The organism is Rhodococcus sp. OK519 (genome assembly GCF_003051005.1).
In the GTDB taxonomy this organism is placed as follows: domain Bacteria; phylum Actinomycetota; class Actinomycetes; order Mycobacteriales; family Mycobacteriaceae; genus Prescottella.
Genome location: NZ_QAOW01000001.1, coordinates 736642 through 794312 on the forward strand (window position 1 = coordinate 736642; position 57671 = coordinate 794312).

Sequence of the window (57671 nt, forward strand, 5' to 3'; positions counted from 1 at the left end):
TGGGCGCAAGCAGTCGGGCGATGCGGCGGCAGTGCTCCCGGCGGAGACGCACGCGCCCGGGCGTCCCTGGCGCTCGCCGGTCGGCTGGGGGATGGCCGGGATGTTCGGCATGACGTCGCTCATCACGTACTCGATGTTCACGTGGATCCCGAAGATCCTCACCGAGGCCGGGGCGAGTGAATCGTTCGGCGGCAGCATGGTCGCGTTGTTCTCCTTCATGGGTCTGGTCGCCGCCTTCGCCGCACCGAGTGTCTGTGCGCGGATGCGCAATCCGTTCCCGATCGTCGTCGGCTGCGCCGTCTGCTACGCGGTCGGCTTCACCGGACTGTTCCTCGCGCCGATGTCGGTGCCGATCCTGTGGGTGATCGTGATCGGCCTCGGGCCCAGCACGTTCCCGATGTCGCTGACCCTGATCAACCTGCGCACCCGCACCCATGTGGGATCCGCGGCGCTGTCGGGGTTCACCCAGGGCATCGGCTACACCGTCGCGTGCATCGGCCCCCTGCTGTTCGGTGTGCTGCACGAGTCCACCGGCGGCTGGGGTGCTCCCTTCGCGCTGCTCGGTGTCGCCGTCGTCGTGGTGCTCATCTCCGCCTGGGCCGCGTGCAAGCCGCGCATGCTCGAGGACAGCTGGGGCGCGAAGACCGTCTGACCTGGCTGTTCGCCGATCTCACTTCGCTTCGGCTCCGCGGGTGAGCGAGTGTTGACGGACGGGTCACCGGACGCAGCACCGACGCAACACCAGCCTCCTACCTTGGGGTTTCCCACACAGGTAGGAGGCCCAGGTGACCACTCTCTCCGATCGGCCCACAGCAACACCCGCGGATGCACCGGTGGTGCGGGGCCACCGCATCGAGCACTGGGACGCCGAGGACGTAGGCGCCTGGGAGGCCGGCGGCAAGGCGATCGCCCGACGCAATCTGGTGTGGTCGGTGGTGGTCGAGCACGTCGGCTTCTCGATCTGGTCGATCTGGTCGGTGATGGTGCTGTTCATGCCGACCGACGTGTTCGGGATCGACGCGGCCGGCAAGTTCTTTCTCGTCGCGGTCCCGACCCTCGTCGGCTCGGTTCTCCGGATCCCCTACACGGTCGCGACGGCCCGATTCGGCGGCCGTAACTGGACGATCTTCAGCGCGCTGGTGCTGCTGGTCCCGACGCTGCTGACGCTGTGGTTCGTGATGCACCCCGGGACGTCCTACACGACGTTTCTGCTGGTGGCCGCGACGGCCGGCGTCGGCGGTGGCAACTTCGCGTCGTCGATGGCCAACATCAATGCCTTCTATCCGCAGCGGCTCAAGGGGTGGGCGCTGGGACTGAACGCGGGCGGCGGCAACATCGGTGTGCCGGTGATCCAATTGGTCGGCCTGCTCGTCATCGCGACGGTCGGTAACACCGCGCCGTACCTGGTGTGTGCGGTCTACCTCGTGCTCATCGCGGTCGCGGCGGTCGGTGCGGCGCTGTTCATGGACAACCTCACGGGCCAGAAGGCCGATCTGCGCTCCATGATCGAGGCACTGCGGGTGCGGGACTCGTGGATCGTGAGCTTCCTCTATATCGGCACATTCGGGTCGTTCATCGGGTTCAGCTTCGCGTTCGGCCAGGTCCTGCAGATCAACTTCCTCGCCGGCGGTGACACCCCGGCGCAGGCAGCCCTGCACGCCGCGCAGATCGCGTTCGTGGGACCACTGCTCGGCTCGATCGCGCGACCTTTCGGCGGCAAACTCGCCGACCGCGTCGGCGGCGGACGTATCACCCTCTGGACGTTCGCCGCGATGGTGTTGGCGGCGGCCGTCCTGGTCGCGGCAGGTGCCGCCGACGATGCCAGCCCCGGCGCTGCGACCGGCGCCACCCTGACGGCCCTGGTGATCGGCTTCGTAGCGCTGTTCGTGCTCTCCGGTGTCGGCAACGGATCGGTGTACAAGATGATCCCGTCGATCTTCGAGAGCCGGTCCCACTCGTTGACCGGGCTGGACGCGCCGGGTCGGGCCGCGTGGTCCCGCAACATGTCGGGCGCACTCATCGGGTTCGCGGGCGCGATCGGTGGTCTCGGCGGCGTCGGTATCAACCTGGTGCTGCGGGCGTCGTACAGCAGCCCCGCCAAGTCGGCGACCATGGCGTTCTGGGTGTTTCTCGGCTTCTACGTCGTGTGTGCCGTCGTCACGTGGCTGGTGTTCGTGCGCCGCACGGCGACCACGAACGATGCTGTCGGACAGACGATTGCGGTGCCGTCGTGACCGTTGCAGTGGCGACCCGGGCCGAGACGCACTGTCCGTACTGCGGCCTGCAGTGTGCGATGACGCTCACGCCCGGCGGCGTGTCCGGTGTGAGTGTGACGGGACGGCAGTTCCCGACCAACCGGGGCGGTCTGTGCCAGAAGGGCTGGACGAGCGCCGAATTGCTGCGTCATCCCGACCGGCTCACGACGCCGCTCGTCCGGGTCGACGGACGACTGCAGCCCGCGTCGTGGGACGACGCGCTGGATCGGGTGGCAGAAGGCTTCCGGGCCGCACACGCCGTCGGCGGCGCGGATGCGGTCGGCATCTTCGGCGGGGGCGGGCTGACCAACGAGAAGGCTTATCTGCTCGGGAAGTTCGCGCGCGTCGCACTGGGTACGTCGAACATCGACTACAACGGTCGGTTCTGCATGTCGGCGGCGGCGGCGGCCGGGGTCCGGGCGTTCGGGCTGGACCGCGGTCTGCCGTTCCCGGTGTCGGATCTGACCTCGGCGAAGGCAGTCCTGCTGGTCGGCGGCAACGTGGCGGAGACGATGCCACCCTTCCTCGGGCACCTCGCGGCGGCGGCCGATACCGGCGGGCTGATCGTCGCCGACCCCCGTCGCACCGCGACCGTGGAACGCGCGCTCGCCGGCGGCGGCCTGCACCTGCAACTCGCACCGGGCACGGATCTGCCGCTAGCCCTGGGCATGCTGCACCTCGCGGTCACCGAGGGGCACCTCGACCGCGAGTACGTCGAGGCGCGCACCACCGGCTTCGACGACGCCTGGCTCGCCGCGGCGCAGTGGTGGCCCGAGCGCACCGAACGGGTCACCGGGGTGCCCGTCGCGTCGTTGCGCCGGGCCGTGGAGATTCTGTCGCGCTCGCGCCGCTCGGACACAGGCGCCTACGTCCTCACCGCTCGCGGCACCGAGCAGCACGCGACCGGCACCGACACCGTCTCCGCGTGGATCGGGTTGGCTCTGGTGCTGGGCCTGCCCGGACGCCGGGGTAGCGGCTACGGCCCGATCACCGGACAGGGCAACGGTCAGGGCGGACGCGAGCACGGACAGAAGGCCGATCAGCTGCCCGGCTACCGCAAGATCACCGATCCTGCTGCGCGCGAGCATGTTGCGCGGGTGTGGGGGATCGACCCGGTGGAGCTTCCCGGTCCGGGGCGCAGTGCGTACGAACTACTCGACGCCCTCGGGCGCCCGGACGGACCGCGTGCGCTGATGGTGCACGGGGCCAACCTCGCGGTCTCGGCCCCGCGAGCCGGGCACGTCGTCGACCGCCTGCGCTCGCTGGATCTGCTGGTGGTGTGCGACTTCCTGCTGTCGGAGACCGCCGCAATGGCCGACGTCGTGCTGCCCGTGCTGCAGTGGGCCGAGGAGGAGGGCACCATGACGAGCCTCGAAGGGCGGGTGCTCCGACGTCGTCGTGGAGCGCTGCCTCCTGGCGGCGCCCGCAGTGAGCTCGAGGTGCTGTGCGAGTTGGCCGTTCGGCTCGGCCAGCCCGCATCGAGGTTTCCGGTGGAGCCGCGGGTCGTGTTCGACGAACTGCGCCGCGCATCGGCCGGCGGAATCGCCGACTACGCGGGTGTCACGTACGACCGGTTGGATGCGGGGGAGGTACTGCACTGGCCGTGCCCCGAGGTCGGGCATCCCGGCACACCGCGGCTGTTCCTGGACCGCTTCGCCACCGACGACGGCCGGGCGCGCTTCACGGCCGTCGAACACTCCGGGCCGGCGGAGGTGCCGGACGCCGACTTCCCGCTCATCGCGACCACGGGGCGCGTTCTGGCGCACTATCAGTCGGGCGCACAGACGCGGCGAGTCGATGAACTCGCCGCCGCGGCCGGTCCGATGTTCGTCGAGGTCCACCCCGACACCGCGGAACGTGCGGGTGTGTACGAAGGGGACCGTGCGATCGTCGTCGGGCGGCGGGGGCGGGTCGACGTCGAAGTGCGGTGCGACGATTCGATGCGTCTCGACACGGTGTTCCTGCCGTTCCACTTCGCGGGTGACGCCCGTGCGAACCTGCTCACCAACCCGGCCCTCGACCCGACGAGCCGGATGCCCGAGTTCAAGGTGTGCGCGGTGCGTCTCGAAGCGGCGGCCCTGGTGGTGACTCGATGACCCGGCGGGTGGTGATCGTCGGCAACGGCATGGCCGGCGCGCGGCTGGCCGAGGAGTTGCGGCGCCGCGAGCGCGATCCCGAGCGGCTCGAGGTGGTCGTTTTCGGTGCGGAACCGCGAGCGGCGTACAACCGGATACTGCTCTCGAACGTGTTGGCGGGCAGCATCACCGCCCGCGATACCCGGCTGCGGCCCGACGACTGGTGGGGGCGTAACCACGTCGACGTCCGCACTGGGGTACGGGTGACGGGGATCGACACCGCTGCCCGAATCGTGCGAAGCGACGACGGCGCGGTGCTCGGCTACGACGAGTTGGTGCTGGCGACCGGGAGCGTCCCGTTCGTGCCCCGCATCGAGGGCATGGCGCCCCACGACGGCCGGGTGGTCGCGTTCCGCACCGTCGAGGATTGCGAGCGGATCGCTGCTGCCGCCCGGCAGGGCTGCCGCGCGGTGGTTCTCGGCGGCGGACTCCTCGGCCTCGAAGCCGCCCGCGGGCTGCTGCAGCGCGGTGTCGACGTCACCGTCGTGCATCCCAGGTCGGTGCCGATGGAGCGTCAGTTGGATGTCGGCGGTGGCCGGGTTCTCGTGCGGATCCTGGACGGTCTGGGGGTGCGCATGCTGCTCGAACGTCGCGCGGTCGCGTTGCAGGACAGGCCGGCCGGACGGACGCTGCTTCTCGACGACGGCACGGCGCTGCCTGCCGATCTCGTGGTGCTCACCGCCGGAATCCGCCCGGCCACCGATCTGGCACTGGCGGCCGGGATCAGCGTGGAGCAGGGCGTGGTCGTCGACGATGCTCTGCGCGCCAGTGCTCCGCACGTGTGGGCGATCGGGGAGTGCGCGCAGCACCGCGGCGAGGTGTACGGGCTGGTGCAGCCGGGGTGGGAGCAGGCCGCGGTGGTGGCGGACCGGATCACCGCCGCCGATTCGGACGCCGAGTACCACGGCACCCCGGCCCTGACGCGACTGAAGGCTCACGACATCGACCTCGCGTCGATGGGTGACGTCACGGCGGACCTGCACGACGAGGACTGCGACGTCCTGGTGCTCGCCGATCCGTCCCGCGGGCGCTACGCCAAACTCGTCGTCGCGGACGATCGGATCGTCGGCGCGGTGCTGCTCGGCTGCCCCGACACCGTCGGGACCGTCACACAGCTGTTCGACTCGGAACTTCCTGTCCCGCAAGACCGCATGGCACTGCTGACGGGTCGAGGTGCGACTGCGGTGGCATCGGTCAGCCCCGCCGGAATGCCGGGTGGCGCGGTGATCTGCCGGTGCAACTCGGTGACCAAGTCGAGTCTCACGACGGCCTGGCGTGCCGGCGCGCGTTCGGTTGCGGCACTCGCCACGGCCACGCGCGCGACGACGGGCTGTGGTGGCTGCGGTTCGGCGGTGGAAGGCATCTGCGAGTGGCTGCGGACAACCGATCCGCAGCACGAGCACGAGGAAACGAACATTCAACCGGCCCGGAAGGAAGGTGCGGCATGAACGGACTGACCGCGATCGTCATCGGACACGGCATGGTGGGTCACCGGTTCGTCGAGGCGCTGCGCGCGCGCGACGGCGCCGACACCTGGAGCGTGACTGTGCTGTGCGAGGAGGGCGTGCCCGCCTACGACCGGGTTGCACTGTCGTCGTATGTCGGCTCGTGGGATGCGAAGGAACTCGCGCTGGCGGGCAACGACTTCGCCGGCGACGCCGCCGTCGACCTGCGGGTGGGGGTGCGCGCGGAAACGATCGACCGCACGGCCCGCACCGTCACCACCTCGGACGGGGAGGTCCTCGGCTACGACGCCCTCGTCCTCGCGACCGGGTCGTACCCGTTCGTCCCGCCGGTGCCCGGGCACGAGCACGAGCGGTGCTTCGTCTACCGCACGCCGTCCGACCTCGACGGCATCCGCGCCCGGGCCGAGGCAGTCGAACCTGGCGCTGTGGGCGTGGTGGTCGGGGGCGGACTGCTGGGGCTCGAGGCCGCGAACGCGCTACGGCAACTCGGGATGGCGCCGCACGTGGTCGAACACAACGCCCGTCTGATGCCGCTGCAGGTCGACGACGGTGGCGGCGCCGTGCTCGCACGCCTGGTCACGGACCTCGGGCTCACGCTCCACACCGATACCGGTCTCGCGTCGATCTCCGACGGCCCGACCGGCGTGCGGGTCGAGTTGTCCGACGGTTCGGTGATCGACGCGGCGCTGCTGGTGTTCTCGGCGGGCGTGCGCCCCCGCGATCAACTCGCCCGCGATACCGGCCTCGACATCGCCGAGCGCGGCGGCATTCTCACCGACAGTAGTTGCGTCACATCCGATCCCACCGTCTATGCGATCGGGGAGTGTGCCGCGGTCGAGGGGCGCTGCTACGGGCTCGTCGCACCCGGGTACACCACCGCCGAGGTTGTCGCGGACCGACTCCTCGGCGGCGACGCCGTCTTCCCGGGCGCCGACCTGTCCACCAAGCTCAAGTTGCTGGGAGTCGACGTCGCGAGCTTCGGCGACGTGCACGCCACCACACCCGGCGCCCTCGAAGTGGTATTCAGCGACGCCGCGAAGGGCACGTACGCCAAGCTCGTGGTCTCCGACGACGCGAAGACCCTCCTCGGCGGCATCCTGGTCGGTGACGCGACGGCCTACGGGTCGCTGCGGCCGCTCGTCGGGCGCGAGTTGCCCGGAGATCCGGCGGCACTGATCTCCCCGGTAGGCGAGAAGCCCGGTGCGGGTTCACTTCCCGACGATGCGCAGGTGTGCTCGTGCAACGCCGTCACCAAACGTGAGATCTGTGCGGCGATTGCGGACGGCGCGTGCGACGTCGCGGCAGTCAAGTCGTGTACCGACGCGGGAACCACGTGCGGCGGCTGCCTACCCACCGTGAAGGCGCTCCTCGCCTCGTCCGGGGTGGAGCTGTCGAAGGCGTTGTGCGAGCACTTCACCCAGTCCCGCGCCGAGCTGTTCGAGATCGTTCGCGCCACCGGCACCCGCACATTCTCGGGGCTCATCGCGCAGTACGGCACCGGAACCGGCTGCGACATCTGCAAGCCCGTCGTCGCATCGATTCTCGCGTCCACGTCGTCCGATCACGTCCTCGACGGCGAGCAGGCGTCGCTGCAGGACACCAACGACCACTTCCTCGCGAACATCCAGCGCAACGGGACGTACTCGGTGGTGCCGCGGATGCCCGGCGGCGAGTGCACGCCCGAGCAGCTCATCACGATCGGCGAGATCGCACGCGACTACGGACTGTACGTCAAGGTCACCGGCGGTCAGCGGATCGACCTGTTCGGCGCCCGGGTGGAACAGCTACCCGAGATCTGGCAGCGGCTGATCGACGTGGGTATGGAATCCGGTCAGGCATACGGGAAGTCGTTGCGCACTGTGAAGAGCTGTGTGGGCTCCACCTGGTGCCGGTACGGCGTGCAGGACTCCGTGGGCATGGCAGTCCGACTCGAGAACCGGTACCGGGGGCTGCGGTCGCCACACAAGATCAAGTTCGGAGTGTCGGGGTGCGCGCGGGAATGCGCGGAGGCCCGTGGCAAGGACGTCGGCGTCATCGCCACCGAGAACGGCTGGAACCTGTACGTCGGGGGTAACGGCGGCCAGTCGCCCAAGCATGCCCAGTTGCTCGTCGGGGGGCTCGACGACGAGACGCTCGTCCGGTACATCGACCGCTACCTCATGTTCTACGTGCGCACCGCCGACCGGCTGCAGCGCACCGCGCCGTGGGTGGAATCGCTCGAAGGTGGCCTCGATCACCTGAGGGCCGTGGTGTGTGACGACAGTCTCGGCATCGCCGCCGACCTCGAGGCGGCGATGGCCCGGCACGTCGCCGGCTACCGCGACGAATGGGCCGGTGTGCTCGACGATCCCGACAAATTGTCGAGGTTCGTGTCCTTCGTCAACGCGCCCGACGTGCCCGACCCGACGGTCGCGTTCGACGACTCGGGTCCCCGCAAGGTGCCCGTCCTGATGGGCATTCCGGACGTTCCGGCCCGTGGCCCGGAACTCTCCTCGAGCCGGTAATCGCGGAGTAACGCAGCGGAAACAACGCGACTTTTGAATGAGCACAGCACAGGGAGGTCTGCGATGACGGTGATGGAGAGCTGGGTGCCCGGCGAGGTCGGCACCCACGAGACGCCTTTCGTGGCGGAGGGACGGCACTGGACGTCCGCGTGTACCCGTGGCCATCTGATCCCGGGGCGCGGCGTGGCCGTGCTGCTGCGGGGCGGGACTCAGGTGGCGCTGTTCCGACTGGCCGACGGCAGCCTGCGGGCGGTCGGCAACATCGATCCCATCGGTCGTGCCGCGGTGATGTCCCGCGGCCTGGTCGGGGATCGGCACGGCGAGCCGACGGTGGCGTCGCCGCTGCTCAAGCAGGCGTTCTCGCTGATCGACGGACGCTGCCTGGACGACGACGCGGTGCGCCTGCCGGTGTATCCGGTCCGGGTGGTCGAGGGCCGCGGTCAGGACGTCGTGCAGGTGTGCGCGATACCGGTCGGGTCGACGTGACGGTTGGGGGGCCGCCGAGCGGCGACGAACTGCGGGGGTTCACCGTCGGGATCACGGCGTCGCGGCGGGCCGACGAACTGGCGACGCTGCTGACCAGGCGCGGCGCCGACGTCGTCCACGCGCCCGCGATCCGGATCATCCCGCTGGCCGACGACACGGAACTGGCCCGCGTGACCGACGCGATCATCGCCGATCCGCCGGACGCGATCGTGGCGACCACCGGCATAGGTTTTCGAGGCTGGATGGGCGCCGCCGAGGGGTGGGGCCGCGCCGAGCAACTGCTGACGGCGCTGGGAGCGAGCCGGATCCTGGCACGCGGCCCGAAGGCCAAGGGGGCGGTCCGCGCCGCCGATCTGCGCGAGGAGTGGTCGCCGGCGTCGGAGTCGTCGGCGGAGGTCCTCGAGCACCTGCTGGCCGAGGGCGTGGCCGGGCGCCGGATCGCGGTCCAACTGCACGGTGCGACGACGGAATGGGAACCGATTCCGGACTTCTGCGCCGCCCTGCGTGCAGCGGGTGCCGAGGTGATCGCGGTGCCCGTGTACCGCTGGACCCCGCCCGACGACTGCGCCGCGCTCGACCGTCTGATCGAGAGCGCGGCGGAAGGTGGTCTCGACGCACTGAGCTTCACGAGCGCGCCCGCAGTCGCGTCGATTCTGGGGCGCGCCAAAGACACCGGGACCCTCGATGTGTTCCTGCGTGCCCTCGACAGCCGCGTGCTGACGGCGTGCGTCGGTCCGGTCACCGCCGCGCCCCTCGCCGCGCTGGGAGTCCGGACCACGGCGCCGGAGCGGGCGCGCTTGGGCTCGCTGGCGCGGCACATCGCCGAGGAACTGCCGCGGCGCACGGATGTGCTCCGCGCGGGTGGCCACGACCTCAGCGTGCGAGGCAACTGCGTCCTCGTCGACGGCACGGTGCGGGCACTCTCGCCCGCCGGGATGGCCCTGGTGCGGCGGTTGGCCGAGCGGCCAGGCATTGTCGTCTCGCGTGCCGATCTGCTGTCGGCGCTTCCCGGCGGCAGCGGGGACCCGCATGCCGTGGAGACGGCGATCGCCCGGCTGCGCAGTCACCTCGGTGCTCCGAAGGCCGTGCAGACCGTGGTCAAACGCGGCTACCGACTGGCACTCGACCCGGCGGAGTACGACCGGCTGCTCGAGACGAGTCGGCCGTGAGCGACGCGGGCCTGGTGCTCGTCGCACACGGCACTCGCAGCCGGGCAGGCGTGGAAACCGTTGCGGCCCTAGCCGACGCGGTGGCCGCTCGGCTGGGAACGGTGCGGACGGCATTCGTGGACGTGCTCGGTCCGTCGCCCGCGGAGGTGCTCCGCAATCTGAAGAGCTCGGCGGGCCGCGCCATTGTGGTTCCGGCCTTCCTGGCGTCCGGGTACCACGTCCACACCGACGTCCCGCGTGCCGTTCTCGACAGCGGGCACCCTCGGGTGACGGTCACCCGAGCCCTCGGTCCGGACCCGGCGCTCGCGCGGATACTCGAATGCCGACTGCGCGAATCCGGTTGGAGTCCAGGTGATGCGGTGATCCTCGCCGCGGCGGGGTCGTCGGACCCGCGTGCTCGTCACGACGTCCGCCGCGCTGCGGCGATGCTCTCGGCGCTGGTGCGACGCGAGGTCCCGGTCGGCTACATCGCGACCGGGACGCCCACGGTGCCCGACATTGTCGCGACGCTGCGGGCGGCGGGGGAACGGCGCGTGTTCGTCGCGTCGTATCTACTCGCCCCCGGCCTGTTCCACGCGAGACTGGCGCAGGCCGGGGTCGACGGGGTGGCGGCGCCGTTGGGTGCGGACCCTGCGATCGTCGACCTGATCGTGCAACGGTTCCTGGCGGGCCGTGGTCGCTCGATCAGCGACGGAAGCCCAATTGCCGTTCGGCATTCGACAGCGCGCTGACGATGCAGGTGCCGATCGGACCGCGCCGGTCGAACATCGTTGTGCTGCCGACGGAGATACCGTCGACGCTGATGTGATTGTCGGCCTCGATGCCGATCTCGGGACCTTCCGGCAGACGGGACAGCGCGAGCGTCAGGTCGGCGTTGATGAATCCGATTCCGGCGGTGCCCCAGTTGGTCATGAGGCTGGTGGTCTCACCGACCATCGCGGCGCGCACGAACGGTGAGGGCTCCTCGCCGGCGACCACCGGGATTTGGTACTGCCACATGCGCTTCCGGCTCGATCCCTCGTGGTCGCGTAGTGACGGCGACCAGCCGGCGGGGTGGCCGTCGCTGCCGATCCACGGATGCGACGGGGCCTGCAGAGGTTCGAGGAGACTCAGTGGCGGTGGCTGCGGTGCGTCGGGGCGGGTCCAGAGCTCGCCCGGAGGCTGCTCCGAGCGGCGCAGGAACACGACCGAGGCGCGCGCGACCGCCTCGCCCTGCTGGATCACCTCGGCATCGGCCACCCGGATTCGGTTGCCGTCGCGCACGCTGCGGGTGACGACGTGGAGCTGCTCGGCCCGTGCCGGGCGGAACAGATCGACGGTCAGGCGGGCCGGAACGAATCCCTCTGCACCGTGCTCGTTCTCGAGCGCCCGAGCGAGGATGCCGGTGATCGCCGGTCCGTTGATCATGTCGGGTGACCACCTGCTGATCCCCATGGCGAGCGGCGAGAACCCGTCGCCCTCCCGGCGAAGGAATCCGATCTCGGTCATGTCCACAACTGCTCCTTTGTCGCGATTCGTCAACGGAACATACGACACCGGGGAACTCCATGCGCGGAGTTCCCCGGTGTGGCTATGTCGTTCGATCAGGGCGTGGAGGGGGACTCCACGGACATGACCGCGGACTTCACCAGGGCGCGGGCGAGGCCCATCGGCAACGTCGAGAGATTCAGTGATGTCGTCGAACCGGACGGTGCGGGTTCTGGTGGCTGCGAGACTTCGAGGGTCACCGGAAGATCTGCCTTACCGGCGCTGTTGGTGGCGGTGACGGTGAATGTGAATGTCCCGGCCTCGGTGGGGGATCCGATGAGGACGCCGGCCCGTGACAGCGTGAGCCCGCCGGGAAGGTCACCGGAGCTGACGGTGACGGTCGGCGCAGGGTAGCCGCTCAGGGCGAAGCGGTATTCGTACGGCTGGTTGACCTGGGCCGTGTCCGGGGTGCCGGTGACGGTGGGGGTCTGCTCGACGTCCTCACTCAACCAGTGCACCCGGGTGTCGACGCTGTTCGTGAGCCGCAACTCGAATCTGACGCGGCCGGCCGTCGTGGGCGTCCCCGCGAGGAGTCCGTCCGGGGTGAGAGTGAGTCCGTCGGGCAGTTCGGTGCCTGCGGCGAACACCGGCTTCGGGTAGCCGGACGTCTCGAACCGGTACTCGAACGGTTCCCCGACCCGCATCGTCGGCATGTCGTACAGGTTGATCAGCTCCGGATGCTGCAGCACCTCCATCGTCACCGGATGGTCGACGATCCCGGTCTCGTTCGCGGCGGAGACTGTGAACAGATACTTGCCGCCGCGGATCGGCATTCCGGAGAGTTCGCCGTCGTCCGACAGTTCGAGACCGGCGGGGAGTTCGCCGCGGGTGAGGGAGACAGTCGGGGTGGGGTAGCCGGTGGTGGCGAACCGGTACCGGTAGTACCGATACTGCTTCGTGATGTCGGGGGTGCCGGTGATGGTGAGCCTCTCGCCGACCGTCGGATCGAACCGGTACGTCTTGTCACCGGCGCTGTTCGAGAGTTGCACCGAGAAGTCGGCCGGACCGACTCGGGTGGGGGTCCCGGAGAGGAGCCCGTCCGGGGAGAGGGTGAGCCCGCGGGGAAGGACGGAGGTGTTGCGGAACGTCGGCTTCGGGTATCCGGTTGCCTCGAATCGGAACTGGTACGGCTCACCGGCGAGCATCGGCGGGAGTGCCCGCTCGTTGGTCAACGCCGGACGCTGCCACACCGTCATCGTCACCGGAACCGAGACTTCGCCGGCCGAGTTGTAGGCAATGACGGTGAAATCGTATGTGCCTCCGGCGGTGGGTTTTCCGGCGAGGATTCCGCTGTTGATCAGACGGATTCCCGGAGGCATGTCATTGTCGGGGTCGAGGCGGAACAACGGTGCCGGGGCTCCAGTGGCGGTGAACGGGAACCAGTAGTCCACCCCGACCGTGCCGATCGGCGGCGTCCCGGACACTGTGGGGAGTGTCGGCCTTCCAGTCACGGCAGGGTCGGCGCCCGCGGGCACGGCGGCCAGTGTCAGGGCGACCGCGAATACGGTGGCGAACAGTGTGAGCCTGCGTATCCAGGCCCACCGCGGTGTCGCGGTGGTGTGCATGTAAACCGTCCTTGATAGTGGAGACGGTTCCGACGTGCAGGGTGGTGGAGCGCACCCCGACGTGCGTAACCGAGCGAAACATAGCTTGGAAGCCAGGCAGTTTTGCGAATCTTCACCGGTTTGTCGGTTTGCAATTGTTTGCACACCGATGTGCACGAAGTGTGGTCCCCGTGCCGGGTCGCGCACTAGCGTGAAAAGTGAACGTCGGTGCCGACGAGGAAGCAGGTGTCCGAGATGACCGCGACATCGGTCGACAGGCAGGGATTCAGTTCCATTCGGCGGGGCGGACTCAACTGGGACGCCTTCCCCCTCCGGTTGTTCGTGAAGGGCAACGCCAAATTCTGGAACCCGGCGGACATCGACTTCAGTCAGGACGCCGAGGACTGGCAGTCGATGAGCAGCGAGGAGAGACGCGGCGCGACGTATCTGTGCACGCAGTTCATCGCGGGCGAGGAGGCCGTCACCGAGGACATCCAGCCGTTCATGAAGGCGATGGCCGCCGAGGGCCGGTTCGGTGACGAGATGTATCTGGCACAGTTCTGCTTCGAGGAGAGCAAGCACGTCGAAGTGTTTCGGCGGTGGATGGACGCGGTCGGTCTCGACGGCGACCTCCACGAGTACGTGGCCGAGAACCCGCACTACCGCACCCTTTTCTATGAGGAACTGCCGCGCTCGCTGGGGGTCCTCGAGACGGACCCGAGTCCCGCCAACCAGATTCGAGCCTCGGTCACCTATAACCACGTGATCGAGGGCAGCCTCGCGCTGACGGGCTATTACGCCTGGCAGAGGGTATGCACCGAACGCGGGATCCTGCCGGGAATGCAGGAACTCATCCGCAGGATCGGGGACGACGAGCGGCGGCACATGGCGTGGGGCACGTTCACGTGCCGCCGGCACGTCGCGGCCGACGACAGCAACTGGGATCTGGTGCAGCAGCGTATGGGTGAGCTTCTGCCGCACGCGCTCGACATGATCCAGTGGGTCAACGACCAGTTCGAGGAACCACCCTTCGGTATCGAACCGCATGTCTTCCTCGAGTACGCCGCGGACCGTGCGCAGCGCCGCCTCGGCGCGATCGAGTCGGCACGGGGCCGACCAATCGAGGAGATCGACCTCGACTACTCGCCGGAGACACTGGAGGACACCTTCGGAGCGGAGGATGCGGCGGAGTTCGCGGAGGTTGCCGCGGACCCCGCGGCCACGTGACCCACGCCTCTGTCTCAGAGATCGCTCACATTCCGCGGCTAGCGTTCGCGGATCTATGAGCGAACACGAAATCTCCCGTCGCAGAGTCGCCACCCGCACGGTCGTCGCACTGTTCGGCCTGCTCGTCGTTGCCGTGGTCGGCCTGCTCGTCGTTGCCGTGGTCGGCGTGGTGTCCTACCTCACCATGTTTGCCGACGACGCCCGGCCGGGAGCCGACCCTGCCACGTCCCTCGAGGCGGGGCCCGCGGTCGAACCCGGCGCGGACGCCCTCGCTCAGGCCCGCCGCAGTCTTCAGCAGACGAGCCTGCCGCTGTCGCTGCTGAACGGTGGCATGAACCAATTGGTGGATGGCGGCCGCCAACTCGACGACGGGGCCAATCAGCTCTCCGCCGGGCTCGGCCAGGCCAGGGACGGCGCGCACCAACTGTCCGCCGGACTCGACGAATTGTCCGGAGGCGTAGGACAACTCGGCGACGGCGCACAGCAGATCAGCGGTGGCGTCGACGAGGTGGTGGGCCGCCTCACCGGCCTCGGCGACGTGCAGGGCCAGGTCACCGGATCGCTGCGCCAGGTGGCGGCGGCACTGTCTGCGTCTGCCGACCCGGTGTCGCAGGCCGCGTCCGCACGCGTGAACGATCTGGTCGTGCAACTCGACGCGGATGGACTCGGGCCCGATACCCTCGGCCAGCTCGGAATGCTGAAGGACGGCGCTCGACAGCTGTCGTACGAGCTCAGTGACCCGTCGGCCCAGTTCGTCAGCGGTGTCGGCCAGATCTCGGACGGTGCCCGGCAGCTGAGCGACGGGCTGGTGCTGCTCGACGACGGTGGCAGGGCCCTCGCCGACGGCACCGGACAGCTGGTCGACGGCACCGGGCCGATCACCGGTGTGGTCCAGGGCCTTTCGGCGAACGTGTCGGACGCGTCGAAGGCGCTGCCATCAGCGCAGTCGACGGCGCCGGCGCCTGGGGCGGCTGCAGAACTGCAGGCCACCCCCGACACCGACGCCGACCGGACCCCGGCACGGGTCTACGTAGTCGGTGCGCTCGCGCTGCTACTGGTGGTTGCGGCGACCGCGTACGGGTTCTTCGTGCTGGGCCGCCGTCAGATGTCGCCGAAGGCCGCCGCGTAGCGGATGGCGCCGCTCGGAATCGGGCGTCCGTCGAGGGCAAGCACCATGAGCGCGTCGTCGGGGACCTCGACGTTCATCCGGACGCCGTGCTCGGACGCGCGGACGAACCCGAACCTCGGGTAGTAGTCCGGGTGGCCCAGAACGGTCACGAACTGCTCGCCCCGCTCCTTCGCGGACTCGAGGACCGCACGGATCGCGGCCGAACCGGCGCCGGTCCCCTGATACTCCGGGAGCACCGAACACGGTGCCAGACACAGCGCGGGGGTGTCGCCGATGTGGCAGCGGGTGAGTAGTGCATGCCCGACCGCCTTGCCGTCGTCGTTGATGGCGAGCATCGACAGCCCGTCGATCCATGCCGGATCCTCACGCAGTGCGTCGACGAGGTCGGCCTCCTCTGTGGTGTCGAACGCCGCCAGGGTGATCCGGCGGACCGACTCGATGTCGGCGGTGGTCTCGGGGCGGGTGGTCCAGTGTGGGTGAGCGTTCACGTGGTCTTCCGTTTCTGGGGTTCGGTCGGGTGTCAGCCGCGGCGGCCGCGGACACGATAGAGGGCCCTGATGTCGCGGGAGATGGCCTTGGCCGTCGCGGTTCGCTTGGCGGACTGCCGGGCATCCCCGCGCGACGCCTCCCATTCGCTCTCGCGCACCATTCTGCGGTAGCGGTCGAGTCGGTCGAGGCCGAGACGACCGTCGGTCACCGCGTCCTGGACCGCGCACCTCGGTTCGCTGCGATGCTCGCAGTCCCGGAAGCCACAGCCCCGGGCGAGTTGCTCGATGTCACCGAAGACGTGCTCGATACCGTCACCGACGTCGTGCAGGCCGATGCCCCGCACTCCCGGGGTGTCGATCAGTACGCCGCCACCGGGGAGTGGGAACAGCTCCCGGTGCACGGTGGTGTGGCGTCCCTTGCCGTCGGTGACACGGACGTCGTTCGTGTCCATCCGCTCGGTGCCGAGGAGAGCGTTCGTCAGTGACGACTTCCCGGCACCGGAGGGCCCGAGCAGAACGGTGGTTCCGGGTAGACGGCGCCTCAACTCGTCGATTCCGGTGCCGGTGCGGGAACTGACGGTGACGACGTCGACCCCGATTGCCAGCGCAGAGACCTCGCCAATCGTCGTTTCCGAATCACATTCGGCGATATCGGCTTTCGTCAGGACGATCACAGGTCGGGTGCCCGCGTCCCAGGCCAGCGCCAGCAGGCGCTCGATGCGGCCGGGCTTGATCGGTGCGGCGAGTGACGCGACGACGCAGACGGTGTCGACGTTGGCGGCCAGGATCTGGCGGCGTGACGTGCGATCCGCCGACGCGCGCGCGACGACGCCGCGTCGCGGCAGCAGCGCCACGAGCCGCGGCCCCGCGCCGGGTTCGAGTGCGGCCCAGTCGCCGGTGCACACCGTGTGCTCGGGGTCGGCGGTGGTGACTGCGGTGCTGTCGGCGCGCACCGCGCCGCCTTCGGTCAGGGTGTCGCAGAGACCGCGGTCGACCCGCGTGACGCGGGCCGGGACGAGTCCCCGCTCGGCGTGGTCGGAAAACGATCGGGCGAGCGTGTCGTCCCAGCCGAGTGCAGTGAGACCGTGGAGGGGTGAGCTAGTGGGGTGTGAGAAAGACAACGTGAGACCCTTCGGGGTGCGGGCCCCGTCCGAAGACTCGCTTCAACCCCGACAGGCGCGCAGCGCACACCGTCGAAAAAAGGGGTGGAGTCGACTCAGGCGGAGGCCCAGGACGTGAGGATGGTCCGGGCAGTGCCCACGGCAGTGGCCGTCACCGCAATCATCAACTCACCTCCTGATCTCACTGGAACACGAACGTTCTGACACGAGGGTAGCGACCGCGTCCGGTACTCCGCAATGTGATTTCTCCGATCGGGACACTCGCGGCGATTCGCTCGGTAGGGTCTGGCGTGATTCTGCGGTCCGGCCGGGTCGGGCTCGTTCATGTTCTGGGGGAGAGGGTTTCACATGAGGCATTCCAGGATCGCGTCGAAGCGACTGCTCGTCGCCGCGGCTGTCGCGGCCGTGATCCCGCTCGTCGCCGTCCCGGCAGCGGCGTCCGCGGGCGGTGACACCTCCGGTGGTGCGGCGGCGAATGTGGCGCGGACGTCCGGCGCCTACTTGGTGAAGTCCACCGAGGTATCCGACCGCAAGGTGACCATCTCGGTGTACTCGCCGTCGATGGACCGGAACATTCCGCTCGAGGTCATTCTCCCCGCGGACCGCAGCGCGCCGCGGCCCACGCTATACCTCCTCAACGGTGCGGGTGGCGGTGAGGATCGGGCCACATGGCAGCGGAACACCGACATCAACCAGTTCTTCGAAGACAAGAACGTCAATGTCGTGACTCCGCTCCAGGGTGCCTTCAGCTACTACACCGATTGGCAGAAGGACGACGAGAAGCTGGGCCGCCAGAAGTGGCAGACGTTCATGCTCGAGGAACTGCCGCCCGTCATCGACGCCGAGTTCGGGACCAGCAGGGTCCAGTCGATCGCCGCGATCTCGATGACCGGCACGTCGGTGCTCAACTACGCGATCGCCAAGCCCGGCTTCTACAAGAGTGTCGGCTCGTTCAGTGGCTGCGCCGAGACCGCCACTCCGGCCGGTCAGAGCTTCATCCAGACTGTGGTCGGGCTCCGTGGCGGAGTCGATGTCACCAACATGTGGGGACCGCTCGACGGGCCCGGCTGGGGGCAGAACGATCCCGTAGCCAACGCCGAACGCCTTCGCGGCACCGAGCTGTACATCACCACCGGCTCCGGACTCCCGGGTCCGCACGAGACCCTGGACAGCCGGGGGATCGACGGCCGGCCGGCCGCGCTCGCCAACCAGGCCATCGTCGGCGGCCTCATCGAGGCGGCCACCAACTACTGCACGCACAACCTCGCCAATCGCCTGGCCCAGTTGCAGATTCCGGCCACGTTCGACTTCAAGCCGGGCGGTACCCACTCGTGGGGGTACTGGCAGGACGACCTGCACAACTCGTGGCCGATGATCGCGCGGTCGATGGGGATCTGACACCCCGGAGAGACTCGATAGTTGCGCTACATACCTTCGAGTTGGTTTCATCGACGGGCGCGTGGCCGGGGAGCCACTGTGGGCGGGTCGAGTTTGGGGAGGGTCGGCGTCTCATGCCGTATCTGGGTTTGATCGTGATGGTCCTGTGGATCGTCTGTCTGGTGGATGTCATCGTCGCGGACGAGCACGCCGTGCGGAACATCCCGAAGGTGGGCTGGGTGATCGTCGTCCTGCTCCTGCCGTTGATCGGGTCGGTACTGTGGCTCGTCGCGGGTCGTCCCGAGGGCGGGTATGCGGCGCCGCGTCGTCCCGCCGCCCCGTCGGAGTTCCCGGAATACGACCGCCCGGGGAGGCAGTATGCGCAGAATTCTGCCGCCGATGAGGAGTTTCTCCGCCGCTGCCGGGAGCGTGCCGAGGCACAGCGCCGCGCCGGCCGCGAGCAGCGGAGCGCTCGGCCCGACTGACCGTAAGTTACTCGGGGAGAGAAAGCAGCTCGACGGTCTGGCCGTCGGTGGGATCGGGCGGGAGGAGCGCAAGCGCCTCCCGCCCGATCAGTCCGGCGAGGTGCGCGGTGCGAATCACCGTGTCCGCCTGCCATGTTCCATCCGCCCGTCGTGCGACGGGGACGATTCGCGTGACGTCTGTGCCTGCAGCGGCGGCGTTGGCGACGGGCCCGCGCGGCGGTATCACCGCGGTCCGGCCCGTCAACCCGTCGACGATCGCGGGCAGCATCGTCAGTAGCGTCGCGACCGCGGCAAGAGGGTTCCCGGGCAGCCCGAGTACGACACGTCCGTCGGCCAGGAGTGCGGTCAGTTGTGACCCACCCGGCCGGCACCGAACCCGTCCGACGACTATCCGGGCGCCGGCCCGCAGCAGAGCGGCGCGCAGTTGATCGGCGGCACCGCCGCCCGTCCCGCCCACGACGACGATCACGTCGGTGTCCCGTGTGTCCCGGAGTAGTGCGTCGAAGCCGTCCGCGGTGTCCCGCAGGTGGGTGTTCGACACGGTTCGAACGCTGCAGTGCCGCAAGATGTCCGGCAGTACCGGGCCGAGCGAGTCGCGCGTCTGACCGTCCTGCAACGGGCCGTCCCGGCGAATCTCGTCGCCCGTCACCACGACGTGTGCGCGCACCGGCCCGCGCACGGCGGCCACCGTGACCTCCGCGCTCGCCGCCGCCGACACGAGCGCCGGCGACACCGGGGTACCCGACTCGGCGAGATGGTGGCCGGGCTGCCAGTCCTCCCCGCGCCGCCGTGTGTCGTCCCGTACGGGAGTGTCCGGTCGCCGCACGACGAGCTTGCCGACGGAATCCTCTGCCACGTCGACGAACTCGTCGCGAATCACCGATGTCGCCCCGTCCGGGACCTGGGCGCCGGTGGCGATCCGCACGGAGTCGCCCTCGGTGAGGGCGAGGTCGGTGAACGATCCGGCGTACCGGACCTCTGTGTGTAGCCGCCACGGTCCCGGCCCGGCGACCGCGTAGCCGTCCATCGCCGAGACGTCGAACCGGGGCAGTGCCTCCGCCGCCACCAGGGGAGCTGCGAGGGTGGCACCGAGCGCACCGACGAGAGGTACCTCGCGGATCGGCAAGGGGGTGAGCGTGCTCCGGATGGCGGCGCGGGCCTCGTCGATGCTCATCGGCCCCGGGACGTGCGCGGCGCGGGCTCGTTCGACGTCGAGTGCGCTGTCGCAGTCGGCGACGTCGGGGCACTCCACCGTCAGGTACCGATCGGGCACGAGTGCCTTCATCGGCTGGTTCCGGGCATCGGTCAGTCGATCGAGACGCGCGGCCAGAGTCGCGCGGCGCCATACGGACAGCAGGAACTGCAACCGGCCCGATTCGTCCGCTGCGAACGCTGCCTCCGCGTCGGGATCTCGGATCAGGTTCGAGACCAGCGTGGCAACGGTCGTGCGATCGAGATTCGGCAGGTCGGCGGCGAGAACGACGACGAGCCCGTCGGGTGCTCCGCCCAGTGCCGCCAGGCCTGCGGCCAGCGCCGCGACGGGCCCGGACCCGGCGGGTGACTCCTGCGTCTGGGTGATCGACGGCGCGAGATCGGACCGGTGCGGTCCGACCACGACGACGTGGTCGCAGGCGACGACCGCGTCGAGAGCGGTGTCGAGCAGGCGCCGGCCCGCGACGACGAGCGCGGGCTTGTCGACGCCGCCCATCCGGGTCCCGCGCCCACCGGCGAGCACGATCGCGTCAATGTCCTCGCTGGGCTCGCCGGGCCGGCCGAATGTGCTCATGGGCCAATGCTGCCGCATCGATTGCGTCCGCGCGTGACCGCCGCGTCAGAACCGGTGGCGCGCCACGGACAGGTCCACCCGTCCGTCCCGAATGGGAACGCCCTCGAGTTCGAGTTTCGCCAACTGGCGGTGCGCGAGATGGGCAGTAGGGCGGCCCGACGCCCCCAGTACGCGGTGCCACGGCAGGTCGGCAGCGTCGGTCCGCATGATCCAGCCGACGGTGCGGGGGCTGGAAAGTCCTGCTGCCGAAGCGATGTCGCCATAGGTTGCGACGCTGCCGAGTGGGATCGACGCGACCAGGTCCCGGACCCGCTCGATCTGTTCCTCAGTGGTGGCGGCCACCTGACGTGCCTAAAGGAGTTTGCGGACGTACGCCGCGACGTCGTCCGGCTTGGCGTGGGCGACCATATGGTCGCAGTCGAGGTCGGCGAGGGTCAGGTCGGATCCCAAGTGCCCGGACAGCGCGGCCCGGAACTCGGGTGTCACATACGGCGGCTGCACGCGCAGTGCCTGCACCAGCACCGTCGGGATGCCCTTGGGCGGCAGAACGAAGCCGCGGGCCATCTCGCCCCACGACGAGACGACGGCGGGAATCGACATGCGCCAGCCGACGCGCCCGTTCTCGAGATCGACCAGGTGTTCGGCGAGGTCGGCGTCCAGGACGTCGGCGGGTACGTCGGCCCACGCGCCGTGCACCTTCTCCGAGCGTGCCTCCGCGGCATCGGTGTAGTCGGGGTGCGCGACGACCAGGCCGGCGATCCGGCTCATGGTGTCGGGGTCGAGGCCGAGGGCCGGATCGAGCAGCACGATGCCGCGGATCCGCTCCGGCACCGCCTGCGCGAGATGCAGCGCGATCGCGCCGCCGTACGAGTGGGCGACCACGACGACGGGGCCTGTCGCATACTCGTCGAGCACCCGGACGAGATCGGTGACGTGGGTGTCGAGGCCCCACGGCGGGGTCCACGGCGAGCGGCCGTGACCGCGAAGGTCCGGGGCGATGATCCGGGTGTCGCGCAGTTGGTCGGCACCCAGCGCCTCCCACCGCCGGCCGTGTCCGGTGAGCCCGTGCAGGGCCAGCACCTCGGGTGCTCCGGGCGTGCCGAACAGGTAGGTGTGGAGACCGCGCATGCCGTCCACTATGCCGGATGCGACGGGTGTCGGACCCGTCTGGTGAGATTCCCTGTATGACGGAAACCGGCACCCGAACTCGATCGTCGGCGCCGTCTGCGCGGCTCGTCGGACGTCGGGGCGTGTCGCCGTCGCTGCGGACCTGGGCCGCCGATCAGGCACGGGTGCTCACCGGCGCCCCACCCGGCAGGGGCTGGCATCCGTGGCAGATCCTGGGCGGGCCGGGAACCGGAAAGACCGCGCTCGTCGTCGATGCCGCGGTCGCCCGGATCATTGCCGGCGAGGATCCCGAGTCGGTGCTCGTGCTCGCCCAGTCGCGGCGCGCGGCCACCGCGATCCGTGAGCAGATCACGGAGCGACTTCTCGAAGCCGAACGCGACCCGGAGGAGGGCACTTCCGCGGTGCGTCCGCGCGCGACGCGCGAACCGCTGGTCCGGACGGTCCACTCGTACGCGTTTGCGGTGCTCCGGTTGCAGGCCGCCGCGCACGGCAACCCGCCGCCGCGGCTCATCACCGGTTCCGAACAGGACGCCGTGCTGCGCGAACTGCTGCGCGGCGACATCGCGGACGGCGGAGCGACGTGGCCTGAGCGGTTGCGACCGGCGCTGGGGATGACCGGATTCGCGGTGGAACTGCGCAATCTGATGCTGCGGGCCAACGAGCGCGGGCTGGGTCCCGAGGACCTGATCGACCTCGGGCACGCCCACGACAAGGCCGAGTGGGTCGCGGCAGGCATGTTCGCCGCCCACTACGAGCAGGGCATGCTGCTGCGCGGCGCGGTCGGCATGGAGGCGCCGGAGGCGACGGCAACCGCGCTCGACGCCGCCGAACTGATCAGTGCGGCGCTCACCGCGTTCGCCACCGATCGGGATCTGCTGCACCGCGAGCGCCTTCGGGTCCGGCATCTTCTCGTCGACGACGCGCAGCACCTCGATCCGCAGGCCGCGCAGTTGGTCCGTCTGATCGGCACCGGGACTGCGAGCACCACGATCGCCGGGGACCCGGACCAGTCGATCTTCGCGTTCCGCGGCGCCGACCCGACGTTCCTCACCGGCCTCGCCGACCGCGGCGAAGCGGCGCAGGTGATCCTCGACACCAACTTTCGGGCCGCTCCGGCGGTCGCGCGGGTGGCGGCGCAGATTGCGGGCCGACTGCCCGGCAATCCACCGCATCGCGGGGCGGCGGTACCCGTCACCGACGACGACTCACTCGGTCGCGCGGTGGTGCGGGTGTTGTCGACTCCGGCCAAGGAGGCGGCTCTCATCGCGGACACCCTGCGGCGTGCGCATCTGATCGACGGTGTCCCGTGGTCGGACATGGCGATCGTGGCGCGGTCGGTGCCGCGGGTGCTGCCGCCGCTGCGTCGTGCGCTGCTCGCGGCAGGTGTGCCCGTCACCACCGCCGCGAGCGAACTACCGCTCGCGAAGCAGCACGGTGTCGCCGGCCTGCTCTCCGCCATGCGCGCCCTGGTCGGCGGCGAGTTCACCGGCGAGGATGCGATCGCTCTGCTCGCGGGTCCGATCGGTGGCGCCGAACCGGTGAGTCTGCGGCGGTTGCGGCGTGGTCTACGACGGGTGGAACTGGCGTCGGGTGGTGACCGCGATTCGGCCGAACTTTTGCGAACCATCATTGTCGACGGATCCGATGCCGACGGTGTGGCGCACCTGCTTCCGGGGCTGACCGACGTCGAATCACTATCGCTACGAAGAGTTCTCAAGGTGCTCCACCGGGCGCGTGTGCCGCTGCAGCGCGGGCGAGGAATCGAGGAGGTGCTGTGGGCGGCCTGGCAGGCGACGGGTCTCGAGCGTCGCTGGGCGGCGGCCTCGGCGTTCGGCGGTCCGATCGGCGCGCAGGCCGACCGTGACCTCGACGCGGTGGTCGCCCTGTTCGATGCTGCCGCCAACTATGTGGACCGGTTACCCCGAGCGCAGTTGTCGGGGTTCGTCGACTACCTCGTGGAGCAGGAGATCCCGGGCGCGGCCAGGATGCGTGCGGTGGCGTCGCAGGAGACGGTCACGGTGCTCAGTGCCCACTCGGCGGCCGGCCGACAGTGGCGGGTGGTCGTGGTGGTCGGCGTCCAGGAGGGACTGTGGCCCAGTCTCGGTGCGCGGGGCACGCTGCTCGGCACCGAGGAGCTGATCGAGGTCACCAGCGGTGTGGGCGAGATCGACAAGACGTTGTCCCGGACCGCGCCGCTGCTCGCGGAGGAGCGGCGTCTGTTCCTGGTGGCGTGCAGCAGGGCCCGTGATTCGCTGCTCGTGACTGCCGTCGATTCGTCGGGTGGCGACACCGAACTGGTGCGGTCACGATTCGTGGACGATCTGCTCCGCGGCGACGACGACGTGGACCTGGACGAGGTCGCGCCCGTCGCCGACGACAGCCCACGTGTGCTCGCGCTGCCCGCGCTCGTCGCGGAGCTGCGCAGTGTGGTGTGCGATCCCGATGTCGCCACCGACGATCCCGAGCGGCAGCAGCGGGCAGCGCACCAGTTGGCGCGGCTCGCGGACGCCGGCGTCCGGGGCGCCCACCCCGACCAGTGGTACGGCACGGCCGAGCCGAGTTCCGATGTGGGACTGTGGGATCCGGAAGACGGTCCGGTGCCGCTCTCGCCGTCGACGATCGAGCTGATCGCCAACTGCCCGCTGCGGTGGATGCTCGAACGGCACGGTGGCAGCAACGGTGACAACACGCACGCGATCGCCGGGACGCTCGTGCACACGCTCGTGCAGGCACTCGCGGGGCACATCCCCCCGGATCAGGTCGATCGCGCTCTCGAAACTGCTTGGGATTCGGTCGATCTGGGATCGGAATGGTTCTCGCGGCGTGAACTCGAGCGAACCCGGGGCATGCTCGACAACTTCGCCGACTGGCTGCGCGGCACCAGATCCGAGCTCACCGAGGTCGGTGTCGAGGTGGCGGTCGACGGCGTACTCGAACCACGCGTCGAAGGTGACCCCCAGGTTCGGGTCCGCGGTCGCATCGACCGGCTCGAACGGGACCCGGACGGCCGACCGGTGATCATCGACGTCAAGACCGCGAAGGCGGCCGTCACGAAGGACCAGGCGGAACAGCACGCCCAGTTGGCCGCTTACCAGGTCGCGGCGTCCCGCGGCCTGATCGACGGGGAACCCGCATCGCAGCCCGGCGGTGCCCGGTTGGTGTTCGTGGCCAAGCCGCACAAGAAGGAAGGCGCCACCCAGCGGGTGCAGCGGCCACTCGACGACGAGGGTCTCGCGCTGTGGGAGAACGTGATCCACGATGCGGCCGCGGCCACTCGGGGGCCGAGCTATCTGGCGCGGATCAACGACGGATGCAGACACTGCCCGGTGCTCTCGAGCTGCCCGGCACACGACGAGGGACGGCAGGTGACCTCCGAATGAGTAGTTCGCAGAGCGGGCGCCGCGTGAGCCCGGCCGAACTGGCCGCGGCGCTGGGACAGGAGTATGCGCCCACCGCCGAGCAAGCCGCGGTCATCGAGGCCCCACTCGGGCCCACTCTCGTCGTCGCCGGCGCCGGAGCGGGCAAGACCGAGACGATGGCGGCACGCGTCGTGTGGCTCGTCGCGAACGGACTGGTGGACCCCGAACAGGTTCTGGGCCTGACGTTCACGCGCAAGGCCGCGCAGCAGCTCACCGCCCGGATCCGCAAGCGTCTCGCCACGCTCGCCGGGTCCTCGCTGGTACGGGATCTCGACCCCAGTGGCGGGCTGCGGTCCCGGATCCTCGGCAGCGAACCGGAGGTCGGCACCTACCACGCGTACGCCGGACGGCTGCTGTCCGAGCACGGACTGCTGCTGCCGATCGAACCGTCCGCGACACTGCTGTCGGAGACCGAGCTGTGGCAGCTGGCGTACCGCGTCGTCAGTGCGTGGGACGGCGACCTCGACACCGACCGCAACCCGGCCTCGATCACCGAGTCGGTGCTGGCGCTGTCGGGTCAGCTCGCCGAGCACCTCGTCGAACCCGCCGACCTGCGCGAGGCGCACACCGAACTCGACAAGCTGATCCACACGCTCCCGGCCGGACCGAAGCAACGTGGCGGACCGTCGAAGACGCTGCTCGATCTACTCGAGGTGCAGCACCAGCGACTCGACCTGTTGCCGCTCGTGCAACGGCTGGCCGACACCCTGCGCCGCGAGGGCGCCCTTGATTTCGGCAGCCAGATGTCGCTGGCGGCGCGGGTCGCGTCCGAGCATCCGGAGGTGGGCCGCAGCGAGCGCGCCCGGTTCCGCGTGGTGCTGCTCGACGAGTACCAGGACACCGGGCACGCGCAGCGGGTGCTTCTGTCTTCGCTGTTCGGTGGCGGCGAGGACGCCGGTCTGGCTCTCACCGCAGTGGGCGATCCCATGCAGTCCATCTACGGCTGGCGCGGCGCGTCCGCGGCCAACCTGCCGCGGTTCGCCACCGACTTCCCGCTCGCTGACGGAACTCCGGCACCCAAGCTCGAGCTGCTCACGAGCTGGCGTAATCCGCCCGAGGCGCTCGAGCTCGCCAACATGGTGTCGGAGCCGTTGCGGGACAGAGGCGTCGAGGTCAGCAAGCTACGGGCACGGCCCGCGGCGGTGTCCGGCGACGTCCGTCTCGCCCTGCTCGACACAGTGGAGACGGAACGGTCGTGGGTGGCCGACCGGATCGCGGAGCAGTACGAGGCGGCTCGAACCAGCAGCAGGAAGGTGCCCACTGCGGCCGTGCTGGTGCGACGCAACGCCGACGCCGCCCCGATCGCGGAGGAACTGCGTGCCCGGGGCCTGGCGGTGGAGGTGGTCGGTCTCGGCGGCCTGCTGCACGCCCCCGAGGTGGCCGACGTCGTCGCGATGCTGCGGCTGGTGGCCGACCCGATGGCGGGGAGCGCCGCGGTGCGCGTCCTGACCGGTGCTCGCTGGCAGATCGGTGCGGCCGACATCCGGGCCCTGTGGAAGCGGGCCGGCGAACTCGGCATCCGCTCGGGGTACGGCACAGCGGGCGCGGTCACCGACGCGGCGGCGCTCGACGACGCTCTCGGCGACGCGATGCCGGGGGAGCAGGCCGAGCAGGCCGGCCTGGCCGACGCACTCGCGGATCCCGGACCGGCACATCGCTATTCGGAGGCCGGGTACGTGCGCATCTGCGCGGTGGCAGCCGAGTTGGCGTCACTGCGCGAACGGCTCGGTCAGCCGCTCACCGAGCTGGTGGCCGAGGTGGAGCGCGTGATCGGGATCGGCATCGAGGCGCAGGCACGGACCCGTCAGTCGGAGGTCGGCGGAGCCGGCCGTGAGCACCTCGACGCGTTCGCGGATGTCGTGTCCGGCTACGCGAACCGGACATCGGCGACGCTGACCGGGCTGCTGTCGTTCCTCGCCGCCGCCGAGCACGTCGAGAACGGCCTCGCCCCCGGCGAGGTCGAAGTGGCCCCCGACCGTGTGCAGGTGCTGACCGTGCACTCGGCGAAGGGACTCGAGTGGGAGGTCGTGGCCGTGCCGCACCTCGCCGCAGGCGTCTTCCCGTCGAGCCAGGCGTCGTCGACGTGGCTGGGGTCGGTGTCCGAACTGCCGCCCGCGCTGCGCGGCGACCGGGCGTTCCCCGGCGAATCCGCCGACGGTGTCCCGGTTCTCGACCTCGAGGACCTCTACAACCGCAAGGACCTCGAGGACGCGATCAAGTCCCACAAGGACGCGCTGTCCGCCCGTCGGCTCGACGAGGACCGGCGCTTGTTCTACGTCGCGCTCACCCGCACCGAGCGGGCACTGTTCGTGTCGGGCCACCACTGGGCCGAGTCCGGGTCGGATCCCAAGGGCCCGTCACCGTTCCTGCTGGAACTCGAGGAACTGGTGTCCGCGTGGGAAGGGCAGCGCCTCGGCGTGATCGACGTGTGGGCTCCCGCACCCGACGACGGTGCCGAGAATCCGCTCACGGCCACGCCGCGGTCGGCGCTGTGGCCGCGCGATCCGCTGGGTCGTCGCCGAGCCGACGTCGAGCGTGGTGCCGAGTCGGTGCGCGCCGCGCTGGCCGGGCTGGACAAGACTGCACAGGAGTCCGAGCCGTCCGAGGAGCCGGACGACGACCCGGACAACTGGGCGGCGGACGTGGACGCGCTGCTGGCCGAGCGGCGTGCACGCGGGCACGGTGCCGCCGATGTGGAACTGCCGGCGCAGTTGTCGGTGAGTCAGCTCGTCGACCTGGCCGCCGACCCCGATGCGCTCGCGGCGCGGCTGCGTCGACCGCTGCCGTTCCCACCGAATCCACTGGCACGCCGCGGAACCGCGTTCCACGCGTGGGTGGAGCAGCGGTTCGGGGCCACGCGGCTGCTCGATTTCGACGAGCTGCCCGGCGCTGCAGACACCGGTGTCGGTACCGAAACCGAACTCGCACTGCTGCAGGACGCGTTCCTGCGCTCGTCGTGGGCCGACCGTAGCCCCGTCGAGGTGGAGGTGCCGTTCGAGACGTCCGTCGCCGGGACCGTGCTGCGCGGGCGCATCGATGCGGTGTTCGCGGATCCGGACGGCGGCTGGACGGTCATCGACTGGAAGACCGGTGCCGAGCCGTCGGCCGCGAACGAACGCGCCGTGGTGATGCAGCTCGCCGCCTACCGGATCGCGTGGGCCGAACTGATGGCGGCGCGTCAGTCGCAACTGGCCGGGCGCCCGGTGGAACCGCCGCTCGACAGGGTGCGGGCCGCGTTCCATTACGTGCGCTCAGGGCGGACCATCGCGCCGGAGAACCTGCCCGACGCCGACCGGTTGGCTCGTCTGATCACGACGGCCGGCGCCGAGGATGCGCCGGACGCCTGAGCGGGCAGGTCACTCGGCGTTGCGGCGGGCCTTCAGTGCCTCGGTGACGAGGGGGATCTGCAGGGGGAGCCGCGCCACCGCGACCGCCTTGGCCGGCGTGGACGTGCGGTTCGACCGGAGCCAGCTCACCGCCATCTGCACGTTGGCGGGGAACACCGCGATGAACAGCGCGGCCGCCAGTCCGCCGCCGAGGCGCCGGGTACGCGGTACCGCGAGCGCGGTCGCCGTAGCGATCTCGGCCACACCGGACGCATAGGTGTAGGCCCGCGCGCTGCCGGGCAACGCGCGCGGCACGATCGCGTCGAACGGCTGCGGCCGAACGAAGTGGAGTGCACCCGCGCCGAAAAGCACTGCTGCGAGGCGGAGGGCGGGGGCCTGACTCAATCGATTCGGATGTGACGACATGCGCCCACACTGCCCGACACTCGTCGACTCCGCCACAGTTCGCGCCCGTTTCCCGGTGCCGTTCCGTGAATGCCGGATCCACGGTTAGGCTGCGAGCCGACTGCGTGAACGACCAGTCGGAGCAGAGGAGATGGGGACCAGTGGATGCCCGGTAGGTTGAGAGCGCGGTTCGGGGCCTCGGACGAGCTGACGGATCGGCCGGATTTCACTCTGGTCGGCGTGCTCAGGGTTCCGGAGATGCAGACCAGCCCCGCCCGAGCGATCGCGCGCCGCGTCTCGTACGCCCTCGGCGCACTGGCGCTCGCGGTGCTGGTCGTCTACATCGACCGGGACGGCTACCGGGACGCGCAGGAGAACCAGCTGTCGCTGCTGGACTGCATCTATTACGCGACGGTGTCCCTGTCGACCACCGGCTACGGCGACATCACCCCGATCACCCCGGAAGCGCGCCTGATCAACGTCCTGGTCATCACGCCGCTTCGAGTCTTCTTCCTCATCGTCCTGGTCGGTACGACGCTCTCGGCACTGACCGAGAGTTCCCGCCAGGCATTCAAGATCCAGCGTTGGAGGCACCGCGTGCGTAACCACACCGTCGTCGTCGGATTCGGCACCAAGGGGCGCACCGCCATCGACGCGATGCTCGGTGACGGCATCGTGCCCTCCGACATCGTCGTCGTCGACACCGATCAGGTGGTCCTCGACACCGCAGCCGCCATGGGTCTGGTGACCGTGCACGGCTCGGCCACCAAGTCGGATGTCCTGCGACTGGCGGGGGTGCAGAACGCGGCGTCGATCATCGTCGCCGCGAACCGCGACGACACCGCCGTCCTGGTGACGCTCACGGCCCGCGAACTCGCACCCAAGGCGAAGATCGTCGCGGCGATTCGCGAGACCGACAACGCGCACCTACTTCGGCAGTCGGGCGCCGACTCGGTGGTCGTCTCCTCGGAGACAGCTGGACGACTGCTCGGTATCGCCCGCACGACGCCGAGCGTCGTCGAGATGGTCGAGGATCTGCTGACCCCGGAGGCGGGGTTCGCCATCGCCGAGCGCGAGGTGGAGCCGGAGGAGGTCGGCGGCTCGCCGCGGCACCTGTCGGACATCGTTCTCGGCGTGGTGCGCGACGGCCGACTGCTGCGGGTCGGCTCGCCCGAGGTCGACGCCGTCGAGGCCGACGACCTTCTGCTCTACATCCGGCGCGTCACCAACTGATCGAGATCGTCGCGGCCGTGCGGTCGCAGTAGGGTCGTTCCCGTGCCGCATTTCGAACTGACCGAGACACCGCTGCTTGCCCGCGCCGCCCTCGATCGGGCGGAGGAATTGCGCTCGGACACCGAGGCGTTGCGCACGGGGTGGGCGGACGCGTTGCTGTTGCGCGTCAATTCGCGTGGGCAGGTGCGGATCTCCGACGGCGACCTCGTCCTCGAACCGGCATCGACGCTGGACGACGAACCCGCGACCGGTGCAGTCTTCCTGGGGCTGCGCGATGCGCGCCACGTGTGGGCGGTGCGGGTGCCCGCGTTGACCGGTGAGCTGGGCGATCTGCGGATGGTCGGACACCGGCTCGACGAGTCGAGTGCCGGACTGTTGACAACAGCTGTGGCGCTGCTCAATTGGCACGACCACGCGAAATTCAGTGCGATCGACGGGGCTGCGACGGAGCCGACGATGTCGGGGTGGTCCCGGATCAGTTCCAGCACCGGGCACGAGGAGTTCCCGCGCACCGATCCCGCGGTGATCTGCCTGGTGCACGACGGCGGCGACCGGGTGCTGCTGGCGCGGCAGCCGGCGTGGCCGCCGCGGATGTTCTCGGTACTCGCGGGATTCGTCGAGGCGGGGGAGTCGCTCGAGACGTGTGTCGTGCGGGAGATCAAGGAAGAAGTGGGTGTCGACGTCCGCGACGTCCGCTACCTCGGCAGTCAGCCGTGGCCGTTCCCTCGTTCGGTGATGATCGGCTTCTCGGCGGTAGGCGATCCCGCCACCGCGTTCGAGTTCGCGGACGGCGAGATCGCCGAGGCCCATTGGTTCACCCGCGACCAGATCCGGGCGGCGCTCGATGCCGGCGACTGGACGTCGCGATCGGATGCCGATCTGCTGCTGCCCGGTTCCATCTCGATCGCGAGAGTGATGGTCGAGTCCTGGGCGAAGGCCGACTGAGGAGCTAGAGTCCCAGGGCCTTCTTGACCTGCGCCAGGCTCGGATTGGTGGCGGTGCTGCCGTCCGCGTACTTGACGGTGGGCACGACGTGGTTGCCGCCGTTGACGCTGCCGACGAAATCGGCGGACGCGGGGTCCAGCTCGATGTCGACCTCGGCGTACGAGATGCCGTTCTCGTCGAGCTGCTTCTTGAGGCGTCGGCAGTAGCCGCACCACGTGGTCGAATACATGGTCAGGGCGGGGGCTTCGGTAGTCACGGCGCATATAACACCACGATCGGTCGGTCCTGTTCCCGCACGGGCCTACGTCACACCGGGGCGGGTGTGATCGGCCCGTGTCGGTGCGTCCTGAGAGTATGGACAGCATGTCAGCGGATGCCACCTCGGAAACCCGGCCCGACGAGGGTTTGGATCCGCAGCAGTCTGCAGCCGTGCTGGCACCGCGCGGCCCGGTGTGTGTCCTTGCGGGCGCCGGTACCGGTAAGACACGCACCATCACGCGGCGGATCGCGCACCTCGTCGCCGGTGGACACGTCTCCGCGGGTCAGGTGCTGGCGGTCACGTTCACGGCCCGTGCGGCCGGGGAGATGCGCGGTCGGCTCCGCGGCCTCGGCATCGGCGGGGGCGGCGCGCAGGTGCAGGCCCGCACGTTCCACGCCGCGGCGCTGCGGCAGCTGCGGTACTTCTGGCCGCAGGTGATCGGCGACACCGAGTGGCAACTGCTGGACCGCAAGTTCGCGATCGTCGGGCAGGCGGCGAGCCGGGTGGGGATGTCCACCAGCACCGACAGTGTCCGCGACCTCGCCAGCGAAATCGAGTGGGCCAAGGGTTCGCTCGTCGCGCCGGAGGACTATCCGGCCGTGGCGGCCCGGGCTCGCCGTGACATTCCGGCCGACGCCGCGAAGGTCGCTGCCGTCTACGCGGGATACGAGGAACTCAAGGCCCGCAACTACGGCGGCATGCTCCTCGACTTCGACGACCTGCTGCTGCACACCGCGGCCGCGCTCGAGGAGCACTCGGCCGTCGCCGAGGAGTTCCGTGACAGGTACCGCTGCTTCGTCGTCGACGAGTACCAGGACGTGACGCCGCTGCAGCAGCGCGTGCTGGATGCGTGGCTGGGCGACCGGGACGATCTCACGGTCGTCGGCGACGCCAACCAGACGATCTATTCGTTCACCGGCGCCACGCCGCGCTATCTGCTGGACTTCTCGCGCCGATTCCCGGACGCCACCGTCGTCCGGCTCGAGCGCGACTACCGCTCCACCCCGGAGGTCGTCTCGCTCGCCAACCGGGTCATCGGGGAGGCGCGCGGTCGTATCGCGGGCACCCGCCTGCAGTTGATCGGGCAACGGCCGTCCGGACCCGAGCCGACGTTCGCCGAGTACGACGACGAGCCAGCGGAGGCCGCGGCCGTCGCCCGGAAGATCAAGAAGCTCATCGAGCAGGGCGTCGAACCGGCCGAGATCGCGGTGCTGTACCGCATCAACGCGCAGTCCGAGGTCCACGAGCAGGCGCTCACCGAGGCCGGCATCCCGTACCAGGTGCGTGGCGGGGAGGGCTTCTTCACGCGGCAGGAGGTTCGGCAGGCGATCAATGCACTCCGGCAGGTGGCCGGTCGTGACGATCTGCCCGACGGCGCCGACACCGGCGAGTCGCTGGTCACGTTGGTCCGGGCGGTGCTGGTTCCGTTGGGGCTCACCGACGCCGAGCCCACCGGTGCCCAGGCTCGGGAGCGGTGGGGATCGCTCACCGCACTGGTGGCGCTCACCGAGGAGTTGCTCTCGCACGACTCACAGCTCACGCTCGCGGGTCTGCTCACCGAGTTGGCGGCACGCTCGGAGGCCCGGCACCCACCGGTCGTGCAGGGCGTCACTCTCGCATCACTGCATGCCGCGAAGGGGCTCGAGTGGGACGCCGTGTTCCTCGTCGGTCTCACCGAGGGCACGCTGCCGATCACGCACGTGCTCGGGGACTCCAAGTCGCCCGACGACCAGGACGGCATCGAGGAGGAACGCCGCCTGCTGTACGTCGGCGTGACGCGCCCGCGCGTGCACCTGGCGTTGTCGTGGGCGCTCGCGCGCAACGAGGGCGGACGCAAGTCCCGGCGTCGGTCCCGGTTCCTCACCAACGTGATTCCGGACGACTCACCGGCGTCGCGGATCGCCCAGCCCGCCCGGTCCGGCCGGCAGCGCCCGCGTTGCCGGGTCTGCGGGAAGCCGCTCATCGATGCGACGGCCCACACGCTCGGCCGCTGTGAGGGCTGCCCGTCGGACATCGATGTCGAGCTGTTCGAGGCACTCAAGGAGTGGCGACGGGAGACGTCGCGCGAGATGAAGGTGCCCGCCTACGTGGTGTTCACCGACAACACGCTCCAGGCGATCGCCGAGCAGCAACCCCAGGACGAGGGCGCGCTCACGGCGATCTCCGGGATCGGCGCCAAGAAACTGGAGCAGTACGGAGCCGACGTCCTCGCGGTGGTGCGGGGCGAGCGCTCGGCAGAGACGCTGGATCTGACCTGACGAGCGACCGGCGGTAAAACCGCAGGTCAAAAATAACTTGTGCGGTCCGTTGGGGTTGCATACCCTGGACTGCACGCCACGGGGTAAGACTCGTGTGCGGTAACTGTCGGACCGAGATGAGAGGGAGGTGGCAAAACGATGAACGGCTGGAACGCAACTGCAATGGCAGCAGCAGCGGCACGTGCATCGGTGCCCGCAATCGCTGGCGCTTACCTCCCTGCGGCCGCCCCGGTCGCTGCGAGGAACGCAGCGACCGCACCGCACGCAATTCGTCTGCGCGCAGCAGAAGCAGCAGCAGCCCCCGCATCCGTGGCCCGGAGTAGGCACCGAACTTCTCTTCGGTAGGCACTCCCGCCCATCCTCTCGAGGCCACGGATCGCAACTGCGAACCGTGGCCTTCGTGTTTCGAGCCCTTTGCTCCAGGCCTTCGACTTCGGTTCGTGTGACCACCGAAAGCCGGCGCCAGCCGCGAAACAGAACAGAGGAGAACGACGTGTCTACCGTGACATGCCGAGTACAGAACGAAACCAGCACCGTCTCCAGCGGATTGGCAGTCGTCGGCTCGGCACGCCCGGAGCTGCCCTGTCGGGCGGGAAACCCCGACCTGTGGTTCGCCGAGACACCAGCCGACCTCGAGCAGGCCAAGACGCTGTGCGGACAGTGCCCGGTGCGCAACCGGTGCCTGAGTGCCGCCCTCGACCGCGCCGAACCGTGGGGCGTATGGGGCGGTGAGATCTTCGACCAAGGAGTCGTGATCGCGCGCAAGCGGCCACGAGGCAGGCCTCGGAAGAATCCCGATCAACGCAAGGCGCTCGTGTGCGCCTGACCTGACAGTGGCCGAATGTCACGCGCGTTCAGTTGGACTGAACCCGTGTGGCATTCGGCCACATGTCGTGTACCGAACTGGTGGTGGACTACGCCCCGTCGAGACTCTCGAGGCCGACGGCGTCGTCGGAGAATCCCGGCAGCCATCGCGTGAGGATCGCCATGTACGGCGCACAGGCGTCGAGTTGGGCGCAGATACCGACCGATCCGAGGAGCACCCGGAAGATCATGAGGTACTCGGGCGGCAGGTTGAGGGCGCGGGCGGTCCGGAAGTGCGCGCCCGACAGGTCGGTCGCCGTCCCGGCGGCCTTCTGCAACCACGCGCGTGTGAAGTGGAACGACTCGGTGCGGATGGGGTCCGTGAACGGGCGCAGGTAGTCGGCGATCTCCTGATCGGTGACGGTCCGGCCGGGCAACACGAAACCGTTGGTGCGCAACAGTTCCGTCAGCTCGTCGAACCGTTCCTCGAGGCTGAGCCGGACCATGCGGCCGAGTACGGGGGGCAGCCCGTTCGGCATCGGGGCGGTGGCGCCGAAGTCGATGATCCCGAGGCGACCGTCGTCGTGCAGCATGAAGTTGCCCGGGTGCGGATCGCAGTGCAGCAATCCGACGCGGGCGGGTGAGACGAAGTGGAACTCGGCCAGCAGCGCACCGGCAGTGTTGCGCTGTTCCGTCGTGCCGCTCGAGATGATCGCCGACAGTGGGGTGGCCGACATCCATTCGGTGACGACGACCTTGGGGGCGCTCGCGACGACACGCGGCACCACGAACCGGGTATCCCCGCTGAACACCTTCGCGAAGGCCCGCTGGTTGTCGGCCTCGATGCGGTAGTCGAGTTCTTCCTCGGTGCGGGCGCTGAGCTCGTCGAGCACCGGCTTGACGTCGGTGCCCGGCATCACCGAGGTGAAGAGTCCGGCGAACCGGGAGAGGGTCTTGAGGTCGGCCCGCAGCGCCTCGTCGGCGCCCGGGTACTGGACCTTGACGGCCACCTCGCGGCCGTCCGCCCACACCGCCCGATGCACCTGACCGATACTGGCCGACGCCGTCGGGGTGTCGTCGAACTCGGTGAACCGGGTGCGCCACTTGGTGCCGAGTTGCTGATCGAGGACCCGATGGACCTGCTTCGCGGGCAGCGGGGGAGCCTCGGCCTGCAGTTTCGTGAGTGCCTCGCGGTACGGCTCGGCGAACTCCTCGGGGACCGCGGCCTCCATCACGCTGAGGGCCTGCCCGAGCTTCATCGCGCCGCCCTTGAGCTCGCCGAGCACGGTGAACAGCTGCTCCGCAGCCTTGGCTGCCAGCTGGGCGTCGATCTCGTCCCGATCGCCCCCGGCCAGCTTCCGCCCGAAGCCCATCGCCGCCCGGCCCGCGATGCCCAGCGGAATGCTCGCGAGCTTGGCGGTGCGGGCAGTGCTTCTGCGTGGGATGTCGGACACCAGACCATCATGGCGGAAGATCCGGGGTTCCGTCCAAGAAGATTGCGGAACGTGAGCATCCACACCGCGGGTTGCGAGGCCATTCCCGGACGACGAATCGGTGGGCGCCGAGGTCGATCTCCAGCGTCGCGTCCAGGCTGGCCGGTGCGGGGAGCGCGGCCCGTGCCAGCACCATTTCCAGCTGTCCCAGCGCGACGGCGGCGGTGGCCAGCACCGTCGCGGGGCTGGCATGGCCCACCCGGCCGAGCAGTTGCGCGGCCACGTGCGGCCACTCCTCGTCGGCGGCGGACCGCGTGAGATCCGCACACCGCAGACAGCTGGTGCTGCCCGGTAGGACCAGCGGGCCCACCACGCCGCGCCCGTCCCGCAGACGGACCGGCAGGTGCGGAATACGCGCCGCGACCAACGCGTCCACCAGGCGGGGATCGGCGACGAGGTCGTCGGTGAGGACGACGCACAGGCTGTTCCAGGTCGTCACGTCGGTGTCGGCGGTGAAGTGGGTGGATCGGGTGACCCGGGCCGGCCCCGCGACCAACGCGCTGGAGATCGCGTCGGCGAGAGGCCCCCGCCCATGGACCCGGATGGTCGGGACGTCGTCCGGGGGAGTCGGGGCGGGCCGGAGCACCCCGGCCTCCTCCAGTTCGCTCAGGATCGTCGAGATGTCCGCCGGTGCGATGCCGTGTTCGACCGCCCGCCACACGACGCCGGGCCGGGACGTCCGGCCGTCGAGGAGACCCAGAACGGAGACGAGCGCATGCGGATCCACCCTGGCGGGCGGGGTCAGGAGCATCGACGTCTCGGGATCCCACCCGATCTGGATGCGACCGCTGGGTCGGATCACGATGGGCAGCCTTGGGTCGAGGACGGGGCGTCGAAGTCGCGGCGCGGCAACCGGGGTCATGCGCCGACGATCCCATTCCGCACGCCGGCGCCCTGCCGGGAATTCGGGGTTGTCCACAGGCGGAAATGCTCGATGAGCTGGCCTTCTGGGTGCTGCGACGAAGTGGTTCGAAATCCGTGCGCGGCAGTGTCGCACCGGGCAGCTAGCGTGATGGCCCGTGACTGGGTCGGAGACGTCGAACAGCGGTGCGGGTCCCGAGGTGGAGATTCGCCGCAGCGCCCGGCGCCGGCGCACGGTGAGCGCGCGCCGCGAGGGCGACAAGGTCGTGGTGTTGATGCCGACCGGTCTGTCGAAGAAGGCGGAGGCCGACCTGGTCGCCGAGATGATCGAGAAACTCGAGCGAGCGGATCGCCGGGCCGCGAATCGCGCCGAACGCAGCGACGTCGAACTGGCCGAACGCGCCGCCCGGCTGTCCGCCCGGTGGCTCGGCGACGCGGCCAGGCCGGTGTCGGTGCGCTGGGTGCCGTCGATGCGGACGCGCTGGGCGTCGTGCACGCCCGTGGACGGCACCATCCGCGTCAGTGAACTGCTGCGGACGGTGCCGACCTACGTGCTCGACTACGTCCTGGTGCACGAACTCGTGCACCTGTACGTCGCGGGCGGCCACAACGGACGGTTCTGGAGCGAGGTCCGGCAGTATCCCCGCACCGAGCGGGCGATGGGCTACCTCGAGGCATACGCGGTGGTGACACGGCAGCCGGGTCTGCTCGACGGCGACGCGGACGACTGCGCCGCCACCGACGACAGCGTGTTCAGTTAGGCAGCGTGTTCAGTTAGGCAGCGTGTTCAGTTAGGCAGCGTGTTCAGTTAGGCAGCGTGTTCAGTTAGACGTCGGACTCTCCGGAGCCGCCCTGCTCGCGGTTCTTCTCCTCGCGCTCACGTGCCTCGGTCTGCTCGAGTTGCGCGATCGGGTCGTGGAAGGTGCTCGCATCGCCGCCACCGAGGACCCGGTCGACGAAACCTGCCGGATTGTCCAGATCGGACGAGTCGGGCAGCAGGTCGGGGTGCGCCCACACGCCGTCACGGGCGTCCATTCCGGTGTCGGTGGTGAGTCGGCGCCACAGCTGCGCGGCCTCGCGGACCTTGCGCGGGCGCAGCTCGAGACCGACGAGCGTCGCGAAGGTCTGTTCGGCCGGTCCGCCGGTGGCGCGGCGACGGCGCAGGGTCTCGGTGAGCGCAGCGACACCGGGCAGGCGTTCGCCCAGCGCCTCGGCGACGACCGTCTCCACCCAGCCTTCGACGAGCGCCAGCATCGTCTCGAGACGCTCGAGGGCCTGCTTCTGCTCGGGGGTGGTCTGCGGTTCGAACGCGCCCTGCTGAAGGATCTTCTCGAGCTGTGACGGATCGGTGAGCGCCGACGGGTCGAGTCCCTGCGCGGCCTCCTCGATCGCGGAAAAGTCCATCTTGATGCCGCGCGCGTAGTCCTCGACGGTCGCGAGAAGTCGCTGACGCAGCCACGGAACGTGGTTGTACAGACGCTGGTACGCGGCCTCGCGGGCGGCGATGAAGACGAGCACCTCGCGGTGCGGCTGCTCGAGTCCTTCGCTGAACGCCTCGATCGCGGCGGGCAGCAGCGCTGCGGTGCCGGCGGGGGCGAGCGGCAGGCCGATGTCGGTGGAGGTGAGAACTTCCTTCGACAGCTGGCCGAGCGCCTGACCGAGCTGCGAGCCGAAGGTGAGTCCGCCCATCTGGGTGAACATGCCGGCCATCGGCCCGATCATGTTGCGGGCTTCCTCGGGCAGACCCTGCACCCACATACCGGAAACCTGCTCGGCGACCGGGTCGCACAACCTCTTCCACGTGTCGAGGGTGCCGTCGAGCCAATCGTTCGCGGTCCACGCGAGCGTCCGGGTGGCGCCGGCGGGGAGCGTCGTCGCGCCGTCGAGCCACAGTTCCGCAAGGCGGGCGGCGTCGGTGACCGCGGATGCGGTGCCCTCACCGATCGGGGTGACGGAGCCGATCTGCTGCCGCGCCAGGTTCTTGGCGATCTCGTAGTTCACCGGACCCGTCTGGTCGCCCGTGCCCATCGCGTTGCCCATGCCACTGAGCATCTGCCCGAACTGGGTGAGCATCTGGCCGAGCGCGGCCGGGTCGAATCCGGCGCCGCCGGCTCCGCCCATGCCGAAGGCACTCGGGTCGAACCCGAAGGGCTGACCGGCCGAACCGCCCTGACCCCCGCCCTGCTCGCGGCCCGTCGAATCCTTCTTGCGGTCCGGGTCGTCGTCGGGGTTGGAGAAGCCAAAGGGCAGATCGCTCATAGTTCAACGGTACAAGGCGGCGCGCCGCATGGCCCGTACGGAGATCACGCTCACGGCGAACAGACAGTGGGGCCGGGCCGTGCGCGGCGGCGGGCGCTCTATCCTGGCCAGGTGAACCGACGGATGGTGACTTTGCTGGCTACGTTGGCCCCGGTGTTGGTGCTAGGAGTCCTCGGAACGACGGTGAAGGTCCCGTTCGTCGCGCTCGGTCCCGGCCCGACGTTCAATACCCTCGGAGAGACCGACGTCGAGGAGAACGGCGAGGTCGTGCGCAAGCCGGTCGTCGAGATCGACGGCACCGCGGTCGATCCCACCGGCGGCAACCTCAACATGACGACCGTCGCGGTGCGCGACAAGCTGACGCTCTTCGACGCGCTCGGTCTGTGGGTCAGCGGCCGACAGGGCCTGGTGCCGCGCGAAGACGTCTACCCGCCGCAGAAGTCGAAGGACGAGGTCAAGGAGGAGAACTCCGCGCAGTTCGCCAAGTCGGAGAACAGCGCCGAGCTCGCCGCGCTCGAGTACCTGAATCTGCCGGTGGTCGTCGAGATCGGCACCGTCGGCGACAACGGTCCGGCTGCGGGAGTGCTGCGGGAGGGCGATCGTCTGCTGCGGGTCGGTGCCATCCCCGTCGACAGCGTCGAGGGCCTGCAGGACGCGGTGGGCGCGGCCGGCGCCGGATCGACCGTCGACCTCACCTTCGTACGGGACGGGGTGCAGACCACCGCGCCGGTGACCCTGGGTTCGCGCCCGCAGGCCGAAGGGGACGACGCGAAGCAGGGCTACCTGGGTGTCGGCGCCCGCGCGGTGCCCGACGTGCCGTTCACGATCGAGTTCAATCTCGCCGACATCGGCGGGCCGTCGGCAGGCCTCATGTTCAGCCTCGCCCTCGTCGACAAGCTGAGTGCGGGTGAACTCAACGGTGGCAGGTTCATCGCGGGCACCGGCACGATCGACCCCGACGGTGACGTGGGGCCGATCGGCGGTATTCCGTACAAGATGATCGCAGCCAAGGAAGCGGGCGCTACCACGTTCCTGGTGCCCGCCAAGAACTGCGACGAGGCCGTCGCGACGAAGCCCGACGGGCTCGACCTGGTCAAGGTGGAGACGTTGGACGGCGCGATCGAGGCCCTCGAAGCGATCAACGAGGGCAGGCCCGCGCCGGCCTGCTGACGATCGGGGCGGTCAGTCTTCCTCGGCGTCGAGGGTCGAGTACAGCGCGGAGACGATGCCGGGTGCCAGGTTGTCGTACGTGCGCAACTCGATCCCGGCGAACGGGTCGTCGTCCTCCGTCGGACGCAGCTGCAACAGCGCGAGCGACGGACCGTCCCGCAGCACGGCCGCGATGAGACGGGCTTCCCGCCGATCCGGGTGCGATTCAGCGGCGGTGCGGGCGGCATCGCGCTCCGCGTGCCGATCGGTGAGCGTCGGGGCGACGGCGTCGTCGAACTCGGATTCGGCATCCGGCGGCAGCACGACGATCTCCTGTACGAGTGCGCAGCCGACCACCTCGGACGGCCACGTGGTCGTTGCCAGGAACTCGTCGAGCGCGGGGGAGCCGCCCTCGACGTCGTCGGGCAGCGCCTCCTGCTCGATCGGGGTCAGTTCGGCACCGTCGTCGAGCTGATCGAGGAGCGACGGCTCGGCCGCGGCGACCAGGGCCGTCGGGACGATGGCGAAGACGGTGGGGGGCTGACCCCACCCTCCGGCGTCGACGAAGTCGATCACCTCGTGCACGCACCGGCTCAAAGATTCATTGGACATGCTCACATTTCCTCGCCTCCGCGAGAACCCGTCCCCCGGGAATACACCATCACTGTCGATCACATCCTTATCCTTGCATCATGGCCCGATGACACTGCGTTTCGGTCACATGGCGCAGTGCTGACGGGTAGTTACGTAGAGTGGGACGAAACGGTCACTCTCAGGTGACGCTGGACGGTGCATTGGCTGCGGCGCGAAGGCGTCGCCGGATTGTTGGGAGAGTGGCACGTGGGCATGAGGCCCCCCGCCGGTTTACCTTCGTTGTCGAAACGCACACGGGTGCTGCTGATCCTGGCGCTGGTCGCCGCAGCCCTGTTGCTGGTCGGACCGCGATTCATCGATATCTACACCGACTGGTTGTGGTTCGGTGAGGTCGATTTCCGCAGCGTCTTCAGCAAGGTGTTGCTGACTCGGATCGCGCTGTTCCTCGTGGTCGGCCTCGTCGTGGGCGCGATCGTGTGGCTCGCGCTGCTGCTGGCCTATCGGTCGCGTCCGATGTTCCTGCCCTCGCCGGGCTCGAACGACCCGGTGGCGCGCTACCGCACCTCGGTGATGACGCGGCAGAAGCTGTTCGGCATCGGCATCCCCGTCGTGATCGGCCTGTTCGCGGGTCTCGCGGGCCAGGCCAGTTGGTCGACGGTGCAGTTGTTCCTCAACGGCAAGGACTTCGGGATCACGGACCCGCAGTTCGGCAAGGACATCGGGTTCTACTCGTTCGACCTGCCGTTCTATCAGTTCGTCCTGAACTGGCTGTTCGTCGCGGTGGTGATCGCGTTCTTCGCGAGCCTGATCACGCACTACATCTTCGGCGGGCTGCGACTCAGCGGCCGCCAGGGCGCGCTGACACGGTCGGCGCGCGTGCAACTCGCGGTGCTCGCCGGAACGTTCGTGCTCCTCAAGGCAATCTCGTACTGGTTCGACCGGTACGCGCTGCTGTCGAGTTCGCGCAAGGAGCCCACGTTCTCCGGCGCCGGATACACCGATATCAACGCGGTGCTGCCGGCGAAACTGATCATGCTCGCGATCGCCGTCATCTGCGCCATCGCGTTCTTCGCGGCGATCTTCCTGCGTGATCTGCGGATCCCCGCGATGGCGGTTGCGCTGCTGGTGCTCTCCTCGGTCCTGGTCGGCGCGGTGTATCCGCTGGTTGTCGAACAGTTCTCGGTCAAGCCGAATGCGGCCGACAAGGAACGCACCTACATCGAGCGGAACATCACCGCGACTCGGCAGGCGTACGGGATCACCGATCAGACGGTCGAGTACGTCGACTATTCGGGCACATCGACCAAGCAGCCCAAGGATGTTCCGGCGGACGTCACGACCATCGCGAACACGCGACTGCTCGATCCGAACGTGCTCTCGCCGACCTTCACGGCGCAGCAGCAGCTCAAGAACTTCTACGCGTTCCCGAAGTCGCTCAACATCGATCGCTACGAGATGGACGGGACGCTCCGCGACTTCGTCGTCGCGGCACGTGAGCTGTCCCCGTCGAGCCTGCAGGGCAACCAGACGGACTGGATCAACAAGCACACCGTGTACACGCACGGGAACGGCTTCGTCGCGGCGTACGCGAACCAGGTGACGGCGGTCAGTGGTGACACCCAGAACAACACGGGTGGCTACCCGATCTACAGCGTCAGCGATCTCGAGACGAAGCCCGCGGATCCCGCGCTGGCGGTCGAGAACCCGCGTACCTACTACGGACCGGTGATCGCGTCGTCGGACGCCGATTACGCGATCGTCGGCGGCGATGAGGGCAGTGCTCCCCGCGAGTACGACACCGATACGCGCAAGTACACCTACACCGGTTCGGGTGGCGTCGGAATCGGGAACTGGTTCAACCGCTTGGCCTTCGCGGGCAAGTACACCGAGCGGAACATCCTGTTCTCCGGTGCCATCGGTTCGGATTCCAAGATCATCTACAACCGTGACCCCGCGGATCGGGTCAACAAGGTTGCACCGTGGCTGACCACGGACGGCACGGTGTACCCGGCGGTCGTGAACGGGCGTATGCAGTGGATCGTCGACGCCTACACCACGCTCGACAACTACCCGTACGCGCAGCGGTCGTCGCTCGACGGTCTGGTGCAGGACAGCACCAACCAGGCGAACGGCCGGATGCTGCCGAAGAAGGAAGTCTCGTACATCCGGAACTCGGTGAAGGCGACCGTCGATGCCTACGACGGCACCGTGACGCTGTACCAGGTGGACGAGAAGGATCCGGTGCTCTCGGCGTGGATGGGTGTCTTCCCCGACACCGTCAAGCCCAAGTCCGAGGTGAGCGCGGATCTGCAGGCGCACTTCCGCTACCCGGAAGATCTGTTCAAGGTGCAGCGCGAGATGCTCGCGAAGTACCACGTGGACGATCCGGGCGAGTTCTTCAGCAACAACGCGTTCTGGTCGGTTCCCAGCGACCCGACGGTCGAGACGGACAAGAACCAGCCGCCGTACTACGTGCTGGCCGGTAACCCGGAGACGGCGAAGCCGCAGTTCGTGTTGACGAGCCCGATGGTCGGCTACGAGCGTGAGCTGTTGTCGGCGTACATCTCGGTGCAGGCGGATCCGGAGAACTACGGCAAGTTCCGGGTGTTGCAGTTGCCGACGAACACCCAGACGCAGGGCCCGCAGCAGGCGCAGTCCGCGATGACGTCGGATCCGCGTGTGGCCAGCGAGCTGGCGCTGCTGCGGCAGTCGAACAAGGTGATCTTCGGAAACCTGTTGACCCTGCCGATCGCGGACGGCGGCATCCTGTACGTCGAACCGCTCTACACACAGCGGAACTCTGCGAACGCCTTCCCGCAGCTCGCCAGGGTGATGGTGAGTTTCACCGACACCTCGGGCATTCGAGTCGGTTATGCGCCGACGCTCGCGGAAGCCTTGGATCAGGTGTTCGGCTCGGGAACCGGCAGCTCGGCCACCCGACCCAGCGGCGAGCCGGCGTCCCCGCCGGCGACGGGCGGACAGACTCCGTCGCCCACGCCGGCTCCGCCGGCGGCCGGTCAGACACCGGACAAGGCGGCTGCGGTTGCGGAACTGGATGCGGCACTGGCGAATCTGCAGTCCGCACAGTCGGGCGGCGACTTCAAGGCCTACGGTGAGGCGCTCGAGCGACTCCAGAAGGCGGTGAGCGCTTACCAGTCGGCAGGCGGCTGATCGGTAGTACACGAATGACGGGACCCTCCATGCACAAGCATGGAGGGTCCCGTTGTCTGTCGGTGCTGTCGGTGCTGTCGGCGCGCTACTTGGTGAGCGCGGCCTTCACATCGGCGATGCTGTTGCCGTGGGCGGCCAGCAGCTGCTGGAACCGGTCACCGTAGCCGTGCTGGGCGGCGGTGTCGCCGGCGATCGTCACGGCGTGATCGATGTACGCGGCGGCGGTGGCCGGCATCGGGGCCGGTGCCGGCGTGACCGCGGCGGGAGCCGGGGCGGGCTCGGCGATCGGTGCCGGGGCAGGCTCCGCCTGCGTCAGGTACTGGCCGCACGTGGGCCACGCGCCGGGACCCTGCGATACGAGGGTGTTCTCGGCGACACGGATCTGCTCCTCCTTGGAGGCGGTGTGCGGGGAGCCGGTGCCGCCGTTGGCCGTCCACGTGCTCTGCGAGAACTGCAGACCGCCGGAGTAGCCGTTGCCGGTGTTGATGGCCCAGTTGCCGCCGCTCTCGCACTGCGCGACACCGTCCCAGTTGTGGGTGGCGGCGTTCGCGGTTCCGATGCCTGCGGCGAACGGGACGGCGACGAGGGCGCCGGTGACGGCGGCCCAGCCGAGGGCGCGCTTGGTGAAGCTGGTGTTGGTCATGCGGGGGTTTCCTCTCCTGCGCTGACGCGACCGGCGCCGGCGGGAGACGTGGTCGTCGTCCCGGGCGCGCGGTGTTCGCTTGTCGCGTCCCTGCCCCTCGAAGGGTTCGTTTTCGTCCGAGTCCCGCGGGGGCAGAGCTGGCAGCGGCGGGTCGGTCCTGCACTCGATCATCACGAGCCGGTAACGAACGTACGACGGCCGCCGCCGCTGAGTCACTTCGACGAAACAGTCCGGTCGACCTGCTTCATGGGCGCGGCGATCGGCATTTCTGCAGGTCGCCACGGCGCGTTGCGAATTCGAATCCGCCCCGTTACATGCTCGTTATGTGAGATGGATTACCGAATTTCGGTGATCCGTGTCACCCGGGTGGCTGTTCCGTGGTGGCCGCGGGGCGCACACCCGGCTCTCTGCAGGCGATTTGCCATCCGTTCGGCGGCTCGTGTAACTTCGTTCTTGCAACGCGGGGTGGAGCAGCTCGGTAGCTCGCTGGGCTCATAACCCAGAGGTCGCAGGTTCAAATCCTGTCCCCGCTACCAACGAAGAACCCCCGTCCTGATCAGGACGGGGGTTCTTCTTTTTCTGCGTCGTCACGTGCTCATCGGGTGCGCCCCAGGTCGGGCGCGGCGCCGGGGAGTGCCTCGTAGTCCGGTGCGCCGGCTACAACTCGACGTCCATCTCCACCAGCACTCGCCGCAGCAGCTTGCCGGTCGCGTTCCGGGGTAGTTCTTCGATGAACACGACGTCGCGGGGCACCTTGTAGCGGGCAAGGTTCGACTTCACGTGAGCGCGGATCTCCTCGGGATCGCGCGACGACACCTGCGCCGCGACCACGAACGCGCGCAGGCGGTGGCCGAACTCGTCGTCCTCGACGCCGATCACGGCGACCTCGAGGACGTCCGGGCGTTCGGCGATGAGGTTCTCGACCTCGAGCGGGTACACGTTCTCGCCGCCGGAGACGATCATGTCGTCGTCGCGGCCGTCGACGAACAGCAGCCCGTCCCTGTCGAAGTGGCCGACGTCGCCGGTGGAGAGCATGCCGTCGATGCGTTCCTTGTCGCGGCCGTCGGTGTAGCCGTCGAAGCTCAGGCCGCTCTTGGCGAAGATGCGGCCGACGACATCGGGTCCGGTGATCTTCTTGCCGGTGTCGTCGATGAGCGCCATGTGGCAGGTGGCGGGTGGACGTCCGGCGGTGCCGGGAGCGCGCTCGAGATCGTCGGGGGTGGCGACGGTGACGGCGGCGACCTCTGTGGAGCCGTAGAAGTTGTGCAGCACCTTCCCGAACGCCTGCTGCGTGCGGATGCACAGGTCCGGGGGGATCGCGGATCCGGCCGCGAAGATCACCTTCAGCGACGAGGTGTCGTACTTTCCGAGCACGGCGGGCCCGAGGTCGATGATCCGCTGCAACATCGTCGGCACCAGCACGAGGGTGTCGGCGCGGTGTTCGGCGATCAGGCGGACCGTCGTCTCGGGATCGAAGCGGCGCTGCATCACGACGGTGTTCTCGAGCGCCAGGCCGAGTCCGAGCTGCGAGATGCCGGTGCCGTGGAACGCGGGCGCCGCCATCAGCATCGTCTGCTTGGGGCGCAACGGGATCCGGTCGAGGAACTGCGCGGTGACGAACGGGGACGTGTGCCCGCGCGGTGCACCCTTGGGAGTGCCGGTGGTGCCGCTGGTGAGCAGGATGAAGACGCCGGGCTGCTCGGGTGCGGGCACCGTGTCCGTGGACTGCCCGGCGATGAGGTCGTCGAGGGTGCGCGGTGTGGTCTCGGCCGGGGGAGTGCGCACCGGCTCGTCGACCCACGACAGGAACGGCGTGACGTCGGACGGCAGGGCGTCGGCGATGTCGGCGAACTCGCTGTCGAAGATGAAGTAGCGCACCTTCTCCCGCTGTGCGACGTCGACCAACTGGGGGCGCGCGAAACCGGTGTTCATCAGGACCAGGCGCACGCCGCTCTTGGCGGCGGCGAGCATCGTGAGGACGAGACCGCGGTGGTTGCGGCACATCGCGCCGACGCACGATCCGACGCCGATGCCCTCGGCCTGCCACGCGCGAACGAGGGCGTTGGACCGCGCTTCGAGTTCGCTGTAGGTGAGTGAGCCCCGCTCGTCGACCAGAGCGACCCGGCGGTGGCCGGCCGCGGCGTGTGCGTGCACCGAACCGGCGAACGGGCCGTACTTGTCGACGGCGAGGAGGACGCGAACGCCCTCGTCGACGCGGGGGAAGGGGATGAGCCCGGAACGCTGCATCACGCGCACTGCGCTGAGCGTGTCGGCGATCTTGGTCAGAACGTCCTGCATGGTGGCTCCCATCGGTGACGTCGGCAGCCTCAGACTAGCGGTGATGCGCATCACAGTGGGCGGATTTGTCCTGGTAGCCAACCTGCTCGAACGCGAGGGCCGGGATAGTGGGCGCTACTCTCGCGGGGTGAGGTCCCGAGCCGATGCCGTCGCGCGCCTGCGTGGCACGGTCGTCGGTGCATTGTCCGGGGCGGCCAGCGTTGCCGCGCACGGACTCGGTGGCGGGTCCATGTTCCCCAGTGGTGAAGCGATCGTGCTGCTTCTGGCCGCGTGCGCCGTGGTCGGCACCGCTGTCGCGTCGCTTCGGAGCCGAACCGCTCCGCTGCTGCTCCTCGTGTCGGTCCTCGCTGCGGGGCAGGGGATCGGCCACCTGACCTTGACCCTGGCGTCGAATCACCCTCACGGACTGCACCTCACGCCGCAGATGCTGGCGGCGCACGCAGCGGCCACCGCGGTCGGTGTCGTATTCGTCCGGGCCGCGGAGCGGTCGCTGGCGCGCGTGATCGGCTCGGTGTCGAGGGTCGTGGTCGCGGTGCTGTCGGCACCGCCGGTAGCCGAGATCCGCAGGTGGGCACCCACGGTCGTCCGGAGTCTGGAGCCGACGACCTCGCGCGTCGCCCGGGCCGCGGGCGGCACCCGCGGGCCTCCCGCTCTTTCCTGGTAGATGCCGGTCACGCTTCCGCGTGTCCGTCGTCTGCCGCTGTCTTCTCCGCCGATGCCCCCACACGAATCGTGTGTCCAGGGCTCGTCGGCGGCTCCCTTGCGGCACGCGCATTTCTCGCGCGCCGATCCGAGACTTCAGGAAAGAGCCTGGCTTCATGCACGCTTCCGAAGGCGTGGGGACCACCCCTGCGCAGGATTCGACCAACTCGAAAGTTCGCTCCGGATCGAACGATTCGTCGCCACCCGGTGCCCTCCGCAGGCTGGTTCTCCGTCTGCACTTCTATGCGGGGATCTTCGTTGCACCGTTTCTCGTGATCGCGGCGATCAGCGGCGGGCTGTATGCGATCGCGCCCACCCTCGAGCAGTTCGTCTACCGCGACTACCTGTATGTCGAGTCGACCGGACCTGCGGCCCCGGTGAGCGAGCAGATCGCCGCCGCGCAGGCCGAGCGCCCCGACCTGACGGTGTCGGCGGTGCGGCCGTCCACCGAGGAGGGCCAGACCACGCGGGTGCTGTTCACCGACCCCACGCTCGGCGAGTCCGAACGCCTCTCGGTGTTCGTCGACCCGGTGACCGCGAAGCCCGCCGGCGAACTCGTCGTCTACGGCAGCAGTAGTTCACTACCGGTGCGGACGTGGATCTCGCAGTTGCATCGGCATCTGCACCTGGGCGAGCCCGGCCGTCTCTACAGCGAACTCGCTGCATCGTGGCTGTGGGTGATCGCACTCGGCGGCGTCTACCTGTGGGTGCGCCGCTACCGAACGGCTCGCGCCCGCAGCGAGGCCGCCGTGCCGCGGTTGTGGACGGCCAAGCTGGGGGCGCGTGGTCGCAACGGTGCGCTCGGCCGGCACGGAGCCGTCGGGCTGTGGATCGCAGTCGGTCTCGTCTTCCTGTCCGCGACGGGGCTGACCTGGTCGAAGTATGCGGGCGAGAACGTCACCGACCTGCGGACGTCGCTGGGCTGGACGACGCCGTCGGTGTCGACGACGCTGTCCGATCCGGATGCCGTTCCGTCGGGCGGACACGAGGGGCACGACGGGCATGAGATGGACTCGGGTAGCGATGTGCTCGCCACCGACATCGGACGCATCGACCACGTCCTCGCGGTCGCTGCCGACGCCGGCGTGACCGGTCAGGTGGAGGCGTCGATCCCGGCGACGGCGGACGCCGCCTTCGTCGTGACCCAGACCCGGCAGCCGTTCGAGTTCTCGACCGACACGATCGCGGTCGACGGTGCCACCGGCCAGATCACCGACGAGTCGCGGTTCGCGGACTGGCCGCTCACGGCGAAACTCACCACGTGGGGGATCGCGCTGCACATGGGCATCCTGTTCGGCCTACTCAATCAAGTCGTACTGCTCGCGCTGGCGATCGCACTGCTCGCGGTGATCGCGCTCGGCTACCGGATGTGGTGGCTGCGCCGGCCCGTTCGCGGCACGCGGCGCTGGGGTCGTCCGCCGGTCCGAGGCGCTCTGCGAGGGCTGCACCCGGCGGCGATCGGTGCCATTGTGATCGGTTCCGTACTGGTCGGCTGGTTCGTGCCGTTGCTGGGGCTGACCCTGCTCGGGTTCGTCGTCGTCGATATGGTCGTCGGTGTGTTTCAGCGCAGACGAGCATCCAGCAGTGTGACCGAATGAGTGACGACTTATCGCTGCTGCGACGCGAATTGGCGTCGATCGAGGCCCGGGTGGCGCGTGAGGTGGACCCCCGCGGCCGTGGCCCGCTCATCGCGGCGACCGTGGCTGTCCTGCTGATCGCCCTCGCGGCCCCGCAGGTCGACGGCCTGCGCGCGTGGCAGGTCCTCGCCGGCGGACACGATGAGGTCGCGGCGCTGGCCCGGCTGTTCACGTGGTTCGTCGTCGTGTTCGGGATCGGCGCATCTGCGCTGGCTGCCTGGACCCGTCGCTGGGTGTTCGCATGGGTCGCGATGGCCGGTGTCACGGTCGGAACGGCGTTGGGGTTGCTGACGTACTGGTCGCAGCACAGTGTTCGCAGCGCCCACACCGGCAGCCTCGGTTACGGCCTGCTCGTCGAATGGGCGGCGATGGCCTTGCTTGCGGTGCTGTGGATTCCGGTGGTTGCAGGCCGGTCAAACGTGCTGCAGAAGTGAGCCGGTCGGTCGGGCAGCGTATGTGTCCGGCCGAAGAAGAATTGCGCCGCAGACATCGAATTCATAATGTACTGCGGTGCAATTCATTCGGTTTGATGTTTTTGGCCGAATTGTGGGGTGGGTCCGGTCTGGTGGGGGTACGTTACGTCCATCTCGCCCGACGGTTCCCGGTGTTCATGTGTGGTGGCATGGCGCTGGGTATCGGTTTCGACAACGAAACGAATGGCGAGTGCGTGTAATTCCGACGGGCCCGACCCCAAGGGACCCGAGGGCTGGGGCGCCTCCTGAGCCCTCGAAGCGAGGCGCCTCCCGCGACCCATGCGCGGGAGGCGCTTCGGCGTTTCGTGACGCCATGACCGGTCGACGACAGGAGTTCTCCTGAGAGACTGCCGGTGTCATCGTCGGAGAGGGGTGGTCGGTGATGGAGATCGGTCGAATGGTGTGGCCGTCGGCGCGTCTCGACGAGGTGGTCGAGCGGATCGCGCAGGTCGAGGCCGACGGTGCAGTGGGCCCAGCGATGCTGCGCCTGGCCGGCGAGCACGCCGATGGGACCGTGCCACTCATGGCCGGCGTGCGGACGGTGGCCGAGCACATCGTCCCGACAATCGGCATCGCTGCCGCGGCAGCGATGCCGGGAGGAGTTCGCGGCGTACACCAACACCCCGTCCTACCGCGTGATGCTCGACAAGGAGGATGCGGCGGATCCCGCTGACGTCGCGCTGATCGGTTCCCGCAGCGAGGTTCTCGATCGGCTCGACGGAGTGCGCGCGGCCGGGGCGAGCGAGTTCCTGGCGTGGGTGTTCGGGGACGAAGGGGAACAGGTCGAGACTGTGTCGTGCCTGCAGGAGTATGTCCGACGCTGACGTCGCCGTAGTGGGGGGCACGGAAATTGCACTGCAGTACAAACTTTGAGCGCGAAAGTATGTACTGCAATGCAATTTTGTTCGATTCGTGTTTTTTGCGCGAATCGCGAGACATGTCCATTCGGGGAGGGCTACGGTCACATCGGTCTCGTCCGGAGGGCAAGAAAGCTTCGGTCGAGGGCCGATCGTGCAGGCGGGGCGTTCGTCCTCCGTTGTGGATATCGGCGACCAGATCCGTTGGTAGGCAAGCCCCTCAGCTCGGCTACCGGTTCACCCCCCCATTTCAGTGGAAAGGCGTGCTGTGTCCATCGACTTCGCGAAAATCATCGGTCCTCTCGGGCATACGTTGATCGATACGTTCTTCGGGTCACTCGGAGCCCTGATGACCATGTCGGCGTGACCGACAACCAACTGTTTAGGAGACTGTCGTGACCTCACTTGCTGAGCTCATGCCCATGGCGGCAATGATGTTCAAAATGCTTTTGGTCGACCTGCCGATCCAGCTGTCGCTCGGCACGATTCCCGGCCCCTAGTAAGGAGATTCTGATGAGCAAAGATCTGATGATGCTGTGGACCGGTTCGTACGATGCAGTCCTCGTGGGCTTCAAGGACTTCTTCGTCGGCTCGATAATGTTCCCCCAAAACTGATTAGGAGACATCGATGCTCGTGAACTTTCTTCAGACCGCGCTGCAGTCTGTCTTTCTGTCCCTGAACCTGCCCAATCTCGGCAGCATGATGGGTGCCATTCAGATGAGCTGATCCGCGCACCCGAGGGCAGGTCTGCCCGCGAGTCTCGGATCGACGTGCCTCCCGCGACCCATGCGCGGGAGGCATTTCGCTGTTCCGGGCCGAGGTGAACGGAAACGAACGAGCCCCCGCCGCTGCTGCGACGGGGGCTCGAATGATCGAGTGGCGTTGCAACTTCCGCGCCGACGAATTCTTGCCGCACGCGTCGGGCGATGATGAGCTGCCGACTATGCTCAGTGGCCTCGCAGATGTCGAGAATCTTGCTGCCGCGGGCCAACTTCTCGTGCAGCGGGTACGACGAGGTCGCGGCCCGCGCTCGACTGTTCACGTGGTTCGCCGTGGTGTTCGGAGTCGACGCTGGAGTGGCTCGAGCGGGGGGCGACGGCTTCGCGCCGACGCGGGTACGGGGTGAGCAGACGGAGGCTGTACCGACTGCGGAACAGCGTCGGCAACGAGAATTGAAATTGAGTTCAAAAACACAGTCGACCCCGATGGCGGGGCAGTCCTCGATGGGCCGGTGAATCCCGCACGGACCGAACCGAGGGCCCGACATGGCCGCCCCCTGCGCGAGTCGTTGCTTAGCAAAACTAGATCTGACCTGGTAGTCACTCGACCGGGGATGTGCCACGTACTGGGGCGCGATCCGAAGGGCGGGCGGTCGGTTTGCGTGGGCGGCAGCAGGGCGGTTGGACAGCGGTGCGGTGAAGTTCGTTCCAGCCGTCGATTACGTAGTTGGAAACTGCGTAAAACGGACGTGACTTGGCCTACATCCATGGTCTAGCGTCGTCCGCGTCACTCCGCCGACTCGGGCGCTGCTCCAGTCGGGGGAGTGACGCGTGTGGCCCGTTATCCAGCGGGTCGTGGGACGGCGTGCTCACCTTGCGGTGTCGCCGCCGCTCCGATCGCGAACCGATCACTTTGCCGAAACATGTGGTGCGTGATGGGTTCGCTGTCGCCGGTGCGGTACCGGCTGACGAAATTCGAACAAGGAGTTGTTATGGGTTCTTCCGATGCAGACCTCGCCCTGATCAAGCAGATCCAGCCGGTCGTGAGCGGCATCGGCACCGTCATCGGCGGTCTCGGCGCAATTCTGGCTCTCGTGGGCGCTATCGCGGCTCTCGGCTGATCTGACGGCCACAGCGGTCGACAGACCCGTCGCGCCCCGCCACTGACAGTCTCAGTGGCGGGGCGCCGGTGTTTCCGGGGCTGACCTCCGCCGCAGTGCGGGCGCCGATTACTTCAGTTCAGCCGAACTCTTCCCGAGCAGGCGCCGGGCGATGATGAGCTGCTGGATCTGCTGGGTGCCCTCGAAGATATCGAGGATCTTGCTGTCCCGGGCCCACTTCTCGAGCAGCGGGCGCTGCGAGTAGCCGTAGCTACCGGCCAGCTCGACGGCCTTGAGCGACACCGCGGTACCGGTGCGGCCGGCCTTCGCCTTCGACATGGACGCCTCGAGCGAGTTCGGCTTCTTGTTGTCCGCCATCCACGCGGCGCGCAGCGCCAGCAGATACGACGCCTCCCAGTCGGCCTCGAGCGCCAGGAATTCGGCGGCCGCGGCGTGCTGGTTGTTGGCCGGGGTGTCGTACGAGATCTCGACGCCGGCCTCTTCCAGGATGCTGCGCAACTCCTCGAGGACGGCGCGGCCCAGGCCGACGGCCATACCCGCGACGATGGGGCGGGTGTTGTCGAACGTCTGCATGACGCCCGCGAACCCCTTCTCCACGTTCACTTCCGGGCTGCCGAGCAGGTTGTCCTTCGGGATGCGGCAGTCCTGCAGCAGCAGCACCGCGGTGTCGGACGCCTTGATGCCCAGCTTGTGCTCGAGGCGGGCCACGCTCAGGCCCGGAGCCTCGCGCGGCACGACGAACGACTTGATCGCGGCGCGGCCCTTGCTCTTGTCGACACTGGCCCACACCACGACATGCGTGGAGCGCTCCCCGGCGGTGACGAAGATCTTCTCGCCGTTGAGGACCCACTCGTCGCCGTCGAGCACTGCGGTGGTGGTGACGGCGGCGGAGTCGGAGCCGAAGCTGGGCTCGGTGATGGCCATCGACGCCCACACCTTGCCGAACCGCTCGAGCTGCTCGTCGGTGGCGACGGCGGCGATCGCCGAGTTGCCGAGACCCTGGTAGGGGATCGACAGGGTCAGACCGACGTCGCCCCAACAGGTTTCGATCACGTTCATCAGCGACGCCATGTTGCCGCCGTTGGCGTTGCCGACGACCTTGGGCTGGTCGTCACCGCGACCCAGGGCGGCGCCGGATGCGCCCTGGCCCGAGTCGCCCAGCCCCTCGACCATGGCCGCCATGGTGTCGAGTTCCTTGGGGTACTCGTGCTCGGCGAGGTCGTACTTGCGGGACACGGGCCGGAAGATTTGTGCTGCGACCTGATGCGCCTGGTTCGCAGAGGCCTTCAGCTTCTTGGGAAGTTCGAGATTGATCATCGAAAGGTCTCCTGTAAACGGATCGGGTCGGCGTCAGATGAGGACGATGCCCTCGGCAACGCCGATGGCTCGCAGGTCGCGGTACCAGCGCTCCACCGGGTGCTCCTTGGTGAAGCCGTGGCCGCCGAGCAACTGGACGCCGTCCAGACCGATCTGCATGCCCTTGTCCGACGCGAGCTTGCGGGCCAGTGCGGCCTCGCGGCCGAACGACAGACCCTGCTCCGCGCGGGATGCGCCACGCAGCGTCACCAGACGCATGCTGTCGAGCTCGATCGCGATGTTCGAGATCATGAACGCCACCGCCTGACGGTGGCTGATCGGCTCGCCGAACGCCTCCCGCTCGTTGGCGTACGGAATCACGTAGTCGAGCACGGCCTGGCTGGTGCCGACCGCGAGCGACGCCCAGCCCAGGCGTGCGAGACGGACCGCGTCGGCGTACTCGCGGGCGCGCTGGTCGGCGTCGCCATCACCGAGGATCGCTGACTCCGGCACCGCGACGTCGGTGAGGATCAGGCGGCCCAGTCCGGCGGCGCGCAGACCCATACTCGGATCCGCCTCCACGACAAGACCCTTGGTATCGGATTCGACGATGAAGAACGCGGGACGGCCGTCGAGTTCGGCGGCGACGACGAACAGCTCGGCCGAACCCGCGGCGGGGACGAGGCTCTTGACGCCGTTGAGCTTGTAGCCGCTGGGGGAGCGGACGGCCTTGGTTCGCAGCGCGAACGGGTCGAACAGCGCGCGCGGCTCGCTCACCACGACGGCCGCGGCGGGCACGTTGTCGGCGGCGAACGCGGGCAGGTACGTCTTCTGCTGGGCGTCGGTGCCCCACTGGGTGAGGGCGACGGCCACGCCGCTGGGCGCGAGGATCGGCAGCGCCAGACCCATGTCGCCGTGCGCGAGGGCCTCGGCGACGAGCGAGTTGGTGACCGCGCCGCGCTCGGACGCCGCACCCTCGAACTCCTCGGGGATGTTGATGAGCGTGATGCCCAGCTCCGCGGAGCGCTTCAGCAGATCGGCGGGCGCCGTGGCGGCCTCGTCGGCGTCGTACGCGGCCGGGCGCAGGATCTCGGCCGAGAACTCGCGCACCGTCTCGACGATCATCTTCTGCTCGTCGTCCGGCGTCAGGTCGAAGTAGCCGGCGTTCTTGGGGGCGCCGTCGGGCAGGCGCTTGGGCGCCCCGTTGCCGGAGACCCGGTTGAACGTGCGGGTCGCGGCACCGAGCGTCTTGAAGCCGGTCTTGGTGCCCTCGTAGGTGACGCGGTCGATGACCTGACGCAGGTTGTACTTCTCGGCCAGGTCGGACCCGGTGATCCGGGTCAGCACGCGCATGGCGGCGCCCATCGCGTCCCGCTTGACCGGGTTCAAGCCGACCGCCGAGGTGTCGCGGGGCTCACGCTTGGCGCCGTTCGTCTTCACAACGTCTTGCTTGCTCATGATGACCATTTCTCGGGGGTGCGGTCTCGGACGCCCCTACCTTACTCCGGAGTAAGAAACGAAGTCGAGTCCAACTGGAAAGTGACGAGCATCACGATCCGGACACCTCCCTCCCGCGTTTTGCGCACTTGTCGCGAGATTCGGGGCGTGCGGACCGCGACAAGTGCGCGTAACGCGACCGCTGCCACCTCCTCCTCTGGCAGGAGGTGACGGTTCGGGGGCTCGCCTACCGTTGAATCTGTGATCGATATCCGCCCGCGCGTCGATGTGGGAGTGCTGGTGCGCTGGGCGCCGGTGGTCCTGGTGCCGTTGATGCTCGTCTCGAGCACCTTTCCCGGTCGGTACCACGTTCCGTTGAGCTACTGGGCGCTGGCGATGACCGCCGCGGCGGTGTTCGTGGTGGCGGACCGCTGGCCGTTTCCCGTGTCGATCGCCGCGTCGGCGCTGGCTGTCCCGATGTTCGCGGCTGATGCATGGGGCTTGTCCGGGCTGGTGCCGTACCTGGGCGCTGTGGCACTCGCCGAGTTGGCGATGCGCACCCACCGCACGGTGCCGATCGTGGTGGCGGCCGGGTGCTGGGCCGGCGCCGTGCTGGTGGGGCACTGGCTCGAGACCGCCGGGGCCTCGACGTCCGAGAGCTTCTGGCGGGCGGCGACGCTGGTCTCGGCCGTCGCCTATGTGGGACTGCCCTTGCTGCTGGGGCTCTACCTGCGCGCGCAGCGGGACCTCGCGGTGACGTACCGGGCGCGGGCCGCCGAGGCGGAATCTCGCAGGGCCGCGGCCGAATTGCAGACCAGGGCGGCCGAACGTAGCGCCGTGGCGCGTGAGCTGCACGACCTCGTCGCCCATCACATGGCGTCGATCGTGCTGCGGATCGGCGTCGCCCGCCACGTGACGACGGACGCCGACCCACGTGTGCACGAGGTGCTCGACGACGTGCACCGGACCGCCTCCGACGCGCTGGCCGATATCCGTCGACTGCTCATCGCGCTGCGCGATCCGGAGCTCGGGGAGGTCGCCCTCGTCGAGTCGGACGCGGTGCCGATCGAGATCGCGTCGGCGATCGAGCGCACCCGCACGGCCGGATTCGACGTCGCCGCCGACGTGGATCCGGATCTGGGTGGGCTCGACGCGATCGGCCGGCTGACGCTGCTTCGGGTGGTGCAGGAGTCCCTGACCAACGTGATGAAGCACGGCGACCCCTGCGGCATCGTCAGGGTGACCGTCGAGCGCGGCGGCGGCGGCGTCAGCGTGCGGATCGACAGCGCCGGGCACGGCGACGGTTCGAATCCGACCGGCCACGGCATCATCGGGATGGGGGAGCGGGTGGATCTTGTCGGCGGTCGACTCGACGCGGGCGCGACCGACCGAGGATGGGTCGTCGACGCCTGGATTCCCGAACCCGCCCCTGAACCCTGCCCCGAGCCGGGGTCGACGAGTGAGGCCGGCGCCTGATGATTCGACTCCTGATCGTGGACGACCAGCGACTCGTGCGTGCGGGCCTGCGGATGCTGTGCGAATCGACAGACGACCTCGAGGTGGCCGGGGAGGCCGCCAACGGTGAGGAGGCGATCCGTCAGGCTGCCGAACTCGCGCCGGACGTCATCCTGATGGACCTGCGAATGCCGGGACTCGACGGCATCGAGGCGACCCGCCGGATCGTCGGCTCGGGTTCCGGTGCGAAGGTGCTGGTGCTCACCACTTTCGACGACGACGATCACCTCTACCCCGCGCTGGCCGCGGGGGCGACGGGCTTCCTGGTCAAGGACACCGCGCCCACCGACCTGCTGAACGCGATCCGCCGGACCGTCGACGGGGACATGCTCTTCTCGCCCGCCCTCATGCGACGTCTGGTCGACCGCGCCGTCGCGTCGGGTCCCGGTGGGGATGCGGCCGTCGCTGACGCGGTCGCGCTCACCCCGCGGGAGCGGGAGGTGCTGGCTCTCGTCGGTGAGGGGCTGGGCAACCAGGAGATCGCCGACCGCCTGCATCTCGGCGTGACCACGGTGAAGACGCACGTTGCGAACCTGATGGACAAGACGGGCTGCGGTAACCGGGTCCGGCTCGCGGTCTACTCGCACAAACGCGGCTGACCCGTGTCGTTCGGTGCAGTTCGAAATGTGCACACAACCTTCACAACTCCTGCCGGGCATCCACACAACCGCCCCATACAGTCGAGTGTGTGACCAAGCCCGATCGAGCCAGCCAGCGCCGAGTGCTCGTCGTCGACGACGAACGCACGATCTCGGAGTCCATCGCCGTGCGACTGCGCGCGGAGGGGTACGACGTGCGGATCGCGTTCGACGGGCCGACCGCAGTGTCGGAGTGTGAGGCGTTCGGCGCCGATCTCGTGGTGTTGGACGTGATGCTGCCCGGCTTCGACGGACTCGAGGTGTGCAGGCGCATTCAGGCGTCCCGCCCCGTCCCGGTGCTGATGTTGACCGCGCGGGCCGACGAGACGGA

47 protein-coding genes and 1 tRNA gene (2 of these 48 only partly in view) are annotated in these 57671 nt (G+C 68.9%); 31 read left to right on the plus strand and 17 right to left on the minus strand.

Going from position 1 to position 57671, the window contains the following annotated elements:
* From C8K36_RS03530 to C8K36_RS03565, 8 genes are all read left to right on the plus strand, one after another.
* Positions 1 to 652 carry the 3' portion of a CynX/NimT family MFS transporter gene (locus C8K36_RS03530; protein WP_107983023.1) on the plus strand. It extends 533 nt beyond the left edge of the window, so 652 of the gene's 1185 nt are visible here — the last part of the coding sequence; the start codon falls outside the window, past its left edge; the stop codon is at positions 650 to 652.
* A gap of 133 nt (positions 653 to 785) precedes the next feature.
* Positions 786 to 2234: a nitrate/nitrite transporter gene (locus C8K36_RS03535; RefSeq protein WP_420910836.1), complete on the plus strand. Its 1449-nt coding sequence runs from the start codon at positions 786 to 788 to the stop codon at positions 2232 to 2234.
* Positions 2231 to 4351: a molybdopterin oxidoreductase family protein gene (locus C8K36_RS03540; RefSeq protein ID WP_258195006.1), complete on the plus strand. Its 2121-nt coding sequence runs from the start codon at positions 2231 to 2233 to the stop codon at positions 4349 to 4351. The genes C8K36_RS03535 and C8K36_RS03540 overlap by 4 nt, the downstream gene beginning before the upstream one ends.
* On the plus strand, positions 4348 to 5838 hold the full coding sequence (locus C8K36_RS03545) for an FAD-dependent oxidoreductase (RefSeq protein ID WP_107983024.1): 1491 nt from the start codon (positions 4348 to 4350) through the stop codon (positions 5836 to 5838). Before C8K36_RS03540 ends, C8K36_RS03545 begins: the two co-directional genes overlap by 4 nt.
* Positions 5835 to 8360, plus strand: coding sequence for a nitrite reductase large subunit NirB (gene nirB, locus C8K36_RS03550; RefSeq protein WP_107983025.1), 2526 nt, complete (start codon positions 5835 to 5837; stop codon positions 8358 to 8360). The genes C8K36_RS03545 and nirB overlap by 4 nt, the downstream gene beginning before the upstream one ends.
* A gap of 63 nt (positions 8361 to 8423) precedes the next feature.
* Positions 8424 to 8846 (plus strand): nitrite reductase small subunit NirD, encoded by a 423-nt coding sequence (nirD, locus tag C8K36_RS03555; RefSeq protein WP_107983026.1) that lies wholly within the window; start codon positions 8424 to 8426, stop codon positions 8844 to 8846.
* On the plus strand, positions 8843 to 10015 hold the full coding sequence (locus C8K36_RS03560; RefSeq protein ID WP_107983737.1) for a uroporphyrinogen-III synthase: 1173 nt from the start codon (positions 8843 to 8845) through the stop codon (positions 10013 to 10015). The genes nirD and C8K36_RS03560 overlap by 4 nt, the downstream gene beginning before the upstream one ends.
* Positions 10012 to 10746 carry a sirohydrochlorin chelatase gene (locus C8K36_RS03565; protein ID WP_107983027.1) on the plus strand — a complete coding sequence of 245 codons (735 nt, stop codon included), beginning with the start codon at positions 10012 to 10014 and terminating at the stop codon, positions 10744 to 10746. The genes C8K36_RS03560 and C8K36_RS03565 overlap by 4 nt, the downstream gene beginning before the upstream one ends.
* Here the strand turns inward: C8K36_RS03565 and C8K36_RS03570 are convergent.
* Entirely contained in the window at positions 10700 to 11503 is an 804-nt protein-coding gene (locus C8K36_RS03570; RefSeq protein WP_258195007.1) for a thioesterase family protein, read from the minus strand. The genes C8K36_RS03565 and C8K36_RS03570 overlap by 47 nt on opposite strands.
* Positions 11504 to 11598: 95 nt before the next feature.
* The gene (locus C8K36_RS03575) at positions 11599 to 13107 is read right to left on the minus strand and encodes an Ig domain-containing protein (RefSeq protein ID WP_107983029.1); all 1509 of its coding nucleotides are present in this window, start codon (positions 13105 to 13107) and stop codon (positions 11599 to 11601) included.
* A 234-nt stretch (positions 13108 to 13341) separates the two neighbouring features.
* Between C8K36_RS03575 and C8K36_RS03580 the strand changes: the two genes are divergently transcribed.
* A complete protein-coding gene (locus tag C8K36_RS03580; protein WP_107983738.1) occupies positions 13342 to 14313 on the plus strand; it encodes a R2-like ligand-binding oxidase in 972 nt (323 codons plus the stop codon).
* A 55-nt stretch (positions 14314 to 14368) separates the two neighbouring features.
* Positions 14369 to 15442, plus strand: a complete 1074-nt coding sequence (locus tag C8K36_RS03585; protein WP_107983030.1) for a hypothetical protein — start codon at positions 14369 to 14371, stop codon at positions 15440 to 15442.
* Here C8K36_RS03585 and C8K36_RS03590 read toward each other — a convergent pair.
* Both C8K36_RS03590 and rsgA read right to left on the minus strand, forming a co-directional pair.
* Positions 15415 to 15930, minus strand: a complete 516-nt coding sequence (locus tag C8K36_RS03590; RefSeq protein ID WP_258195008.1) for a GNAT family N-acetyltransferase — start codon at positions 15928 to 15930, stop codon at positions 15415 to 15417. The two genes, C8K36_RS03585 and C8K36_RS03590, sit on opposite strands and share 28 nt — an antisense overlap.
* A 32-nt stretch (positions 15931 to 15962) precedes the next feature.
* Positions 15963 to 17051 carry a ribosome small subunit-dependent GTPase A gene (gene rsgA, locus C8K36_RS03595; protein WP_107983032.1) on the minus strand — a complete coding sequence of 363 codons (1089 nt, stop codon included), beginning with the start codon at positions 17049 to 17051 and terminating at the stop codon, positions 15963 to 15965.
* A gap of 348 nt (positions 17052 to 17399) precedes the next feature.
* Between rsgA and C8K36_RS03600 the strand changes: the two genes are divergently transcribed.
* Both C8K36_RS03600 and C8K36_RS03605 read left to right on the plus strand, forming a co-directional pair.
* Positions 17400 to 18449, plus strand: a complete 1050-nt coding sequence (locus C8K36_RS03600) for an alpha/beta hydrolase (protein WP_107983033.1) — start codon at positions 17400 to 17402, stop codon at positions 18447 to 18449.
* Positions 18450 to 18562: 113 nt separating this feature from the next.
* On the plus strand, positions 18563 to 18913 hold the full coding sequence (locus C8K36_RS03605) for a PLD nuclease N-terminal domain-containing protein (RefSeq protein WP_107983034.1): 351 nt from the start codon (positions 18563 to 18565) through the stop codon (positions 18911 to 18913).
* A gap of 7 nt (positions 18914 to 18920) precedes the next feature.
* Here the strand turns inward: C8K36_RS03605 and C8K36_RS03610 are convergent, their stop codons facing one another.
* Genes C8K36_RS03610 through C8K36_RS03620 form a run of 3 tightly spaced genes read right to left on the minus strand, consistent with a single transcriptional unit; the run spans position 18921 to position 21827 of the window.
* Positions 18921 to 20699, minus strand: coding sequence for an NTP transferase domain-containing protein (locus tag C8K36_RS03610; RefSeq protein WP_258195009.1), 1779 nt, complete (start codon positions 20697 to 20699; stop codon positions 18921 to 18923).
* Between the two features lie 45 nt (positions 20700 to 20744).
* A complete protein-coding gene (locus C8K36_RS03615) occupies positions 20745 to 21041 on the minus strand; it encodes an MGMT family protein (RefSeq protein WP_107983036.1) in 297 nt (98 codons plus the stop codon).
* A 9-nt stretch (positions 21042 to 21050) separates the two neighbouring features.
* Entirely contained in the window at positions 21051 to 21827 is a 777-nt protein-coding gene (locus C8K36_RS03620) for an alpha/beta hydrolase (protein WP_181319343.1), read from the minus strand.
* Positions 21828 to 21883: 56 nt separating this feature from the next.
* Here C8K36_RS03620 and C8K36_RS03625 point away from each other — a divergent pair, with 56 nt between their 5' ends.
* The gene (locus C8K36_RS03625; RefSeq protein WP_107983038.1) at positions 21884 to 25207 is read left to right on the plus strand and encodes an ATP-dependent DNA helicase; all 3324 of its coding nucleotides are present in this window, start codon (positions 21884 to 21886) and stop codon (positions 25205 to 25207) included.
* Positions 25204 to 28593, plus strand: coding sequence for an ATP-dependent helicase (locus C8K36_RS03630; protein WP_107983039.1), 3390 nt, complete (start codon positions 25204 to 25206; stop codon positions 28591 to 28593). The genes C8K36_RS03625 and C8K36_RS03630 overlap by 4 nt, the downstream gene beginning before the upstream one ends.
* 9 nt (positions 28594 to 28602) lie before the next feature.
* Here the strand turns inward: C8K36_RS03630 and C8K36_RS03635 are convergent, their stop codons facing one another.
* Positions 28603 to 28998 (minus strand): DoxX family protein, encoded by a 396-nt coding sequence (locus C8K36_RS03635; RefSeq protein ID WP_107983040.1) that lies wholly within the window; start codon positions 28996 to 28998, stop codon positions 28603 to 28605.
* A gap of 144 nt (positions 28999 to 29142) precedes the next feature.
* On the opposite strand from C8K36_RS03635, the gene C8K36_RS03640 reads away from it, so the two are divergent.
* Positions 29143 to 30210 (plus strand): potassium channel family protein, encoded by a 1068-nt coding sequence (locus tag C8K36_RS03640; protein WP_107983041.1) that lies wholly within the window; start codon positions 29143 to 29145, stop codon positions 30208 to 30210.
* Positions 30211 to 30252: 42 nt separating this feature from the next.
* Positions 30253 to 31155, plus strand: a complete 903-nt coding sequence (gene nudC, locus C8K36_RS03645) for an NAD(+) diphosphatase (protein WP_107983042.1) — start codon at positions 30253 to 30255, stop codon at positions 31153 to 31155.
* A gap of 4 nt (positions 31156 to 31159) precedes the next feature.
* Here nudC and C8K36_RS03650 read toward each other — a convergent pair whose 3' ends face one another.
* Positions 31160 to 31384 (minus strand): mycoredoxin, encoded by a 225-nt coding sequence (locus tag C8K36_RS03650; protein WP_107983043.1) that lies wholly within the window; start codon positions 31382 to 31384, stop codon positions 31160 to 31162.
* 125 nt (positions 31385 to 31509) lie between these two features.
* Here C8K36_RS03650 and C8K36_RS03655 point away from each other — a divergent pair, with 125 nt between their 5' ends.
* Both C8K36_RS03655 and C8K36_RS03660 read left to right on the plus strand, forming a co-directional pair.
* On the plus strand, positions 31510 to 33672 hold the full coding sequence (locus C8K36_RS03655) for an ATP-dependent DNA helicase UvrD2 (RefSeq protein WP_420910837.1): 2163 nt from the start codon (positions 31510 to 31512) through the stop codon (positions 33670 to 33672).
* 493 nt (positions 33673 to 34165) lie between these two features.
* The gene (locus C8K36_RS03660; protein WP_107983740.1) at positions 34166 to 34498 is read left to right on the plus strand and encodes a WhiB family transcriptional regulator; all 333 of its coding nucleotides are present in this window, start codon (positions 34166 to 34168) and stop codon (positions 34496 to 34498) included.
* Between the two features lie 88 nt (positions 34499 to 34586).
* Here C8K36_RS03660 and C8K36_RS03665 read toward each other — a convergent pair whose 3' ends face one another.
* Both C8K36_RS03665 and C8K36_RS03670 read right to left on the minus strand, forming a co-directional pair.
* A complete protein-coding gene (locus tag C8K36_RS03665; protein WP_107983044.1) occupies positions 34587 to 35930 on the minus strand; it encodes an ABC1 kinase family protein in 1344 nt (447 codons plus the stop codon).
* A 7-nt stretch (positions 35931 to 35937) separates the two neighbouring features.
* Complete coding sequence (locus tag C8K36_RS03670) at positions 35938 to 36831, minus strand: hypothetical protein (RefSeq protein ID WP_107983741.1); 894 nt, start codon at positions 36829 to 36831, stop codon at positions 35938 to 35940.
* Positions 36832 to 36988: 157 nt separating this feature from the next.
* Here C8K36_RS03670 and C8K36_RS03675 point away from each other — a divergent pair, with 157 nt between their 5' ends.
* Positions 36989 to 37591, plus strand: coding sequence for a M48 family metallopeptidase (locus tag C8K36_RS03675; protein ID WP_258195010.1), 603 nt, complete (start codon positions 36989 to 36991; stop codon positions 37589 to 37591).
* 64 nt (positions 37592 to 37655) lie between these two features.
* Here the strand turns inward: C8K36_RS03675 and C8K36_RS03680 are convergent, their stop codons facing one another.
* Positions 37656 to 39089 (minus strand): zinc-dependent metalloprotease, encoded by a 1434-nt coding sequence (locus C8K36_RS03680; RefSeq protein ID WP_107983046.1) that lies wholly within the window; start codon positions 39087 to 39089, stop codon positions 37656 to 37658.
* A 111-nt stretch (positions 39090 to 39200) separates the two neighbouring features.
* Between C8K36_RS03680 and C8K36_RS03685 the strand changes: the two genes are divergently transcribed.
* The gene (locus C8K36_RS03685) at positions 39201 to 40259 is read left to right on the plus strand and encodes a YlbL family protein (RefSeq protein ID WP_181319345.1); all 1059 of its coding nucleotides are present in this window, start codon (positions 39201 to 39203) and stop codon (positions 40257 to 40259) included.
* 12 nt (positions 40260 to 40271) lie between these two features.
* Here C8K36_RS03685 and C8K36_RS03690 read toward each other — a convergent pair whose 3' ends face one another.
* Positions 40272 to 40850: a PPA1309 family protein gene (locus C8K36_RS03690; protein ID WP_181319347.1), complete on the minus strand. Its 579-nt coding sequence runs from the start codon at positions 40848 to 40850 to the stop codon at positions 40272 to 40274.
* A gap of 234 nt (positions 40851 to 41084) precedes the next feature.
* On the opposite strand from C8K36_RS03690, the gene C8K36_RS03695 reads away from it, so the two are divergent.
* Positions 41085 to 44003 (plus strand): UPF0182 family protein, encoded by a 2919-nt coding sequence (locus C8K36_RS03695; protein ID WP_258195259.1) that lies wholly within the window; start codon positions 41085 to 41087, stop codon positions 44001 to 44003.
* Positions 44004 to 44088: 85 nt separating this feature from the next.
* Here the strand turns inward: C8K36_RS03695 and C8K36_RS03700 are convergent, their stop codons facing one another.
* Positions 44089 to 44646 (minus strand): transglycosylase family protein, encoded by a 558-nt coding sequence (locus C8K36_RS03700; RefSeq protein WP_107983049.1) that lies wholly within the window; start codon positions 44644 to 44646, stop codon positions 44089 to 44091.
* A 459-nt stretch (positions 44647 to 45105) separates the two neighbouring features.
* Here C8K36_RS03700 and C8K36_RS03705 point away from each other — a divergent pair.
* Positions 45106 to 45182: transfer RNA gene (locus tag C8K36_RS03705), tRNA-Met, on the plus strand.
* A 121-nt stretch (positions 45183 to 45303) separates the two neighbouring features.
* Here the strand turns inward: C8K36_RS03705 and C8K36_RS03710 are convergent.
* Positions 45304 to 46944 (minus strand): acyl-CoA synthetase, encoded by a 1641-nt coding sequence (locus tag C8K36_RS03710; protein ID WP_107983050.1) that lies wholly within the window; start codon positions 46942 to 46944, stop codon positions 45304 to 45306.
* Between the two features lie 127 nt (positions 46945 to 47071).
* On the opposite strand from C8K36_RS03710, the gene C8K36_RS03715 reads away from it, so the two are divergent.
* The 6 genes from C8K36_RS03715 (at position 47072) to C8K36_RS25040 (ending at position 52454) form a co-directional block, all read left to right on the plus strand.
* Positions 47072 to 47608: a hypothetical protein gene (locus C8K36_RS03715; RefSeq protein ID WP_107983743.1), complete on the plus strand. Its 537-nt coding sequence runs from the start codon at positions 47072 to 47074 to the stop codon at positions 47606 to 47608.
* A 154-nt stretch (positions 47609 to 47762) separates the two neighbouring features.
* On the plus strand, positions 47763 to 49244 hold the full coding sequence (locus C8K36_RS03720) for a PepSY-associated TM helix domain-containing protein (protein ID WP_107983051.1): 1482 nt from the start codon (positions 47763 to 47765) through the stop codon (positions 49242 to 49244).
* A complete protein-coding gene (locus C8K36_RS03725; protein ID WP_107983052.1) occupies positions 49241 to 49717 on the plus strand; it encodes a hypothetical protein in 477 nt (158 codons plus the stop codon). The genes C8K36_RS03720 and C8K36_RS03725 overlap by 4 nt, the downstream gene beginning before the upstream one ends.
* 421 nt (positions 49718 to 50138) lie before the next feature.
* The gene (locus C8K36_RS03730) at positions 50139 to 50429 is read left to right on the plus strand and encodes a hypothetical protein (protein WP_107983053.1); all 291 of its coding nucleotides are present in this window, start codon (positions 50139 to 50141) and stop codon (positions 50427 to 50429) included.
* The gene (locus C8K36_RS03735; protein WP_107983054.1) at positions 50395 to 50580 is read left to right on the plus strand and encodes a hypothetical protein; all 186 of its coding nucleotides are present in this window, start codon (positions 50395 to 50397) and stop codon (positions 50578 to 50580) included. The genes C8K36_RS03730 and C8K36_RS03735 overlap by 35 nt, the downstream gene beginning before the upstream one ends.
* Positions 50581 to 52325: 1745 nt before the next feature.
* On the plus strand, positions 52326 to 52454 hold the full coding sequence (locus tag C8K36_RS25040) for a hypothetical protein (protein WP_258195012.1): 129 nt from the start codon (positions 52326 to 52328) through the stop codon (positions 52452 to 52454).
* A 108-nt stretch (positions 52455 to 52562) separates the two neighbouring features.
* Here C8K36_RS25040 and C8K36_RS03740 read toward each other — a convergent pair whose 3' ends face one another.
* Positions 52563 to 53771, minus strand: coding sequence for an acyl-CoA dehydrogenase family protein (locus C8K36_RS03740; RefSeq protein WP_107983055.1), 1209 nt, complete (start codon positions 53769 to 53771; stop codon positions 52563 to 52565).
* A gap of 33 nt (positions 53772 to 53804) precedes the next feature.
* Complete coding sequence (locus C8K36_RS03745) at positions 53805 to 55217, minus strand: acyl-CoA dehydrogenase family protein (RefSeq protein ID WP_107983056.1); 1413 nt, start codon at positions 55215 to 55217, stop codon at positions 53805 to 53807.
* A gap of 231 nt (positions 55218 to 55448) precedes the next feature.
* Between C8K36_RS03745 and C8K36_RS03750 the strand changes: the two genes are divergently transcribed.
* The 3 genes from C8K36_RS03750 to C8K36_RS03760 form a co-directional block, all read left to right on the plus strand.
* Positions 55449 to 56663 carry a sensor histidine kinase gene (locus tag C8K36_RS03750; RefSeq protein WP_420910838.1) on the plus strand — a complete coding sequence of 405 codons (1215 nt, stop codon included), beginning with the start codon at positions 55449 to 55451 and terminating at the stop codon, positions 56661 to 56663.
* Complete coding sequence (locus C8K36_RS03755) at positions 56663 to 57301, plus strand: response regulator (RefSeq protein WP_107983057.1); 639 nt, start codon at positions 56663 to 56665, stop codon at positions 57299 to 57301. Before C8K36_RS03750 ends, C8K36_RS03755 begins: the two co-directional genes overlap by 1 nt.
* 122 nt (positions 57302 to 57423) lie before the next feature.
* A protein-coding gene (locus C8K36_RS03760; protein ID WP_107983058.1) for a response regulator transcription factor crosses the window boundary here: on the plus strand, positions 57424 to 57671 show its 5' end (the start). It continues 409 nt past the right edge of the window; the window shows 248 of its 657 coding nt (coding positions 1-248); the start codon lies at positions 57424 to 57426; the stop codon falls past the right edge of the window.

Coding starts and splice junctions, on each gene's coding strand:
- C8K36_RS03545 (WP_107983024.1), top strand. CDS start 4,348: ATGACCCGGCGGGTGGTGATCGTCGGCAACGGCATGGCCGGCGCGCGG.
- nirB (WP_107983025.1), top strand. CDS start 5,835: ATGAACGGACTGACCGCGATCGTCATCGGACACGGCATGGTGGGTCAC.
- nirD (WP_107983026.1), top strand. CDS start 8,424: ATGACGGTGATGGAGAGCTGGGTGCCCGGCGAGGTCGGCACCCACGAG.
- C8K36_RS03570 (WP_258195007.1), bottom strand. CDS start 11,503: ATGACCGAGATCGGATTCCTTCGCCGGGAGGGCGACGGGTTCTCGCCG.
- C8K36_RS03575 (WP_107983029.1), bottom strand. CDS start 13,107: ATGCACACCACCGCGACACCGCGGTGGGCCTGGATACGCAGGCTCACA.
- C8K36_RS03580 (WP_107983738.1), top strand. CDS start 13,342: ATGACCGCGACATCGGTCGACAGGCAGGGATTCAGTTCCATTCGGCGG.
- C8K36_RS03585 (WP_107983030.1), top strand. CDS start 14,369: ATGAGCGAACACGAAATCTCCCGTCGCAGAGTCGCCACCCGCACGGTC.
- C8K36_RS03600 (WP_107983033.1), top strand. CDS start 17,400: ATGAGGCATTCCAGGATCGCGTCGAAGCGACTGCTCGTCGCCGCGGCT.
- C8K36_RS03605 (WP_107983034.1), top strand. CDS start 18,563: ATGCCGTATCTGGGTTTGATCGTGATGGTCCTGTGGATCGTCTGTCTG.
- C8K36_RS03610 (WP_258195009.1), bottom strand. CDS start 20,699: ATGAGCACATTCGGCCGGCCCGGCGAGCCCAGCGAGGACATTGACGCG.
- C8K36_RS03620 (WP_181319343.1), bottom strand. CDS start 21,827: ATGCGCGGTCTCCACACCTACCTGTTCGGCACGCCCGGAGCACCCGAG.
- C8K36_RS03625 (WP_107983038.1), top strand. CDS start 21,884: ATGACGGAAACCGGCACCCGAACTCGATCGTCGGCGCCGTCTGCGCGG.
- C8K36_RS03630 (WP_107983039.1), top strand. CDS start 25,204: ATGAGTAGTTCGCAGAGCGGGCGCCGCGTGAGCCCGGCCGAACTGGCC.
- C8K36_RS03635 (WP_107983040.1), bottom strand. CDS start 28,998: ATGTCGTCACATCCGAATCGATTGAGTCAGGCCCCCGCCCTCCGCCTC.
- C8K36_RS03640 (WP_107983041.1), top strand. CDS start 29,143: ATGCCCGGTAGGTTGAGAGCGCGGTTCGGGGCCTCGGACGAGCTGACG.
- C8K36_RS03650 (WP_107983043.1), bottom strand. CDS start 31,384: ATGTATTCGACCACGTGGTGCGGCTACTGCCGACGCCTCAAGAAGCAG.
- C8K36_RS03655 (WP_420910837.1), top strand. CDS start 31,510: ATGGACAGCATGTCAGCGGATGCCACCTCGGAAACCCGGCCCGACGAG.
- C8K36_RS03670 (WP_107983741.1), bottom strand. CDS start 36,831: ATGACCCCGGTTGCCGCGCCGCGACTTCGACGCCCCGTCCTCGACCCA.
- C8K36_RS03680 (WP_107983046.1), bottom strand. CDS start 39,089: ATGAGCGATCTGCCCTTTGGCTTCTCCAACCCCGACGACGACCCGGAC.
- C8K36_RS03690 (WP_181319347.1), bottom strand. CDS start 40,850: ATGTCCAATGAATCTTTGAGCCGGTGCGTGCACGAGGTGATCGACTTC.
- C8K36_RS03695 (WP_258195259.1), top strand. CDS start 41,085: ATGAGGCCCCCCGCCGGTTTACCTTCGTTGTCGAAACGCACACGGGTG.
- C8K36_RS03700 (WP_107983049.1), bottom strand. CDS start 44,646: ATGACCAACACCAGCTTCACCAAGCGCGCCCTCGGCTGGGCCGCCGTC.
- C8K36_RS03710 (WP_107983050.1), bottom strand. CDS start 46,944: ATGCAGGACGTTCTGACCAAGATCGCCGACACGCTCAGCGCAGTGCGC.
- C8K36_RS03720 (WP_107983051.1), top strand. CDS start 47,763: ATGCACGCTTCCGAAGGCGTGGGGACCACCCCTGCGCAGGATTCGACC.
- C8K36_RS03725 (WP_107983052.1), top strand. CDS start 49,241: ATGAGTGACGACTTATCGCTGCTGCGACGCGAATTGGCGTCGATCGAG.
- C8K36_RS03730 (WP_107983053.1), top strand. CDS start 50,139: ATGGAGATCGGTCGAATGGTGTGGCCGTCGGCGCGTCTCGACGAGGTG.
- C8K36_RS03735 (WP_107983054.1), top strand. CDS start 50,395: ATGCTCGACAAGGAGGATGCGGCGGATCCCGCTGACGTCGCGCTGATC.
- C8K36_RS25040 (WP_258195012.1), top strand. CDS start 52,326: ATGGGTTCTTCCGATGCAGACCTCGCCCTGATCAAGCAGATCCAGCCG.
- C8K36_RS03740 (WP_107983055.1), bottom strand. CDS start 53,771: ATGATCAATCTCGAACTTCCCAAGAAGCTGAAGGCCTCTGCGAACCAG.
- C8K36_RS03745 (WP_107983056.1), bottom strand. CDS start 55,217: ATGGTCATCATGAGCAAGCAAGACGTTGTGAAGACGAACGGCGCCAAG.
- C8K36_RS03755 (WP_107983057.1), top strand. CDS start 56,663: ATGATTCGACTCCTGATCGTGGACGACCAGCGACTCGTGCGTGCGGGC.